This is a genomic window from Streptomyces sp. NPDC101118, from assembly GCF_044759445.1.
Taxonomy (GTDB): domain Bacteria; phylum Actinomycetota; class Actinomycetes; order Streptomycetales; family Streptomycetaceae; genus Streptomyces.
In genome coordinates this window covers 458,829-512,482 of sequence record NZ_JBIVZG010000002.1, presented here as the reverse complement: position 1 = coordinate 512,482, position 53,654 = coordinate 458,829, and the positions used below count along the sequence as shown (strand labels likewise).

At 75.5% G+C, this 53,654-nt stretch carries 55 protein-coding genes and 1 riboswitch (1 of these 56 only partly in view); of the genes, 25 read left to right on the top strand and 30 right to left on the bottom strand.

The genetic code is table 11. From position 1 onward, the window contains the following. Positions 1 to 16: 16 nt before the first annotated feature. Both ACIQUQ_RS05280 and ACIQUQ_RS05275 read left to right on the top strand, forming a co-directional pair. Positions 17 to 445, top strand: coding sequence for a helix-turn-helix transcriptional regulator (locus ACIQUQ_RS05280; RefSeq protein WP_403971513.1), 429 nt, complete (start codon positions 17 to 19; stop codon positions 443 to 445). A gap of 115 nt (positions 446 to 560) precedes the next feature. Continuing rightward, on the top strand, positions 561 to 920 hold the full coding sequence (locus ACIQUQ_RS05275) for a PRC-barrel domain-containing protein (RefSeq protein WP_403971511.1): 360 nt from the start codon (positions 561 to 563) through the stop codon (positions 918 to 920). Positions 921 to 1,042: 122 nt separating this feature from the next. On the opposite strand, the gene ACIQUQ_RS05270 is transcribed toward ACIQUQ_RS05275, so the two are convergent. The 6 genes from ACIQUQ_RS05270 to ACIQUQ_RS05245 form a co-directional block, all read right to left on the bottom strand. Next, positions 1,043 to 1,285: a protealysin inhibitor emfourin gene (locus ACIQUQ_RS05270; RefSeq protein WP_403971509.1), complete on the bottom strand. Its 243-nt coding sequence runs from the start codon at positions 1,283 to 1,285 to the stop codon at positions 1,043 to 1,045. A gap of 226 nt (positions 1,286 to 1,511) precedes the next feature. Further along, the gene (locus ACIQUQ_RS05265) at positions 1,512 to 1,997 is read right to left on the bottom strand and encodes a hypothetical protein (protein WP_403971507.1); all 486 of its coding nucleotides are present in this window, start codon (positions 1,995 to 1,997) and stop codon (positions 1,512 to 1,514) included. Beyond that, the gene (locus tag ACIQUQ_RS05260; protein ID WP_403971505.1) at positions 1,990 to 2,436 is read right to left on the bottom strand and encodes an Ohr family peroxiredoxin; all 447 of its coding nucleotides are present in this window, start codon (positions 2,434 to 2,436) and stop codon (positions 1,990 to 1,992) included. The genes ACIQUQ_RS05265 and ACIQUQ_RS05260 overlap by 8 nt, the downstream gene beginning before the upstream one ends. 83 nt (positions 2,437 to 2,519) lie before the next feature. Beyond that, positions 2,520 to 2,581, bottom strand: a riboswitch (guanidine-III (ykkC-III) riboswitch). Positions 2,582 to 2,776: 195 nt separating this feature from the next. Then, entirely contained in the window at positions 2,777 to 3,205 is a 429-nt protein-coding gene (locus ACIQUQ_RS05255) for a VOC family protein (RefSeq protein ID WP_403971503.1), read from the bottom strand. Between the two features lie 50 nt (positions 3,206 to 3,255). Further along, positions 3,256 to 4,329 carry a mechanosensitive ion channel family protein gene (locus tag ACIQUQ_RS05250; protein WP_403971501.1) on the bottom strand — a complete coding sequence of 358 codons (1,074 nt, stop codon included), beginning with the start codon at positions 4,327 to 4,329 and terminating at the stop codon, positions 3,256 to 3,258. A 117-nt stretch (positions 4,330 to 4,446) separates the two neighbouring features. Beyond that, on the bottom strand, positions 4,447 to 4,938 hold the full coding sequence (locus ACIQUQ_RS05245; RefSeq protein WP_403971499.1) for a flavin reductase family protein: 492 nt from the start codon (positions 4,936 to 4,938) through the stop codon (positions 4,447 to 4,449). Between the two features lie 223 nt (positions 4,939 to 5,161). On the opposite strand from ACIQUQ_RS05245, the gene ACIQUQ_RS05240 reads away from it, so the two are divergent. From ACIQUQ_RS05240 to ACIQUQ_RS05230, 3 genes are all read left to right on the top strand, one after another. Beyond that, positions 5,162 to 5,470, top strand: a complete 309-nt coding sequence (locus ACIQUQ_RS05240) for a DUF6479 family protein (protein ID WP_403971497.1) — start codon at positions 5,162 to 5,164, stop codon at positions 5,468 to 5,470. A 36-nt stretch (positions 5,471 to 5,506) separates the two neighbouring features. Continuing rightward, a complete protein-coding gene (locus ACIQUQ_RS05235; protein WP_403971495.1) occupies positions 5,507 to 7,237 on the top strand; it encodes an NlpC/P60 family protein in 1,731 nt (576 codons plus the stop codon). A 144-nt stretch (positions 7,238 to 7,381) separates the two neighbouring features. Then, a complete protein-coding gene (locus tag ACIQUQ_RS05230; RefSeq protein WP_403971493.1) occupies positions 7,382 to 8,191 on the top strand; it encodes a class I SAM-dependent methyltransferase in 810 nt (269 codons plus the stop codon). 17 nt (positions 8,192 to 8,208) lie between these two features. On the opposite strand, the gene ACIQUQ_RS05225 is transcribed toward ACIQUQ_RS05230, so the two are convergent. Beyond that, positions 8,209 to 8,976, bottom strand: a complete 768-nt coding sequence (locus tag ACIQUQ_RS05225) for a class I SAM-dependent methyltransferase (protein ID WP_403971491.1) — start codon at positions 8,974 to 8,976, stop codon at positions 8,209 to 8,211. A 494-nt stretch (positions 8,977 to 9,470) separates the two neighbouring features. Here ACIQUQ_RS05225 and ACIQUQ_RS05220 point away from each other — a divergent pair, with 494 nt between their 5' ends. Both ACIQUQ_RS05220 and ACIQUQ_RS05215 read left to right on the top strand, forming a co-directional pair. Continuing rightward, complete coding sequence (locus ACIQUQ_RS05220; protein WP_403971489.1) at positions 9,471 to 9,737, top strand: GlsB/YeaQ/YmgE family stress response membrane protein; 267 nt, start codon at positions 9,471 to 9,473, stop codon at positions 9,735 to 9,737. A 132-nt stretch (positions 9,738 to 9,869) separates the two neighbouring features. Next, positions 9,870 to 11,162 (top strand): geranylgeranyl reductase family protein, encoded by a 1,293-nt coding sequence (locus ACIQUQ_RS05215; RefSeq protein WP_403971487.1) that lies wholly within the window; start codon positions 9,870 to 9,872, stop codon positions 11,160 to 11,162. Here the strand turns inward: ACIQUQ_RS05215 and ACIQUQ_RS05210 are convergent. The 8 genes from ACIQUQ_RS05210 to ACIQUQ_RS05175 all read right to left on the bottom strand — a co-directional run bounded on the left by ACIQUQ_RS05210 (position 11,159) and on the right by ACIQUQ_RS05175 (position 15,200). Further along, the gene (locus ACIQUQ_RS05210; protein WP_403971485.1) at positions 11,159 to 11,569 is read right to left on the bottom strand and encodes a gas vesicle protein K; all 411 of its coding nucleotides are present in this window, start codon (positions 11,567 to 11,569) and stop codon (positions 11,159 to 11,161) included. The genes ACIQUQ_RS05215 and ACIQUQ_RS05210 overlap by 4 nt on opposite strands. Further along, the gene (locus tag ACIQUQ_RS05205) at positions 11,566 to 11,817 is read right to left on the bottom strand and encodes a gas vesicle protein (RefSeq protein ID WP_403971483.1); all 252 of its coding nucleotides are present in this window, start codon (positions 11,815 to 11,817) and stop codon (positions 11,566 to 11,568) included. Before ACIQUQ_RS05205 ends, ACIQUQ_RS05210 begins: the two co-directional genes overlap by 4 nt. Further along, positions 11,814 to 12,701, bottom strand: coding sequence for a GvpL/GvpF family gas vesicle protein (locus tag ACIQUQ_RS05200; RefSeq protein WP_403971481.1), 888 nt, complete (start codon positions 12,699 to 12,701; stop codon positions 11,814 to 11,816). Before ACIQUQ_RS05200 ends, ACIQUQ_RS05205 begins: the two co-directional genes overlap by 4 nt. Then, positions 12,698 to 13,201 carry a gas vesicle protein GvpJ gene (gvpJ, locus tag ACIQUQ_RS05195; protein WP_403971479.1) on the bottom strand — a complete coding sequence of 168 codons (504 nt, stop codon included), beginning with the start codon at positions 13,199 to 13,201 and terminating at the stop codon, positions 12,698 to 12,700. The genes ACIQUQ_RS05200 and gvpJ (ACIQUQ_RS05195) overlap by 4 nt, the downstream gene beginning before the upstream one ends. Positions 13,202 to 13,339: 138 nt before the next feature. Then, positions 13,340 to 13,588 (bottom strand): gas vesicle protein GvpG, encoded by a 249-nt coding sequence (locus ACIQUQ_RS05190; RefSeq protein WP_403971477.1) that lies wholly within the window; start codon positions 13,586 to 13,588, stop codon positions 13,340 to 13,342. Positions 13,589 to 13,644: 56 nt separating this feature from the next. Continuing rightward, complete coding sequence (locus tag ACIQUQ_RS05185; RefSeq protein ID WP_403971475.1) at positions 13,645 to 14,355, bottom strand: GvpL/GvpF family gas vesicle protein; 711 nt, start codon at positions 14,353 to 14,355, stop codon at positions 13,645 to 13,647. A gap of 3 nt (positions 14,356 to 14,358) precedes the next feature. After that, the gene (gvpJ, locus tag ACIQUQ_RS05180; RefSeq protein WP_403971473.1) at positions 14,359 to 14,859 is read right to left on the bottom strand and encodes a gas vesicle protein GvpJ; all 501 of its coding nucleotides are present in this window, start codon (positions 14,857 to 14,859) and stop codon (positions 14,359 to 14,361) included. 29 nt (positions 14,860 to 14,888) lie between these two features. Beyond that, a complete protein-coding gene (locus ACIQUQ_RS05175; RefSeq protein WP_403971471.1) occupies positions 14,889 to 15,200 on the bottom strand; it encodes a gas vesicle protein in 312 nt (103 codons plus the stop codon). Between the two features lie 169 nt (positions 15,201 to 15,369). On the opposite strand from ACIQUQ_RS05175, the gene ACIQUQ_RS05170 reads away from it, so the two are divergent. Then, positions 15,370 to 16,500: a histone protein gene (locus ACIQUQ_RS05170; protein WP_403971469.1), complete on the top strand. Its 1,131-nt coding sequence runs from the start codon at positions 15,370 to 15,372 to the stop codon at positions 16,498 to 16,500. 3 nt (positions 16,501 to 16,503) lie between these two features. Next, positions 16,504 to 17,625 (top strand): SRPBCC family protein, encoded by a 1,122-nt coding sequence (locus ACIQUQ_RS05165; RefSeq protein ID WP_403971467.1) that lies wholly within the window; start codon positions 16,504 to 16,506, stop codon positions 17,623 to 17,625. Between the two features lie 151 nt (positions 17,626 to 17,776). Here ACIQUQ_RS05165 and ACIQUQ_RS05160 read toward each other — a convergent pair whose 3' ends face one another. Then, a complete protein-coding gene (locus ACIQUQ_RS05160) occupies positions 17,777 to 17,950 on the bottom strand; it encodes a CsbD family protein (RefSeq protein WP_403971465.1) in 174 nt (57 codons plus the stop codon). A gap of 167 nt (positions 17,951 to 18,117) precedes the next feature. On the opposite strand from ACIQUQ_RS05160, the gene ACIQUQ_RS05155 reads away from it, so the two are divergent. From ACIQUQ_RS05155 to ACIQUQ_RS05145, 3 genes are all read left to right on the top strand, one after another. Further along, positions 18,118 to 18,498, top strand: a complete 381-nt coding sequence (locus ACIQUQ_RS05155; protein ID WP_403971463.1) for an AsnC family transcriptional regulator — start codon at positions 18,118 to 18,120, stop codon at positions 18,496 to 18,498. Positions 18,499 to 18,517: 19 nt separating this feature from the next. Continuing rightward, complete coding sequence (locus tag ACIQUQ_RS05150; protein ID WP_403971461.1) at positions 18,518 to 18,928, top strand: hypothetical protein; 411 nt, start codon at positions 18,518 to 18,520, stop codon at positions 18,926 to 18,928. A 93-nt stretch (positions 18,929 to 19,021) separates the two neighbouring features. Beyond that, positions 19,022 to 19,297: an isoamylase early set domain-containing protein gene (locus tag ACIQUQ_RS05145; RefSeq protein ID WP_403971459.1), complete on the top strand. Its 276-nt coding sequence runs from the start codon at positions 19,022 to 19,024 to the stop codon at positions 19,295 to 19,297. 55 nt (positions 19,298 to 19,352) lie between these two features. On the opposite strand, the gene ACIQUQ_RS05140 is transcribed toward ACIQUQ_RS05145, so the two are convergent. Next, entirely contained in the window at positions 19,353 to 19,826 is a 474-nt protein-coding gene (locus ACIQUQ_RS05140; protein WP_403971457.1) for a hypothetical protein, read from the bottom strand. A 193-nt stretch (positions 19,827 to 20,019) separates the two neighbouring features. Here ACIQUQ_RS05140 and ACIQUQ_RS05135 point away from each other — a divergent pair, with 193 nt between their 5' ends. Both ACIQUQ_RS05135 and puuE read left to right on the top strand, forming a co-directional pair. Next, positions 20,020 to 20,478: a hypothetical protein gene (locus ACIQUQ_RS05135; protein WP_403971455.1), complete on the top strand. Its 459-nt coding sequence runs from the start codon at positions 20,020 to 20,022 to the stop codon at positions 20,476 to 20,478. Positions 20,479 to 20,502: 24 nt separating this feature from the next. Continuing rightward, a complete protein-coding gene (puuE, locus tag ACIQUQ_RS05130) occupies positions 20,503 to 21,411 on the top strand; it encodes an allantoinase PuuE (RefSeq protein ID WP_403971453.1) in 909 nt (302 codons plus the stop codon). Between the two features lie 111 nt (positions 21,412 to 21,522). On the opposite strand, the gene ACIQUQ_RS05125 is transcribed toward puuE, so the two are convergent. Continuing rightward, the gene (locus ACIQUQ_RS05125) at positions 21,523 to 23,331 is read right to left on the bottom strand and encodes a DUF6777 domain-containing protein (protein WP_403971451.1); all 1,809 of its coding nucleotides are present in this window, start codon (positions 23,329 to 23,331) and stop codon (positions 21,523 to 21,525) included. Between the two features lie 581 nt (positions 23,332 to 23,912). Between ACIQUQ_RS05125 and ACIQUQ_RS05120 the strand changes: the two genes are divergently transcribed. Continuing rightward, positions 23,913 to 24,419 carry a hypothetical protein gene (locus ACIQUQ_RS05120; protein ID WP_403971449.1) on the top strand — a complete coding sequence of 169 codons (507 nt, stop codon included), beginning with the start codon at positions 23,913 to 23,915 and terminating at the stop codon, positions 24,417 to 24,419. A 132-nt stretch (positions 24,420 to 24,551) separates the two neighbouring features. Here the strand turns inward: ACIQUQ_RS05120 and ACIQUQ_RS05115 are convergent, their stop codons facing one another. After that, positions 24,552 to 25,535 carry a deaminase domain-containing protein gene (locus ACIQUQ_RS05115; protein ID WP_403971447.1) on the bottom strand — a complete coding sequence of 328 codons (984 nt, stop codon included), beginning with the start codon at positions 25,533 to 25,535 and terminating at the stop codon, positions 24,552 to 24,554. 113 nt (positions 25,536 to 25,648) lie between these two features. Next, complete coding sequence (locus tag ACIQUQ_RS05110; protein WP_403971445.1) at positions 25,649 to 30,637, bottom strand: hypothetical protein; 4,989 nt, start codon at positions 30,635 to 30,637, stop codon at positions 25,649 to 25,651. 148 nt (positions 30,638 to 30,785) lie between these two features. Between ACIQUQ_RS05110 and ACIQUQ_RS05105 the strand changes: the two genes are divergently transcribed. Further along, positions 30,786 to 31,142, top strand: a complete 357-nt coding sequence (locus ACIQUQ_RS05105; RefSeq protein ID WP_403971443.1) for a hypothetical protein — start codon at positions 30,786 to 30,788, stop codon at positions 31,140 to 31,142. A gap of 122 nt (positions 31,143 to 31,264) precedes the next feature. Here the strand turns inward: ACIQUQ_RS05105 and ACIQUQ_RS05100 are convergent, their stop codons facing one another. Then, positions 31,265 to 33,469 (bottom strand): SGNH/GDSL hydrolase family protein, encoded by a 2,205-nt coding sequence (locus ACIQUQ_RS05100; RefSeq protein WP_403971441.1) that lies wholly within the window; start codon positions 33,467 to 33,469, stop codon positions 31,265 to 31,267. A gap of 216 nt (positions 33,470 to 33,685) precedes the next feature. Here ACIQUQ_RS05100 and ACIQUQ_RS05095 point away from each other — a divergent pair, with 216 nt between their 5' ends. From ACIQUQ_RS05095 to ACIQUQ_RS05085, 3 genes are all read left to right on the top strand, one after another. Continuing rightward, positions 33,686 to 34,504, top strand: a complete 819-nt coding sequence (locus ACIQUQ_RS05095; RefSeq protein WP_403971439.1) for an arylamine N-acetyltransferase — start codon at positions 33,686 to 33,688, stop codon at positions 34,502 to 34,504. A 9-nt stretch (positions 34,505 to 34,513) separates the two neighbouring features. Beyond that, a complete protein-coding gene (locus ACIQUQ_RS05090) occupies positions 34,514 to 35,749 on the top strand; it encodes a hypothetical protein (protein ID WP_403971437.1) in 1,236 nt (411 codons plus the stop codon). A 172-nt stretch (positions 35,750 to 35,921) separates the two neighbouring features. Continuing rightward, the gene (locus tag ACIQUQ_RS05085; RefSeq protein WP_403971435.1) at positions 35,922 to 36,773 is read left to right on the top strand and encodes a class I SAM-dependent methyltransferase; all 852 of its coding nucleotides are present in this window, start codon (positions 35,922 to 35,924) and stop codon (positions 36,771 to 36,773) included. A gap of 182 nt (positions 36,774 to 36,955) precedes the next feature. Here ACIQUQ_RS05085 and ACIQUQ_RS05080 read toward each other — a convergent pair whose 3' ends face one another. Next, on the bottom strand, positions 36,956 to 37,723 hold the full coding sequence (locus tag ACIQUQ_RS05080) for a class E sortase (RefSeq protein ID WP_403971433.1): 768 nt from the start codon (positions 37,721 to 37,723) through the stop codon (positions 36,956 to 36,958). A gap of 234 nt (positions 37,724 to 37,957) precedes the next feature. Between ACIQUQ_RS05080 and ACIQUQ_RS05075 the strand changes: the two genes are divergently transcribed. Continuing rightward, positions 37,958 to 38,419, top strand: a complete 462-nt coding sequence (locus ACIQUQ_RS05075) for a VOC family protein (protein ID WP_403971431.1) — start codon at positions 37,958 to 37,960, stop codon at positions 38,417 to 38,419. A 62-nt stretch (positions 38,420 to 38,481) separates the two neighbouring features. Further along, positions 38,482 to 39,237 (top strand): PIG-L family deacetylase, encoded by a 756-nt coding sequence (locus ACIQUQ_RS05070; RefSeq protein WP_403971429.1) that lies wholly within the window; start codon positions 38,482 to 38,484, stop codon positions 39,235 to 39,237. On the opposite strand, the gene ACIQUQ_RS05065 is transcribed toward ACIQUQ_RS05070, so the two are convergent. Together ACIQUQ_RS05065 and ACIQUQ_RS05060 are read right to left on the bottom strand one after the other, a co-directional pair. Next, the gene (locus tag ACIQUQ_RS05065) at positions 39,234 to 39,380 is read right to left on the bottom strand and encodes a hypothetical protein (protein WP_403971427.1); all 147 of its coding nucleotides are present in this window, start codon (positions 39,378 to 39,380) and stop codon (positions 39,234 to 39,236) included. The genes ACIQUQ_RS05070 and ACIQUQ_RS05065 overlap by 4 nt on opposite strands. Positions 39,381 to 39,413: 33 nt before the next feature. Beyond that, on the bottom strand, positions 39,414 to 40,292 hold the full coding sequence (locus ACIQUQ_RS05060; RefSeq protein WP_403971425.1) for an MBL fold metallo-hydrolase: 879 nt from the start codon (positions 40,290 to 40,292) through the stop codon (positions 39,414 to 39,416). A gap of 140 nt (positions 40,293 to 40,432) precedes the next feature. On the opposite strand from ACIQUQ_RS05060, the gene ACIQUQ_RS05055 reads away from it, so the two are divergent. Further along, a complete protein-coding gene (locus ACIQUQ_RS05055; RefSeq protein ID WP_403971423.1) occupies positions 40,433 to 40,861 on the top strand; it encodes a MarR family winged helix-turn-helix transcriptional regulator in 429 nt (142 codons plus the stop codon). Here ACIQUQ_RS05055 and ACIQUQ_RS05050 read toward each other — a convergent pair. Further along, a complete protein-coding gene (locus ACIQUQ_RS05050; RefSeq protein ID WP_403971421.1) occupies positions 40,800 to 43,106 on the bottom strand; it encodes a hypothetical protein in 2,307 nt (768 codons plus the stop codon). The genes ACIQUQ_RS05055 and ACIQUQ_RS05050 overlap by 62 nt on opposite strands. Positions 43,107 to 44,036: 930 nt before the next feature. Between ACIQUQ_RS05050 and ACIQUQ_RS05045 the strand changes: the two genes are divergently transcribed. Continuing rightward, a complete protein-coding gene (locus ACIQUQ_RS05045) occupies positions 44,037 to 46,196 on the top strand; it encodes an ATP-binding protein (RefSeq protein WP_403971419.1) in 2,160 nt (719 codons plus the stop codon). A gap of 701 nt (positions 46,197 to 46,897) precedes the next feature. Here ACIQUQ_RS05045 and ACIQUQ_RS05040 read toward each other — a convergent pair. Then, positions 46,898 to 47,917, bottom strand: coding sequence for a glutathione S-transferase family protein (locus ACIQUQ_RS05040; RefSeq protein ID WP_403971417.1), 1,020 nt, complete (start codon positions 47,915 to 47,917; stop codon positions 46,898 to 46,900). 142 nt (positions 47,918 to 48,059) lie between these two features. Here ACIQUQ_RS05040 and ACIQUQ_RS05035 point away from each other — a divergent pair, with 142 nt between their 5' ends. After that, a complete protein-coding gene (locus ACIQUQ_RS05035) occupies positions 48,060 to 48,326 on the top strand; it encodes a DUF4235 domain-containing protein (RefSeq protein ID WP_403971415.1) in 267 nt (88 codons plus the stop codon). A 53-nt stretch (positions 48,327 to 48,379) separates the two neighbouring features. On the opposite strand, the gene ACIQUQ_RS05030 is transcribed toward ACIQUQ_RS05035, so the two are convergent. Further along, on the bottom strand, positions 48,380 to 49,261 hold the full coding sequence (locus tag ACIQUQ_RS05030) for an SDR family oxidoreductase (RefSeq protein WP_403971413.1): 882 nt from the start codon (positions 49,259 to 49,261) through the stop codon (positions 48,380 to 48,382). Positions 49,262 to 49,501: 240 nt separating this feature from the next. Continuing rightward, on the bottom strand, positions 49,502 to 51,985 hold the full coding sequence (locus tag ACIQUQ_RS05025) for a CehA/McbA family metallohydrolase (protein ID WP_403971411.1): 2,484 nt from the start codon (positions 51,983 to 51,985) through the stop codon (positions 49,502 to 49,504). 324 nt (positions 51,986 to 52,309) lie between these two features. On the opposite strand from ACIQUQ_RS05025, the gene ACIQUQ_RS05020 reads away from it, so the two are divergent. After that, positions 52,310 to 52,633 (top strand): hypothetical protein, encoded by a 324-nt coding sequence (locus ACIQUQ_RS05020; RefSeq protein WP_403971409.1) that lies wholly within the window; start codon positions 52,310 to 52,312, stop codon positions 52,631 to 52,633. Positions 52,634 to 52,651: 18 nt separating this feature from the next. On the opposite strand, the gene ACIQUQ_RS05015 is transcribed toward ACIQUQ_RS05020, so the two are convergent. Both ACIQUQ_RS05015 and ACIQUQ_RS05010 read right to left on the bottom strand, forming a co-directional pair. Next, complete coding sequence (locus ACIQUQ_RS05015; protein WP_403971407.1) at positions 52,652 to 53,269, bottom strand: TOPRIM nucleotidyl transferase/hydrolase domain-containing protein; 618 nt, start codon at positions 53,267 to 53,269, stop codon at positions 52,652 to 52,654. Positions 53,270 to 53,356: 87 nt separating this feature from the next. Continuing rightward, positions 53,357 to 53,654 carry the 3' end of an SDR family NAD(P)-dependent oxidoreductase gene (locus tag ACIQUQ_RS05010; protein ID WP_403971405.1) on the bottom strand. The gene runs 494 nt beyond the window's last position, so 298 of the gene's 792 nt are visible here — the last part of the coding sequence; its start codon lies beyond the right edge, outside the window; its stop codon occupies positions 53,357 to 53,359.

The following is a 53,654-nucleotide window of genomic DNA, read 5'->3' as shown; positions in this document are numbered from 1 at the left end:
AATTGCTTTTCGCGAGTTGTGGCTCAAGAATGTCGGCGTGGAGAACGAGCACACGGATACCCGCCGGCACCGCTGGACCTTCCTCACGAACCACGCCCGGGTCCTGGTCGCGATCGCGCGCGACCCGGGGATCCGGCTGCGCGACATCGCGGCCGGCTGCGGCCTCACCGAGCGCACCGTGCAGGCGATCGTCACGGACCTCCAGGCGGACGGGTACCTCACGCGTACCCGCGACGGCCGGCGCAACCGCTACGTCATCGCCCCCGGCGCCCGGTTCCGCCACCCCGCGGAGGCCGGACTGGAGATCGCCGGCCTGCTGGACTACCTGGCCGGCCATCCCGCGGACCCGGCAGCGCCGTCCGCCGGGGCCGCCGTCGCCATGGCTCCGGTTCCGGTCCCCGTTCCCGTCCCGGTTCCGGTTCCGGTTCCCGACGAAGCCGTGTGAGTCAAACCCCGGAACCGGGGCAGGCGAGCTCCGTGGCGACGCCGCCGGCCCCGGTCCGGACCCGGACCGGCCGGCCGTCGCCCCCGAGGAATCGCCGAGAAAGGAAGTTGCTCCCATGACCGAGAACATCTGGGTCTACCGCCTCTCCGTCGGCAGCCTGGAGGGCACCGATCTGACGGGCTACAAGGTGGAGGCCGTCGACGGCACCATCGGCAAGGTCGACAAGCACTCGTACGAGACCGATGCCTCCTGGATCGTCGTCGACACCGGACCCTGGATCTTCGGCAAGGAGGTCCTCCTGCCCGCCGGCACGATCACCCGCGTGGACGCCGCGGAGGAGAAGGTCTACGTCGACCGGACGAAGGAACAGGTCAAGGAGGCCCCGGAGTTCGTCCGCGACAAGCACCTGGGCGACCCGGAGTACCACCGGGAGGTCGGCGGCTACTGGGGCGACGCCCCGCTGGGCCGCTTCTGACCGCGCCGCACCGCGATCCTGGAAACCGGCGGGCGTTCCGGCACCTCGGGGTGCCGGAACGCCCGCCGGCGTTTCCCGTCAGTGGCCCGGCCGCCGTGGGCGGCCGGGCCACTGACGTCCGGTCAGGCCGCCTCCTCCAGCACGGCGCGGATCAGCCTGCGCTGGTCCTCGGAGAGGCAGCCGTCCTCGACGTCGAGCACCTGGTCGTCCACGGTGATCCGGTAGTGGAAGCCGTCCGGGGTGCCCGACAGGGCCCTGAGGGCCAGCTCCTCCCAGTGCGCCGCGTCGCGGCGGCCCGAGGTGTCGAGCTCGCGGGCCTTCTCCACACCCGCGAAGCCCCCGGATCGCGTGACGGTGATCCGCATGGTCGTTACCTCCGTGGTCCGGTCGGCCGCCACGGGGAAGTCCGGTACCTGTCCCCCGCAGCGGTGGCGGCGCGTCACCGCCGCCCCCGCGCCTGCCCCGCTTCCGCGCACCTGGGCACCGCGAGGGCCCGGAGCGGCCCGATCCGTCCGGAAAGCGCCGTCGGGTGGCCGAGAGGGGCCGGGCCGGGTGCCGCTGCGGCTCCCGGCTCCCCCGCGGGCCCGGGGGTCACAGCCGCCAGTACGTGCCCGTACGGGAGTCGACGTGGACCACGTGCGCGCCGACGCGTACGACGTGGTGGTCCGGGCCGGTCCAGGAGCCGCTGTCGCCCTCGGCGTCGGGGAGCGGCGTCCAGACCTCGAGGAAGGTGCTGCCGTCCGGGTTCGTGCCCCACTCGACGAGGTCCGTGCCCTCCCACCGGAAGCTGCCCGCGTCCTCGCCGGGCTCCCCCGTCAGGTGGTGGAAGTGCACCTGGCGGCCGTCGAAGCCGGTGGTGCCGGCGAAGCCCCGGCTGTCCGCGAAGTACCGGCCGTCCTGCAGCCAGACCACCTCGTCGTCCTCGCGCAGGGGTCCGCCGTCGCGGCTGATCCCGCGCCGCAGCCATGCGCCCCGCTCCGGCACCGGCACGCCCGGCCCGCCGGGGGCCGGGGTCCCGGCCGGGACCGGGTACCGGCTTCCGTCCGGCGGCCCGGGCGCGGCGGCCGGCTCAGGCATCGGCGGGGCCGCCGTCGAGCGCCTGGAGCGAGAGGTCGATGTTGCCGCGTACCGCCTGCGAGTAGGGGCAGACCGCGTCCGCGCGGTGGAGCAGGGGCAGCAGGTCCGCCGCCGCCCAGCCGGGCACGGAGACGGTGAGGCCGACGGCGAGGCCGTAACCCGCGGGCGTGTCCGTGGTGCCCAGCCGCACCTCGCACTGCACGCGGGCGGCCGACGCGTCGGCACCGAACTCGCCGGCCACCTCGGCCAGTGCGGAGGTGAAGCACGCGGCGAAGCCGGCCGCGAACAGCTGCTCGGGGTTGGTGGTGCCCGGCACCTTCTTGCGCGGCGGCGCCAGCCGGACGTCCAGCCGTCCGTCGTCGGTGACGACCGATCCGGTGCGTCCTCCGGAGGCGTGCGCGGTCGTGGTGTAGAGGGTGCGGGTGAGCGGCACGGTCATGTGGTCGGCCCATCTGTGCGACGAGGGAACGCTGCCCGGGGCCGGACAGCGGTACGGCGCCTGCCGGTGGGACGGCGCCGTGGGGCGCGTCGTCGTGCGTAACCGGGTACGGCGCATCTCGTCCGGGGCCTCGGGTGGGGCCGCCGCACAATCTAGCAACGGACCGCGGGGACCGGGGTCCGCCGGTGACCCTTCTCACCCGGGAGGGCGGCAGGGGCCGGCCGTGGGCGGCCGGGACGGCGGACGCTCACCCGCGCGACCGGGCCGGGACCGCACCGCCCGCCCGGTGGCGCCGGGACCGCCCACCCGCCCGGTGGGCCGGCCCCGGTGGCCGCGCCCCTCAGCCGCGGCGGGACTGGGCCGGTACGGCCGCCTGCCGGACCGCGGACAGGACGAACCCGTGGCCCGCCGGGTCTGCGTAGCGGCGCACGGTGGTACGGCTGCCCGGCCCGCTGCCGGGGTCCTCGGCGGCCACCGGCCGGGCCCCGAGCGCCACGGCCTCGCGCTCGGCGTCGTCCAGGCTCGGTGCGGGGACCAGTATGTGCAGGTGGGCCTGCTGGGAACCCTCGGGGAGTGGCCAGCTCGGCGGGGCGTGGTGCGGGTCGCGGCGGACGCCGAGGACCACGCCGGCGGGGCCGGAGACGAGGAGCAGGTCCCCGTCGTCGGGGGCGGGCGCGGCGGTGCCGCCGAGGAGTTCGGCGTAGAAGCGGGCCAGCAGCTCGGGTTCGGCGCTGTCCAGGACGAGGACTGTGGTCTTGGGTACGGTCATGCCGCGCGTGTGCCCGGAGTCCGCGCCCGTACACGGGGCGTGTCCGGGCGTCAGTCCCAGGCCGGGCGGCGGGGGCCGTCGCCGTCCGGCGAGGGGGCCGGGGCCACCGCGAGGCGCGGCAGGGCGTGGGGGTGCTTCTCGGAGAGCCAGGCGACGAGGCGTTCCCGCACCGCGCAGCGGACGGTCCACAGGTCGTCGGCGTCCTTGGCCGTGACGATGGCCCGGACGACGATCGTGGAGGGGGTCGTCTCGGTGACGGCGACGTCCCAGCCGCGGCCGTCCCATGCGGGGCAGTCGCGGAGGATGTCGTGGACGTGCTCGCGCATGAGGTCCACCGGCGCGGAGTGGTCGCAGTGGAGGAAGACGCTGCCGGTCATCTGGAGGCCGCCGCGGGACCAGTTCTCGAAGGGCCGGGTGGTGAAGTACGAGACCGGCATGGTGATCCGGCGCTCGTCCCAGGTCCGCACGGCGAGGAAGGTGAGGGTGATGTCCTCGACCACTCCCCACTCGCCGTCGACGACGACCGTGTCGCCGATCCGGACGAGGTCGCCGAACGCGATCTGGAAGCCGGCGAAGAGGTTGCCCAGCGTGGACTGGGCGGCGATGCCCGCGACGATCCCGATGATCCCGGCGGAGGCGAGCACGGAGGTGCCCAGCGCGCGGAAACTCGGGAAGGTGAGCAGCATCGCGGCGGCCGCGACGACGGCGACGACGGCGGTCACGACCCGCATGATCAGTGTCACCTGGGTACGGACCCTGCGCAGCCGGGCGGGGTCGCGGGGGCCGGTCGCGTAGCGCGCGTAACCGGACTCGACGGCGGCGGAGGCCACGCCGACGATCAGCCAGGCGCCGGCGCCGATCAGGACGAGGGAGAGGACGTGGCCGACGACGGCCTCGTGGTCCTCCAGGGGCTGCCAGGCGGTCTGCCGGTAGGCCCCCCGCAGCAGGGCGGCGAGCAGCACGATCTGCAGGGCGGGGCGGCACCGGCGCAGGGCGTTCCACAGGGGCGTTTCGGGGTGGCGGGCGTCGGCTCGGCGCAGCAGCAGGTCGACGGCCCAGCCGGCGGCGGCGGTGAGCAGGACCGAGCCTCCCAGGACGACGGGCAGGCGGAGGGCGCTGTTCATGACTCCTCGGCGGGGTAGACGGCACGGACGGGGGCGCGCCTGCCCAGCGGAGCGGGAGTCACACAACGGACCGGGGAGAGGGCGCGGTCCGGCCCGCGTTCCGTGTCCGGCGGCCGGTCAGGCGGGGTGTCCGGGGGCGATGTCCTTGACGTCGTGGTACGTCAGGACGGCGGGGCCGGCCGCGGCCGGCGGGCCCACCTCGGCCGGGGCCAGGAGGTGGCCGATGTGGTCGCCGCCGTCGACCCGGGCCTCGATGTGTCCCTCGAACCAGGCGTGGGCCCCGGTGAGCAGGGGGCTCCCGCCGGTGCCGGGGCGCCACGCGACCCGGTTGAACTTGTCCACCTCGTCACCGGTCTCGCCGCCGAACAGCTCGGCCAGGGGCCGCTGGTCGGGGCCGAGGAGGTGGACGGCGAGGTGTGAGGCGTGGCGGGCGACGCGGTACGTGTGGTTGAGCGTGGACAGCCAGACCATGAAGCGCGGCGGGTGGATGGAGCACTGCGAGGCGAAGCCGACGAGGCAGCCCGCGCGTGCGCCGTCGGCGGCCGCGGTGACCACGTACACGGGCCCGTCCAGCCGGTCGGCGAACGCATCGATCGAGGTTCCGGTCACGACCCCACCGCCTTCCGTCGTGCTCTGCGTCCGGCCGCGGGTCGCGTGCCGGCTCCCGGCCCGGATCCCCGCGCGTCCGTACGCGCGCACTCCGGCCCGTGGGACCGGCTACCCCCGCTGTCGGCACCGAATCCCGGCCGCCTGAGACCCGGCCCCCGGGCGTGTACGGCAGGTGGCGGGGACGGCCGTGTGCAAGGCGCGGCGCAGCGGGTAGACGCGGGCCATGATCACTCCCACCGCCCTCACCGCACCCGCCCCCGCCGCCCTCCCCTCCGCCGCACCCGACGCCTCCCCGCTCCCGTCCGCAGCGCAGCTCGCCGCGTACGGTTCCCCGTCGCTCCTCCTGATCGTGGCCGGCGTGGTCGTGGTCGCGGTCCTGCTCGGCGCGTTCTGGTGGGGCAGCCGGCGCGCGGCGGCCCGCAGGGATCCCGGTGCGCGGCCGGCGGAGCAGTCACCGCCCGCGCGCGCCCGCGAGGACTCGTGGCAGACCCCGGACGACTCCGCACCGGGCGACGACGGCCACCGTCCCTGATCGAGGGGGCTCCGGGGGCATGTGGATCATGTACGCATGACGCACACGTCCCGCCGCACCCTGCTGTCGGCGCTCGCCGCCTCCGCCGCCGTCCCGCTGTCCGCGCTCGCCACCGCGCCCGCCGCCCGGGCCGCCGGAGACGCGGTCGCGGCCCCGCTCCCCGTCGGGCTCGCCGGGCCCCCGTCCTGCGTGACCGTGGCGCCCCTGGACGCCTCCTGGTTCACGCAGGTCACTCTGACCTCGCCGCTCACCGCGACCGTCCTGCCGGGGACCCCGGCCCGTACCGAGGTCACCTCCGGGGGCCGCCGGGTCGCCCTGCTCACCCACGGCGCCCGCACGGTGGTCGTGCCCGGCCCGCGGCGTACCTTCGCGGAGAACAAGCAGCCGTTCGCCGAGGACTTCGACCGCACCCTGCCCAACCCCGCGCTCAACCCCGCGACGCGTCCGTACTGGGGCAACTCGCCGGGCGGCGGCACCTGGGAGACCGAAGGCCCCGTGACCGGCGACTTCTCGGTGTCGCCGGGGCGCGGACTCATCGCGCTCAGCACGGACGGCGCCAGCCGCTACGCCACGCTGAAGGACGACGGGATCACCGACGTGGACGTGACGGCGGTGGCGGGCTTCGACAAGGTACCGACAGGCGACGCGTGTTCGTACGCCCTGCTCTTCGGCTACGCCTCGGCGGAGAACCATCTGCGGGCCCGGCTCTCCTTCCTGACCACGGGCGCCGTCGAGCTGCGCGTGGAGAAGGTGACGGGCGGTGCCTCGGCCGCCCTCGGGCCGGTGGTCACCCTCGCCACCGGCGTGCCCGCCGGCACGGCGTGGGGCATACGGGTGCTGCGGGAGGGCAGCCGCATCCGGGCCAGGGCCTGGCGCGCCTCCGCCGGACAGCCGGGCACCTGGCACGCCGACGTCACCGACCCCGGCTCCCCCAAGGGCCGCATCGGTCTGCGGGCCCTCGCCAACCAGGGCTGCACCAGCCTGCCCGTCACCTTCTCCGCCACCGCGTTCGAGGTCGCCGACGCCGCGTGGGCGACCCCGCCGAGCGTCACCCACGGCGACTGGGTGCGGGTGCTGCCGGCACCCTTCGACGGCACCTGGACGCCCGCCCTGGAGCAGACGGTCCGCGCCTGGACCGGCTCCCTCGCCCCGGACGCCCTCGCGTACGCGGCCATGTTCCTGCCCGGCGCACCCGCGGTCACCAGCGGTGCGGGCGCGGCCGCCGGCCGGAAGGTGCTCGGCGAGGCGCAGTACAGCCCCGCCGACGCCTACGGCGACCGCACCGTGGGCGCCGACTTCCACGAGTTCATGGGCGTCGACTGGACCTTCCCCAACGGCAAGGTGAAGACGGCCGACCCGGACTTCCTGGGCTCCCTCGACTGCTCCGGCTACACCCGCATGGTGTACGGCTACCACATGGGCGTTCCGGTGGCCGACATGTACGACGCGTCGCCGGCCCGGCTGCCGCGCACCTCCGAGCAGATGGCCGACCACGCCACCGGGGTGCGCCTGGCCCGCACCACCGGGGCCACCCCGGACGTCCTCGCCCTCCTCCAGCCGGGCGACCTGCTGTTCTGGGACACCGACAAGGACGGGGAAGTGGACCACGTCGGCATCCACCTGGGCACCGACGCCTCCGGCAAGGCGCGCTTCGTGTCCAGCCGCAAGACCGTCAACGGCCCGACGATGGCCGACGTCGCCGGTGCCTCGCTCCTCGACGGCGGCGGCACCTACGACACGACGCTGCACACCGTGCACCGGATCTGACCGCGCGGGGCGGCCGCGAGCGGTGGAGGATCGGTGGTGCGGCGGCCCGGGAGGGCCGCGCGCCACCGGTCCAGTGCGTGGAGGTACGGCCATGGAACCGTTCGACGACCGCCCCGGCCCGACCGGCGTCACCCGGACGGCGGCGTGAGCACCGCCGCGGGCGGCGGGCGCTACGGCGAGGACGTCTTCCGCCCCGAGGAGGCGGGCGAGGGGGAGCGCATCGACTACGGCGCCCTCGCCTACGACGACACGACGATGGCTCGGCTGCGCGCCCTCGGCGCCGGCCCGGGCTGGCACTGCCTCGACGTCGGTGCGGGTACGGGCACGGTGTCCCGGCGGCTGCTGGACGAGGCCGGGGTGGCGAGCGTGCTCGCGGTCGACCGGGACGTGCGGTTCCTCCCCGACCACCCCGGACTGGACGTGCTGGAGGCCGACGTCACCGCCCGGGGCTTCTCCCCCGGCCGGTTCCGGCTGGTGCACGCCCGCTTCGTGCTGATGCACCTGGCCGAGCACGAGCGGCTCGTCACGCAGCTGGCGGAACTCGTCGAGCCCGGCGGGTTCCTGGTGCTCGGCGACGCCGTCGACCTGACGGGCGACCGGGCACCCGGCACGCCGTACACGGCGGTGATGCGCGCGATGTGGCAAGGGCTGCGGGAGACCATCGGCACCGACGTGTCGTGGGTGCCGTCGTACCCGCAGCTGCTGCGCGGGGCCGGGCTCGTACCGGTGGCCGCCGAGATCCACGTACCCCCGCTGGAGCCGGGCAGCCCCATCAGCCGCTTCTGGGCGGACACGTGGGAGCGGAGCCGGGCGGCGATGCGCGCCACCGGGCTGGTCGACGACGCGGCCGTCGACGCGGCGCTCCGCTACCTGGACTCCCCCGAGTGCGCATCGCTGTCGGCCGGGATGCTCACGGCCTGGGGCCGCAAGCCCGCGGAGGGCGGTGCCCCCTGATGCCGGTCCCTGCCCGGTCAGCGGTGCGCGAGGGCGAGCAGGTGGAGGCTGGTGACGGTGAGCTCGGGGCGGGTGTCGGCGTAGCGGGCGGCCGCGAGGGCGGTCCTGAGGACGTCGTCGCCGAGGTCACGCGAGCCGGACGCGCGCTCCAGGGCGTACAGCGCCGGGAAGGCTGGCCCCTGCACCCCGTGCACGGCCGTGCCGGTCAGGCCCGCCCGCCGGGCTTCGGCGTGCAGCTCGTCGGGGTGGTGGTAGTAGGAGGTCGGGCCGTCGGGGCGGGGACGGAGGCCGGTGGTGGCGACGTCCAGAGCGTCCGGCTCCGCGGAGTACAGGAGGCGGGCGTACCGGTTCAACGCTGCCGCCGCGACGAGCCCGCCGGGGCGCACGACGCGGCGGGCCTCCGCCCACGCCCGGGCCCGCCCGCCGGCTTCGGGCAGGTGGTAGAGCGGGCCGAGCAGCAGCACCGCGTCGAACGACGCGTCCGGGTACGGGAGGTGCCGGGCGTCGCCCACGACGGCGGTCAGGCCCTGCGCGCGGGCCTGCCGGACGTGCCGGCGGACGGGGTCCAGGAGCACGACCTCGTACCCGGCGCCGGCCAGCCACCGGGCGTGCACCCCGGGCCCGCCGCCGACGTCGAGCACCCGGGCGGGCGCTGCCGGGAGGACGGCGGTGAGGAGGTCACGGGTCCGGACCAGCTCCAGTGTGCCGAGGGTGCGCCCGGACGTCAGCCGGCCCGCCTCGTCGCCCGCGTCGTAGAACGCGCTGATCTCCGGAAGCAGTTCCACGCCCGCCCTCCCACCGCCGGGAACCTGTGCCGTCGAGCATGCCACGCCCTGGCGGACGGGGGTGGGCCGCCCGGCCCCGTTTGAATCGGGGAATCCGGTGAAGACGGTAGGCAAAGTATTCTCGTACCGAGAAGCGGAACTTCCGGGCTTCATCCCCCGGATTCTTTCGGTCTTTACCGCGGCCGGGAGGAGATACCCGTGAAACCCGATCTGCGGCGACGCAGGCGGCGGTGGCGGAGGCGGCGGACGCTGGCCCGCTGGACTTACCGGGCCGTCCCCCGCCGGATGCTCCTGCGAATGTCCCTGTGGAGCCTGCGGCTGACGGGGTGGGGTGTGCGGCTGGCGCTCCGACGGCTCGTGCGCGCCGCTTTCTGACGGTCCCCGCGATGCCCTTTCCGGTTTTTCGGCACCGGCCGCCCCCTTCGTGTTTACGAATCGCCGGACGGTAAAGAAGCGGAATCATCACCGGCCTCACGACGAGCCAGGAAGGGATCATGGGAATACTCGCTTGGATACTCCTCGGGCTGCTCGCGGGCATCATCGCCAAGTTGCTGATGCCCGGAGACGACCCGGGCGGGATCATCATCACCACGCTCATCGGCATCGCGGGCGGCCTGCTCGGCGGATGGCTCGGCAAGGTCATCTTCGGCGTCGACTCCGTGGACGGGTTCTTCGAACTCTCCACGTGGATCGCCGCCATCGTCGGCTCCCTCATCCTGCTCGCCCTCTACCGCCTGTTCACGCGCCGCAAGCACGCGTGAACACCGGGGCCCACGGGCCCCGTCCGACGCGGCTCCGCCCTCCCCCTCCGGGGCGGAGCCGCCGCACGTGCGGCCGGACGATTTCGGCCGCGCCGCACCGCCGCCCCGGGCATCACACGGCATAGTGGTCGGGTGATCACCGAACGTGGCGATGCCGGGGTTGAAGAGGCGCAGGTCATCGTGGTGGGGGCGGGGCCCGCGGGATCCGCGGCCGCCGTCCACCTCGCGCGCGCGGGTCTGGACGTACTGCTGCTGGAGAAGAGCGGCTTCCCCCGCGAGAAGGTGTGCGGGGACGGGCTCACGCCACGCAGCGTGCACCAGCTGGTGCGGCTGGGCGTCGACGTCAACGCGCCGGGCTGGATGCGCAACAAGGGCATGCGGTGGGTGTGCGAGGGGAACACCGTCGAGCTGGAGTGGCCCCGGCTGGGCAGCCTCCCGGACTTCGGGCTCACCCGCACCCGGCACGACTTCGACGACCTGCTCGCCGGGCACGCCCGCGCCGCCGGGGCCCGGCTGCGCACGCAGGTGAAGGTGACGGCCCCGCTGACGGACCGCGCGGGCCACGTCACCGGCGTGACCGCCGTACGCGGGCCCGACGAGGAGCCCGTACGGTACCTGGCCCCGCTCGTGGTGGCGGCCGACGGGGCCTCCGCCCGTACCGCGCTGGCCCTGGGGCTCGACCGGGACGCCAGCCGGCCCGTCGCGGCGGCGGCCCGCCGGTACTACCGCAGCGAGGCCCGCACCAACGACCCGTACCTGGAACTGTGGGCCGACCTGCGCTGCCCGGGCAGCGGGCTGGACCTGCCCGGCTACGGCTGGGTCTTCCCCCTGGGAGACGGCCGCGTCAACGTCGGCCTGGGCGCCCTGCCGCAGCAGCGGCGGCGCCGGCCCGTGGACCTGCGGGCCACCCTGGACCTCTGGCTCTCCCGGATGCCCGAGGACTGGGGGCTGCGCGAGGAGAACGCCGATTCGCCGCTGCGCAGCGCGCCCCTCCCGATGGGCCTCAACCGGCGGCCGCAGTACCGCAAGGGGCTGGTGCTGGTCGGGGACAGCGCGGGCATGGTCAGCCCGTGGAGCGGCGAGGGCATCGCCCAGGCCATGGAGTCGGCGGAGACGGCGGCGGAGATCATCGCCCTGGCCCTGGCGCGGCCTGCCGGGCCGCGGCGCGAGCACGCGCTCCTGCAGTACCCGTCGGAGATCCGGCGGCGCTGGGGACGCTACTACCGGCTGGGCAACCTCGCCGGTGACCTGCTCTTCTCCCGGTACGGCTTCCGCCCGGTGCTGCACCCGCGCGTGATGGCCTCGCCCCAATTGATGCGCACGCTGTCCCGGCTGCTGATCCACGTCGGGGACGAGCCGGCGCGCGACGGCGTGGACGCCGTGCTGCAGACGCTGCTGCGGCTCGTCCCGCGTCCGAACCGCTAGGGCCGGCCTGACGCGGGCGGGAGCAGGGGGCCCAGGGGCCCGAGGTCGAGGTTGAGGTCTTCGAGGGCGTAGCCGTGCTCGGCGCACAGTTCCGTCATCCGGTCGTGGAGGGCGAGCAGCGTGGCGCCGAGTTCCTCCTCCTGCTCGTCGGTGAGGTCGCCGGCGTCGACGCGGCGCAGGGCCTGACGTTCGATGAGCTGGCGGACGAGCTCGACGAGGGTGAGGACCAGTTTGAGGAGGTCCTCGCCCACGCGGTCGGGGTCGGTGCGCAGGCGCCGGGCCGGGGCGCGGGGTTCGCCGGGGGGCTCGGGGGGCGCCTGGAGCAGCCGGAAGGCGGTGGCCATGGTGTCGCTGACGGCATCGAGGCCGGGGGCGTTGCCGGGGTCCGGGGGCGGGTCGGGGGTCATGGCTGCTGCTCGTGGTGGTCGTTCGGGCCGTGCCCGCCGTGGGGGGCGAACGCGTCAAAGCGGTCCTGCTCCCCGCCGTTCACCGAGGTGATGAGGGCACGCAGGGAGATGCGTACGAGGTCGATGTCGGCGATGGACAGGACGAGGTCACCGCTGATGACGACCCCGCCGGCGAGGAGCCGGTCGAGGAGGTCGACGAGGGCGACCTGCCTGCCGGGGAGCGGTTCGTCGTGGCCGGCGATCGTCATGGGCTCGGGTGGGCGGTGGGGCTGCCGGTGGTCCGGCCGGGGGCGGCGCGCGCCGCATCGGGCCGGTCGGGGGCGAGCGGGAGCGTCGCGAAGGAGTAGGGCGCCCAGGGGCCGGTGACCTCGATGCGGATGCCGGGCAGGCCCTCCCCCGCCTGCTGGACGGCGGTACGGAACGCCCCGGCCTGGTCGTCCCGTACCAGGTACGCGTCGTTGAGGACGTTCTCCCCGCTCTCGCCCCGGGTGAGGGGGCCGCTCTGGGCGGGGTGGCGGACGCGGTGGGAGGCGTACGAGGCCGCTGTCGCGGCGATGCGTTCCGCGGCCCGGGCGGCCTGGCGGTGGCGGTCCTCCCGGGCGTGGTGCTGGGCCCTGCGCGCCCGGAGGTACGCCTTGCCGGGGCTCGCGGCGGGTGCGGGGGACGGTGCCGTCGGCGCGGTGCCGGGCACCGTGTCCTCCGGGGCGGGGCGTACGTACGCCTTGACGCCGTACTCGCGGTGGTGGGCCAGGGAGGCGAGCCGGTCGGCGAAGGCCCGGTGCTGCCGGCCGAGTGCCGCCAGGGCGCGGTCGCGGTCCTGGTAGAGGGTGGCCATCCGCAGCGGCAGGACGGTGGTGCTGCCGGTGAGGGCCTCGATGACCCGGTGGTGGGCCCTGGCGGTGTCCTCGAGCCAGTCGAGGTCCTCGAAGCGGGCCTTGAGGGGTTCCTCCGCCCAGTCGGCTTCCGGGACCTGGCTGGTGAGGAACACGGCGGTGGGCGGGCCGCCGTCCTCCGGCTCCAGGAGTTCGACGGGGGCGGCCGCGACCCCGCGCAGGCCGGCGACCGCCTCGCCGAGCCCGGATGCGGGGGCGGCGACCGCGTAGACGTAGGTGAGGGTGCGGTCGGGGTTCACGGGGTCTGCCGCTTCCTGCTGGTGGCGCCGGCGGCGCGGGGCCGGGAGGCCCGCTCCCGGGAGGCGCTCTGCCCGTCGGGGGCATGGGGCTGCCCGTCGGCGGCCGGGGTCTGCTCGCCGCGGGTGAGGGTCCGCTCGTCGCGGCCGTCGGCCGCGGGGGCGAGGCGCTCGCGCCGGAGCGACTCCAGCTCGGCGCGCAGGCGGCGGTTCTCCTCCGCGAGCGGGTCGCCGCTGTGCCGGGACGAGAGGGAGGGATCGTGCTCCCACCAGTCGATGCCCATCTCCTTGGCCTTGTCCACCGAGGCGATGAGGATGCGGAGTTTGATGGTGAGCAGCTCGATGTCGAGGAGGTTGATGCGGATGTCGCCGGCGATGACGATGCCCTTGTCCAGGACGCGTTCGAGGATGTCGGCCAGGCTCCCCGCCGAGGCCGGCGGGTACGACATGGGGCCGGCCCGGGACGGCAGGGGGCCCAGCCGGTCGGGGAGCGGGTCAGTCACAGTCCTCGGCCTCCCCGGTCGTGGCGGGCCGTCGGGCCGCGTCCCGGGTCATGGCCGGCCCTGCCGGTGCCGGGCGATCTCGTCGAGCACGGTCCTCGGCCTCCCCGGTCGTGGCGGGCCGTCGGGCCGCGTCCCGGGTCATGGCCGGCCCTGCCGGTGCCGGGCGATCTCGTCGAGCCGGTCGAGGAGTTCGTCCTCGGCGCTGTCGAAGGTGGCCTGGTCGATCTCGCCGGCCCGCAGCCGCCGTTCGAGGTCCGAGAGCGCGGCGTAGACGGGCCCCGGGTCGTAGAACTCCTCCTCGGCCTTGTCGAGGACGCGCTGCGCGACCCACGCCACGCCGCGCACCGGCAGCAGCGGTGCCGTCAGCAGGCTGGTCAGCAGCCCCATGGCTCCTCCTGACGCCCGGCGGGCCCGGACCGCCCGCGGCGGCCGGGGCCGGGACCCTAGACAAAGCTGTACGGGGGCAGAGGCCCGGCGAAGCGGAAGGCGACGCCGTGGACCTGCTCGGCGAGGCTCGCCTCGGCCCGGGCGAGCTCGTCCTCCCGCTCCCGCTCGACGAGCAGGGAGAGGTTGACGATGTCGCCGTCGGCCGGGGCACGGACGGTGTGGTCCCGGGCGAAGGGGATGAGCGCCTGGACCAGTCCGGCAGCCAGGGCCTCCTGACGGCTGCGCACTTCGCCGGCGACGAGTTCGCCCAGCTGGAGCGGGAGCCGTGGGTCCTGGTCCCCCTCCTTGATCCGGTCGTTGAGGCGCCGTGCCCGGGGGGAGTCGTCGAGGATCTCGCGCAGCAGCCCCTCCTCGTGCTGGGAGGCGCGCACGTGGTACTCGGCGCAGCCCTCCAGCCGCTCCAGGGCTTCGCGGTAGCCGTCGGCACCCTGTTCGAGCACGTCGGCGACCGCCTGGTCGTCGTGGGCGGTGTAGCCGAACTGCAGCGGCAGGACGGTGCCGTCGGCCATCAGGCGCTCCTGCACCTCCTGGTGCGCCGTCAGGTCCCGGCGCTTGGCCCGGATCTCCTCGTCGACGTCCTGGACGACGGCGCGCAGCCCGCCGGCGGTGACGGTGCGCAGCGGGGCGGGTTCCGCGCCGACGCCCGTGAGGCCGTCCAGGCGGCACGGGTGGGCAGCGCCGGTGATCGAGTACACGTACACGGCCATCACCTACTCCCTTTCGCGGCGAGAGGCCGTACGGCGGGCGGGGCGGCGTCGGCGCGGGGCCGGTGCCTCCTCGGGCTCCTCCTCCGGTTCCTCCTCCGCTTCTTCCTGCTGCTCTTCCTCTTCCGGCTCGTCCTCGTCGTCCGACTTGCCGGTGAAGGCCTGTGTCACCGCCTCGACGGCACCGCTCAGGGCGCCCTTCGACTTGCCGTGCGCCCCGCTCTCGACCGCGTTGCCGACGACGTCGGTCAGCTGGGTCGGTGCCTTGCGGCCCGACTCCAGGTCGAGGCGGTTGCAGGCCTCGGCGAACCGCAGGTAGGTGTCGACGCTGGCCACGACGATCCGCGCGTCTATCTTCAGCAGTTCGATCCCGACCACCGAGACGCGGATGAACACGTCGATGACGAGACCGCGGTCGAGGATCAGTTCCAGTACGTCGTAGAGGCTCGCCGTGTTTCCGCCTCCGGCTCTGCCGACGCTGCTCGCGCCCTGCGGGACCACAGTCATTGGCCGCTTCCCTTCGCGGGGGCCGGTCCTCAGGCCGGCCGGTCGATCATGCCCCGGCTGTAGCGCCGGGTCTGCTCGTACGAGATCAGCTCGCCCTCCTCGTCGATGGTGACCTTGTAACTGGCCATGACACTGGTGGTGTCGGGGATCCGCGCCAGTTCCAGGACCTCGACCTGGGCCTCCCAGCCCTCTTCGGTCGGGCGCAGGGAGGACACCGATTCGGGCTCCCGCCCCAGCAACTGGGCGAGCTGCTCCGTCGCCGAACGCATGGCCGACGCGGCACCGGTGACGCCGCGGCGCGCGGACGCCTTCCGGCGACGGGCGGGCTGTGCTTCAGCCATGAGCCACTCCCCTCGCGGGCTGACGGTCGCCTGCCCGCTCACCCATGGGGCAAACAATTCTATTTCCGCTCAAATCCGATATTCCTTGAGATTTCCTCCTTCGGCGGCGCATAAGTCGGGCGATGGCGAGCAGCACGCCCACTGACCCGCCTGCCGAAGGGAAACGCTCATGCAGGACACGACCAAGATCGCCCTGGCGGCCGCGGTCGCCGGGGGTTACGTGCTGGGCCGGGCGAAGAAGGGTCGCCTGGCCTTCTCCCTGGTGACCTACGCAGCCGGCCGCAAGCTGGGACTGGACCCGAAGGAGATCGCGGCCCAGGGGCTGAAGCGGCTGAGCGAGATGCCACAGGTCGCCGAGCTCGGCGAGCAGCTCAGGGGCGAGGCGCTGGACGCGGGCCGCAAGGCCGTGACGGCGGCCGCGAACCGCAGGCTCTCCCAGCTCGCCGACACGGTCCACGACCGCACCCTCGCCCTGACGCAGGGCAACGGCGGCGGCGAGGAGCGGGAGGAGGACGAGGACCGGTACGACGACCGGTACGAGGACGAGGACGAGGACGAGGAGCAGGACGAGGACCAGGACCGGGACCGGTACGACGACCGGGAAGACGATCGTGACGACGACCGCGAGTACCGCTACGACGACGAGGACGAGGACGAGGAAGAAGCCGAGGAACCGGAGGAGGAGTACGAGGACGAGGAGGAGGACCGGGAGGAAGAGCCGCAGGACCGGGCACCTGAAGAGGAACCGGAGGAGGAACCGGACGAAGAGCCCGACGAAGAGCCGCCGGCCCGTCGGCGGCCCGCACGCCGCTCCTCCCCCACGCGCAAGGCCCCGGCCAAGAAGGCGGCCCCCGCCAAGAAGGCGGCCCCCGCCAAGAAGGCGGCCCCCGCCAAGAAGGCGGCTCCCGCCAGGAAGCGGGCATCCACGGCGAAGGCCTCCACCACGAAGAAGACCTCCCCGGAGAAGTCGTCGGCCGGGAGTTCGCCCCCGGCGAAGAAGGCGGCTGCCAGGAAGGCGGCCCCGGCCAGGAAGTCGTCCACCCGGGGCGGGGCGGCGGGCCCGTCCGCGAAGAAGACGGCCTCCTCCGGCAGCAAGGCGAAGCCGGCATCCGGCACACGGCGCTCCGCGCCCTCCAAGGCCGCGGCGAAGCCGGCGTCCAAGGCCGCTGCGAAGAAGGCACCGGCCAAGAAGGCGCCCGCGAAGAAGGCCACGGCCCGTCGGCCGGCGTCCAAGTCGGCCGCCAAGAAGACCACGGCCTCGAAGAAGTCGCCCGCCCGCACATCGACGGCGAGGAGGTGAACCATGGCCACGACGGAGCGCGCCGCGAAGGGCGCACAGTCAGGTTTCGACAAGCTGATGGAGGAAGTCTCGGGGTTCCTCTCGGCCCAGGCCGGCCAGCTGGCGGACAAGGCCGTGGACAAGGTCGGCGACCTCACGGACCGGCTGCAGGACTCGGCGGAGAACGGAAGCCCGCTGCCCGGGATCGGGGGCCGGCTCCTCCAGGGCGACTCGCCGCTGAAGGCCGTACTGGGCCAGTCGATCGAGCCGGTCAAGGAGAAGGTCAAGGAAGTCGGTTCGAGCCTGCTCGGCGGCAAGGGCAAGGGCAAGGGCCGCAAGGGCAGCACCAAGGCCATCAACATCGTCGAGAGCATCGACGTGGGGGTGCCGCTGCGCACCGCCTATGACCACTGGACGCAGTACGAGAACTTCAGCAGCTTCGCCAAGGGCGTGCGCAGCGTGTCACAGGGCGACGACACCACGTCCGACTGGAAGGTCAAGGTCGGCCCTTCGACACGGAACTGGAAGGCGACCGTTCAGGAGCAGGTTCCCGACGAGCGGATCGTCTGGAGCTCGGACGGACCCAAGGGGACGACCCGCGGCTGCGTGACCTTCCACGAACTCGCCCCGTCCCTCACCCGCATCCTGCTCGTCGTCGAGTACTACCCCTCCGGCCTGTTCGAGAAGACCGGAAACATCTGGCGGGCCCAGGGCCGGCGCCTGCGCCTGGATCTGAAGCACTTCGACCGGTACGTCAGCCTCTCCAACGAGGAGCCCGAGGGCTGGCGCGGGGAGATCGAGGACGGCGAGGTCGTCGTCAGTCACGAGGAGGCCCTCGAACAGGAAGAGGAAGAGGGCGAGAACGAGGAAGAAGGACAGGAAGAAGGACAAGAAGAGGGACAGGAAGAGGGACAGGGAAGGGCGGAAGACACGGCAGAGGAGGGCGAAGAGGAAGGGGACTACCCCGAGGACGAAGACGAGGAAGGCGGGGAGGACGACGAGGAGCGGGGGGAGGAGCCGGAGGACGAGTACGAGGACGACGAAGAGGAGGGGGACTACGACGAAGACGAGGACGAGCCCGAGGACGAGGACGAGCCCGAGGAGGAGGAAGAGGAAGAGCCCCGTCGGGCGCGTCGGCGCCGCTGAGCCCCACGCGACCGTCCCGCCGCCGTGGCCGCGCTCTCCAGCTCGGCCACGGCGCTCTGCCGTCCGGCTGCTCCGCACCCCGCACCACGCACCCCGCACAGGGGAAGGCCGGCGGTCGCCGTTGCGACCGCCGGCCCCGTGACGCGCCCGGTCAGTGCTTGAGGGTGTCCTTCGCCTTCTGGACCGTCTGCTTCGCGTCACCCGCGGCCTGCTCGGCCCGGCCCTTCATTTCGAGGCTCTCGTTGCCGACCGCCCTGCCGGTGACCTCCTTGGCCTTGCCCTTGACGGTCTTGCCTACGTTCTTGGCCTTCTTCCCACCGGCCATTCCTGCCACCTCCCATTCAGCGGCACCGGTGAATCGACACCGGTTCCTCCCGGCCGCTACCCACATTCGCCGGGACAACGCGCCCGGAGGACCTCCCGGCGCACGGGCATGGGGGACCGCGGATTCCGCTCTGGCGAAACCGGAATCGCAAATCGTATAATTCGGACATGGAACAGATGGAGCGCCGGTCCAGCTGGACGTTCGTCACCAACCACGCCCGGATCCTCGCGATGATCTTCCGCGATCCGGAGATCCGGCTGCGCGACATGGCAGCGGCCTGTCAGGTGACCGAGCGCGCCGCGCTGGCGATCGTCACCGACCTGGAGAACGCGGGGTACCTCACGCGGGGCCGACGCGGGCGGCGCAACCACTACCAGGTCACGCCCGGCACCCTCTTCCGCCATCCCGCCGAGGGTCAGCACGAGATCACCGCGCTGCTGCAACTGCTGGTCGCACTCGACCCGTCCGGCGCTGCGCCCTCCCCCGAGAGCCCCACCCGTCCCGCTCACCCCACCGAGCTGCCAAGCAGACACCACCCATTCGCCTGACATGCCCGTGGAGACGACGATGCACAGCACGGCTTGGACCGGGGGCCCACCGCTCCCGGACATCTGCGACCTGTGCCGGGAAAGCACCCGGGCCGGCACCGCGGTTTCCGGGCGCGCACCCGACTCCTCCTTCGCCCATCCCTCCGACCCCGAGCAGGACGGCGCCAGGCCGCTGCTCGCCTGCACGGAGGCCCACCTCGTCGAGCTCCAGCGCCACTACGGCGCGCGCCCGTACGTCGACGAGGAACTGTGGAGCGTGAAGATCGACCGCGCGATGCGGCGGCATCCCGAGGGGCTGAGCATCGACGACCTCTGCCGCATGACGGGGCTCAGCATGGCCCAGGTGGAGTCGGCTGCGGCATGGCGCCTGCACCATCTCCGCCGCACGGCCTTCCCCCGGCCGCCGGGGGCCCGGGGACCGGCCGAGTGACGGGACCGGCCCGGCGGGCGTGTAGCGCCCGCGGCCAGGGGGTCGGGGGCGAGGATGCAGGGGCCCGTTTCCCTACTCGGCTGGAGTCCCTCCGTGCTCGAACGCAAGCAGCTCAAGGGCCGTACCCAGGTCACGTTCATCCTTCCCGAGGACAGCCCGGCCGGCCCGGTCAGCGTCGTCGGGGACTTCAACCACTGGAACCCGGCCGCCCACCCCCTGACCTCGCGGGGTGACGGCACCCGCGCCGCCAGCGTCGCGCTCCCGGCGCACGGCACCCACGCCTTCCGCTACCTCGCCGCCGGCGACTACTGGTTCGACGACGAGCACGCCGACGCCCACGACGGCACGAACGGCCGCCTCCACACCTGACCCGCACGAGGGCCCGCCGGCCGGCCACCGGCAGGCGGGCCACCGAAGCCGGGGTTCAGCGCCCGGCGGGCACGTCCGCGACACCCGGCGGAACACCGGGCACCAGCCCGGGCGGAGCCGGAGGGACGTTCCCCTCGGCCTCGCTCAGCGGCGGCAGCGCGGTGACGGCGTCGGTGCAGAGCCCGTAGGTGTACAGCCTGCCGGTGCTGCCGGCGGTGTTACGACCGGTGACGTACCAGCCCTTCGGCCCCTGGTTCCACGCGATGGAGCTGGCGTTCATGGTGAAGGCGCCCGGATCCGGATGGGAGAAGAAGCCACCTCCGCCGGTCACCAGCTGCCCGGCCGGACAGTCGTCCGTCCTGGCCGTGCCGACCTGGCCCGGGTTGATGTCGATGCGCCCCCACACCACGTACGTGGTGAGCTGACGCTGCGCGGAGGCGCCGGTGGCGCCCTGCTGTGCGTAGGCGATCCCGGCCCCGGCGGCGAGGAGCGCGGCGAGCGCGAGTGCGGCGGTTCGGATGCGTTGCATGACGGCCTCCCTGACGACTGACCCTTCCGCGCGTCCTATAGCCCGCCGGAACGCGCCCTCGACCTGGCGTCACGCGAACACAGCAAGCAGAAACGATCACCCGACGGCTCTCCGGGTGAGCCGGGTCGGTGGGGGTCCGGGAGGAGGCCGGGGGTGGCGTCCCGGCCGGGCGGCGTGGGGCAGAATCGCGATCATGACTCATCCCCAGCTGCCGACCACCGAAGCCGCGGTCGCCGCGATACGGGCCATCGCGGAGGAGTTCCGCCGGGGCATCACGGTGTCGGAGGACATCGGCGCCGACCAGACGTCGCGCCGCACCTCGGCCGGCGTCTTCACCGTCGTCGATCCCGACGGCTCGTTGCCGCACGAGGCGTTCGTCGAACTCGCCGGCGCCCCCGCCGTGGGCGTCCGCCTCTTCCCCGAGGACGACGCCAAGATCACCGTGGACGGCGTCGAGTTCCACGACGTCCCCCGCGACGCGGTCCCCGCGTTCCTCCGGTCCGTGTACACCGGGCTCGCGCACACCAAGGCGCGCCTGTTCCCGCCGGGCCACTGGCTCGTCGTACCGGTGCCGGGCGACGAGACGTACCGGGAGCTGATCGCCCCCACCACGCTCACCCCCTGGCTCGCACGCGGCGTCCGCGGCACGTGACGACGGCGGGGGTAGGGTGCGGGCGTGGTCGAGCACTCGCGTGATCTCGTCGGGTACGGCGCGGAGCCGCCGCACGCCGCCTGGCCCGGGGGTGCCCGGGTCGCCGTGAGCCTGGTCCTCAACTACGAGGAGGGCGGCGAGCGGAGCGTCCTGGAGGGCGACGCCACCTCGGAGGGCTACCTCCACGAGATCGTCGGCGCGCCGCCCGTGGAGGGCGGGCGCGACTTGAACGTCGAGTCGATGTTCGCGTACGGCTCGCGCGCCGGGTTCTGGCGCGTCCACCGGACGGTCACCGCGCACGGGGTGCCGCTCACCGTCCACGCCGTGGGCCGGGCCCTCGAACGCAACCCGGACGCGGCACGTGCGATGGGCGCGGCCGGCTGGGAGGTGGCCGGCCACGGCTGGCGGTGGATCGACTACCGGCACGTGCCCGAGGACACCGAACGCGCCGACATCGCGCGTACGGTCGCGACGGTCGAGCGGCTCGTGGGCCGCCGCCCGGTGGGCTGGTACACCGGCCGGACGAGCCCGCGGACCCGGCGGCTGGTCGCCGAGGAGGGCGGCTTCCTCTACGACTCGGACGACTACTCCGACGACGTGCCGTTCTACGCCGAGGCGGCCGGCCGCCCGCACCTGGTCCTCCCGTACAGCCTGGACGCGAACGACTTCAAGTTCCTGATCCTGAACGGCTTCTCGACCGCCGACGACCTCCTCGCGTACCTGGTCGACACCTTCGAGGCGCTGCACGCGGAGGGCGCCAAGCGTCCGCGGATGATGAGCGTCGGGCTGCACTGCCGGATCATCGGCAGGCCGGGCCGCATCCGGGCCCTGGACGGCTTCCTGAGGCACGTGGCGCAGCGGGGCGGGGCCTGGGTCGCGACGCGCGAGCAGATCGCGCGCCACTGGCTCGCCACGCACCCGCCGCGGGGCTGACGGACTCCGCGGGGCCGGCCGGCCTTCCGCCCGGCGGGCCACCGGCGGGGTGGCCACCCGGCCGGCGCTCGCGGGCCGGGCGGGCCGCCCCCGCCCCCTCGGTCCGGGTGGCTACTCCGTCTTCGCTGCCGCGTGGGGTGCCCCCGGGTAGGGGCTTGCGGGGACGGGGGCCGCGGGGTTCGGTCCGGGGTCGGGCGGGAGGTCGGGCGGGAGGTCGGGCCCGGGGGCCTTGCCCTTGTCCTGGCCCTCCTTCGGCTTCGGGGGCTCCTGCTGGTCGGGGGACGTTCCGTCCTTCGTGCCCTCCTTGGCTGGGGGCTTGGCGGGGGCCTTGGCGGGAGCCTTGGCGGGGTCGCCCGCCTGCTCCTCGGGCTGGGGCGCGGCGGGGTCCTTCGCCTTCTCCTTGGGCGCTTCCCGGGGCGGCTTCTTGGCGGGGGCCTCGCCGCCGGTGTCCGCGGGCTCCTTCGCCGGGGTGTCCGGCGAGGTGTGGGCGGGGGCATCCTTGGCCGGGTCCTTCGCCGGATCTTGGCCCGGGTCCTTGCCCGGGTCCTTGGCCGGGTCCTTGGCCGGGTCTTGGCCCGGCTCCTTGCCCGGGTCCTTGCCCGGGTCCTTGCCCGGGTCCTTCGCCGGGTCCTTGGCCGGGTCTTGGCCCGGCTCCTTGCCCGGGTCCTTGCCCGGGTCCTTCGCCGGGTCCTTGGCCGGGTCTTGGCCCGGCTCCTTGCCCGGGTCCTTCGCCGGGTCTTGGCCCGGCTCCTTGCCCGGGTCCTGAACCGGGTCCTTGCCCGGGTCCTGGCCCGGGTCCTTGCCGGGGTCCTTCGCCGGGTCCTTGCCCGGATCCTTGCCGGGGTCCTGAACCGGGTCCTTGCCCGGGTCCTTGCCGGGATCCTGGCCCGGGTCCTTCGCCGGAGCCTCCTTGTCCCGGGGGTTCTCCTCCGGCTGCCCGGCCGGGGCGGGGTTCTGGTCCTGGTCGTGCTTCCGGTCCTTCCGGTACTGGTCCTGCTCCTGGTTCCGGGTGTGGTCCTCCGCGGGGTCCCTGCCCGGGTCCGGGTCGGGATGCCGGTCCCGCCCGGAACCGTCCTCGGCCTTCTCCTTCGCCGGGTCGGCCCCCGGCTGCCGGTCCCCCTCCGGGTGGGGTGCGGGAAGGGCGGGGCCCTGCGAGTCGGCGGCGCGGTCCTGCGGCGGGGGGACCTCGTGGTCGCCTTCCGCCTTCGCGTCGCCGCGCGGGCGCCCGTACCAGCCCTGGCTGTCCTTGTCGTACACCGTGACCGTCTCCACCGGCTTCGCGGCCGGCTTCACCGCCACGACCTCGGAGTACCGGAACTCCGTCCACTCCTTGCCGCTGTACGTCTGCGCGCCCCTGACCGCGACCGGCGATGCCAGCGGGTTGCCGCACGCGCAGCGCACCCGCGGTACACCGCGGTCGTCGACCAGCACGGCCGTGCCCGCCTGCAGGATGGCCTGGTAGCTCGTGGGTGCGCCGGCCTTGTACCCGTGGTTGGTGACCCGCGTGTCCCAGCCCAGCCGTACCGGCGTCAGCGACCGCAGGTACGCGGGGACGGCGGACTCCTCGATGTTCAGCGGGGCCGCGAACGCCCGGCCCTTGTCCCGGTGCTTCGTGAGGTAGCCGATCTGGCGCTCCACGTCGCAGCTCGCCACGTTCCGGGTGCCGCCGTACAGGCCGGGGTGCGCGCCGTCGACCTCCAGGGCGCGGGTGGCCTGCATGGTCTGGCGCGGGTTGGTGGCGGCCTGGGACGCGGTGACGGGTCCGGCGGAGTCGTTCCCTTCGGCCGCCTCCGTGGTCGTCGAGGGGGTGAAGGGGTCGGGCCCCGCGCCCGCGGCGGACTGCAGGAAGACCTCTCCGCCGACGGCCCGCTCCCCGCCCATGAGGGTGAAGGTGAGGACGGCCGCCGTGCCGACCACCACGGCCGTGCCGGCACTCAGCAGGGTCCTGCGTGACGGCCGGCGGCGGGGCGCGTGCGCGGGGCCGTCGGCGTCCCCGGGGTCGCCGCCGCCCCTCGGACCCGACGGGCCCGAAGGGGGGCCGGACGGCCCGGACGGCGGACCCGAGGGACCGGACGGCGGTCCCGACGGCGGACCCGACGCCCCGGAGGGCGGGGGTGGTGGTCCTGGCCGTGGCGGGGGGCTCGGGGGCGGTGGCAGCTCGTCGGTGCGCCGGCCGGACAGCGGCCCGGACGGCGGGCCGGTGGGGCGCTCGGACGGCGGGGGCAGGGAACTCATGACGGCCTCCCCTCGGTGGAGGGCGTCGGGTTCGGGTCGGCTGTGCGCATGGTCTCGCTCCTTGATCGCGTGGGCGGGTCCCCGGTCCTTCGAGTAAGCCCTCGGCCCCGGGGCCGGTCATGTCGCGAGTTCTCGGGACTTGACAGGGGGCGCGGGCGCGGGGTGCCGGCACGGGCGGCCGCGATTGCCACGCATCTCGGTGCGGGTGACGATGAGAGGGCGGGCGACCTTGGTGCGCTGGGGGGTGACACGAGGCAGGTGGAACCGTGGCGATGGTCGGATTGTTCTGGATCACCGAGGACGCGGTGTACGTGGGTTCGCCCCCTGCCGTGGACGGCCAGTGCGTGCGTCTGACGTCCGAGGGTGTGGTGGCGGAGGACCCGTACGGCACCCGGACGTGGGCGTGGGAGGAGCTCCGCGCGGCGTCGGTGGTGGACGTACCCGTGAAAGGCACGGCCCGCCGCCTCGGGCAGGCGTTCGAGGTGCTGCTCGCGGCGGTCGGCGGGAGCGGTGACGAGCCGGCGGAGATGAGCCTGCGCCTGACCGCGACGGACCCGGAGGTGGACGTCACCGAGGAGGTGTCGGTGCACGCCGCGGTGTCGGGCGGCTACCCGACCGACGAGGTCGAGCTCTCCCAGTCGCTGCTCGCCCGCTTCGTCGCGGGCGAGGCGGATCCCGGGGCCCTCACCGCCTGGGCGCGCGGCGACGGGCACCACGGTACGCCGAAGGCCCGGCAGCGCCAGGCGCTGCTGCGCTCGTGGGCGGAGGCCTGAGGCCCGGCGGAGCGGCGGTCCCGGGGCCGCGCCTGGCCTCCTCCCGCAGCCGTACGGGAAGCACGTGCTGCCCGCACGGTCCGCCGCGGGCGGCCGTACGGGCAGGGGTGGTGGTGCCGTGCGAGGTGTCGGTCAGCGGGCGGCGGCGAAGGCCTTGAGCCACGTGCCGTCGGGGCGCTGGGTGGCGTCCGTGTACCCGTACCCGTCGGTCTGGGCTCCGGTGCCCGGGTAGGACAGCTCGACCCGCACCTTGGGGAAGTCGGCGACGAAGGCCGCGACCGCGGTGCGGCCCGCCTGGCTCGGTCCCCGCTCGCAGCTGAGCCGGACGGTCCCCTGGTCGATGCCGCGGATCCACTGCCGGAAGGACTGCGGACGCATCTGCCCGCCCGGAGCCATCTGGTCGCGTACGGACTGGGCGACCCGGTCCAGGACGGCGGTCACCTCGTCGAGCGGTGCCGCCGTCGCGTTCGGTGCCGGGTACAGGTACGGGGCGTGGGGCTGCTGGTCGACCGCGTCGGTGGTGCCCCGGAAGCGCATGCCGTCCGGGCCGGCGACCTTGGCGTCGAAGGTGGCGGTGGCCGCGGGCACGGGGGCTCCGGGGTAGTTCTTGACCCACTGGCCGTCCGGGCGCTGGGTGGCGTCGCCGATGCCGTAGCTGCCGTACAGGCCGTCGCCCGCCGAGATCAGGGCCGCCGTGCCGCCCCCGTGCAGGGAGTTGCGGTAGCGGACCTGGATGCCGAGCGTCGGGAAGTCGGTGCGGAAGTCCTTGATCACGGACCGGCAGGAGTGGCACGGGCCCATGTCGGAGTACAGGTCGACGGTGCCGCGGCGGACGGCGGCGATGCGGGCCTTGTACTGCGCGGTGCTGGTGCAGCCGAGGTGCCGGTAGATCGCGTCGGCGAGCAGGTTCACGACCTGCCGCTCGGCGTCCTTGCGGTGCTGGACGCCCCGCAGGGCGCCGGTCCAGTCCTTCGGTTCGGGCAGGTCCTGGTAGTAGTTGTCCCCGCGCAGGGCCTGGTGCGAGACGCTTTCGACCTCGCCCTCCAGGTCGGCGTGGCCGATGAAGGCGATCGAGTACCGCAGGCTGGCCCGGTTCGTGTACGCGGCCGTGGTCATGCGCTCCCCCACTCTCTCCCGGCGTACCGCGCGACCGCCCCACACGGCCGATTCCGCTCGCAGTACCCCTGCGGACCACTGTGCCGCGCAGGGGTAAACGAACGCTCAACGGCTCAGGCGGTGCCGTCCCCGCCTCCCTCCCCGGTGCCCTCCGCCGAGCCGGCCAGCCGGTCCCAGGCCTCCGCGAACAGCTCGTGCAGCGGTGCGGTGGGCAGGATGCGGCCGAACGGCGCGTGGATGCGGTTCCCCCACAGCGGACGCACCTGGTGGGTGGCGAGCTTCGCGGTCTCCAGCGGCAGGTGCGGCGCCTTGAGTTCGGTCCAGCCGCCGGGGAGGAAGAGGGTCCGGCCGGCGCGGGCGCGCTTGGCCTCCACGACCCGGCCCGTGCCGAGCAGTTCGGTCCGGACCGCGGCGTGCCGCTTGCTCGACCAGCCGTTCCACCGCCGTACGTTGCGGTCGGTGGGCGCGGCCAGGGCCGCCAGCTGGAGGTAGAGCGCCGCCGCGTCGGAGCCGGTGCCGAGGGCCTCGGCGACACGGGCGACCAGGTCCGGGCAGGACCGCCGCGGATCCGCCTCGTACGTGCCCGGCGGCACCGCACCCGAGGCGGCCCGGCGCTTCATCCGCTCCAGACCGCCGCCGGGCAACAGCGGTTCCAGCCGGTCCAGTTCCTCGGTGAGGCCGGTGCCCTCGCGCACGCGCCGCCACACCTCGGCGTCCGTGACCGCAGCGGGCCGGACGAACGTCTGGCCCCCCGGCGCGCACACCACGAGCGGGCCGGAGTCGTACGCCGTCACCGGGACCGGCCCCTCCTCCTTGCGGGCGTCCATGGCCACGGGCAGGGTGGCCGGCCCGAACCGCTCCGCGATCCGCGCCGAGGTGTCCTGGACCCGCCCGCCGGGCAGCGCCAGCAGCAGTTCCGGGCGCGCGAGTTCGGCCCGGAGCCGGTCGTGGACGTCCGGCGCGCCCGCGACCGCGGGGTCGCCGGCCGGCCGGTCGGTCCACGCCCACGCGAGAGCGCTCGCGATGTCCTGGAGCGGGGCGCCCACCGGGGTCCGGTACGGCACTTCGACGCCGGCCGGCGGTTCGGCGCGCACCTCGGCCGCGATGCCGTACGGGGTGGCCGCCAGGCTCCAGCCGGCCGCCGGGACGGTCGTGTCGCGGGCGGCCGCGTACCCGCCGGCGAGGCGGCGGGCCCACAGGTCGGGCAGCTGCAGGTCGGTTTCCAGGGCGTCGGCCGCCGCGTCGTCCACGGCCGGGAGCGCGCCGAGCAGCCCGCACCACGCCTCGGCCATCCGGTCGGCGGCGGCTTCCGGTCCGCCCGGGCGCCACAGTTCGGCCGGGTCGGCGGGGACCCCCGCGGCGAGGACGGCGCGCCGGCCGGCTCCCCCGAGCCGGGCGCGCAGCCGGTCGTACGTCTCCGTGGTCATCGGCGTCGCGCGGTACGGGGCCTTGCCGACCAGGGCGCGGTGCTCGTCCCGGTCGGACCGGGCGACCAGGCCGGCCAGCACGAGCCGGGCCACCGCCCGGCGCACGCCGGTGCGTTCGGCGAACCGGGCGGCGAGCGGCTCGGTCACCGGCAGCGGGCCGTGCTCGGCGACGGCGGTGAGGAGGGCCTGCAGCCGTGCCGCGTCGTCCTGCTCCACTCGCACGGGGCGGGCCTCGGGCACGGCGGCCAGTACCGGGTCGTGCGCGGGATCCGTGGCGGCCGGGGCCACGAACCAGTGCTGCGACCCGCCGGCCCGCACCGGCCAGGAGACGACGGGGGTGCCGTCCCCGCGCAGGGCGTCGAGCACGCCGGCGGCGGCCCGGCCCGTCCACCACCGTCCGGGGCGGGCGAACGGCTGGTCGGTCCAGGTTTCGAGCAGGGCCGTGAGGGCGGCGCGGTCCGCGTCGCCGGTGGGCGCCACGGCCACCCGCCAGGCCACCGCGTCGACGGCGCCGAGCAGCGCCGACCAGTCGCGCGGGGGTGCGGGCGGCGCGAGCCGCCGCACCTCCTCCGTGAGGCTTCCCGCCAGGCAGGCGCCGTCGGCGGCCAGGGCGCCCAGGGTGGCGGGCAGTTGTGCGTCCGGGGAGCGCCGCCAGGCGTCCGCGTCCTCCAGGGGGACGAGCCCGATGAGGGCGGGGACGAGCGCGGAGTCGGGCGCGGAGGCGCGGGGCGGGGCCGGGGGCACCTGGGCGAGGAGGGTGACCCGGCGGTGCAGGGCGAGCCTGCGCTCCTCCACGCGGGCGGCGCGCAGGGCCACGGCCACGACGGCCTCGACCAGCACCGGGTCGGTGAGGTCCGGCAGCTCCCGGGCGACCACGGCGCGGAGGGCGGGGGCGGCCGGAGTGCCGGTGCGGGGGCCCGGGGCTCCGCTGGGCGGGGCCGGGGCTACGGTGCGAGCGGTGGCGTCCGCGGAGGTGCCCGGGACCTCTGCGGCCGCGGCTCCGGCGCCGGCGGCATCCGCGCGGGCGGCGTCCGCGCGGGCGGCCGTGAGCAGGGCTTCCGCGGTGTGGGGTGCCACCGAGCGCAGGGCACGCGAGCCGGCCGTGTCCCGGGTCCGCAGCAGGTACCAGAAGGCGGGTGGCAGGGCCACGCCGTTCGACACGGTGGCCTGCCGGTCCGGGCGGCCGCGGGGGTGGCGCGGCGAGGGGTGGCCGTCCAGCTCCCACAGCAGGGTGCCGTCGGCGGCGTAACCGCGTACCCCCGTACGGGTCTTGGCCTCGGCGAGGACCACGTCCTGGGCCGCTCCCTCCGGCGGCGCCCACAGGCCCCACGGCTCCTGGCCCTGGCGGTCGATGTCGAAGCGGGCCGTGCGGCCGTCCACGCTCTCCACGAGGTAGTGGTCGGGGGCGTGGTGGCGGTGGCGCGTACGGAACAGCACCCGTGTGCCGACCAGTCCGTCCCTGCTGCCCAGCGGCGAACCGGTGAGGCCGGCGGGCAGCGGCGCCAGCTGGAGCGCCTCGGCGGCGAGGGTCAGGTCGGCCTCGCAGGGGTCGGCCGCCGGGTCGGGGTCGGCGGCGCGGCCCGGGAAGTCGGGCAGCGGCTCCGGCTCCCCGGGTACGCCCGTGACCGGGTCCACGACCTGCCAGGGCCGACGACCGAACACGGCGTTGGTCCAGATCCGCTCGCCGTCGCCGAGCTGGAGTTCGTCGCGGTCGATGCCCTCGCGGCCGCCGGGCCTGAGCACCCGGTGGCCGCCGTGCCGGCCGCCGCCGTCGGCGGTCTCGAACTGGAAGCCGTACGCGCCGTCGAGGCTGCCGCCGAACGCCACCAGGCCGCCCTGCTCATCCGGGGTGAAGGGCTCGTCGGGGCGGTCGGCCCAGACGGCGGTGTCGCAGAAGTAGGGGCTGGGGGCGACGGACCAGCTCACGAGGAACGAGCCGCCGACGTGGTGCACGGCGAACACGGTCGCGTCGTCGGGCAGGGTGAATCGGCACCTGGCGCGCACCCCGTCCGGGGCGACCGCGACGGCGCGGTCGCGCGAGAAGACCGTCAGCACCGGCCAGCTGGAGGTCACCCCGGCCACGCCGGGCACCCCGGGCAGCGCCTCTTCTTCCGCCGCGGCTCCCGGGCCCTCCGCTCCCGGGCCCGCCACGGCTTCCGGGCCCGCCACGGCTTCCGGGCCCGCCGCCGCTTCCGCCGCGAACTCCGCGTACACCTCCTCCAGGGCGGGCCAGGCGACTTCCTCCGGGAGGCCGGCCGTCAGGGAGCGCCGCAGCGCGCCGGCCGCTCCCGCCTCCGCGAGCGCATCGGCGATCCCGTCCAGTGCCGTCACCGTGGGCCGGTCCAGCAGCGTCTCCAGCTCGGCCACGGCCTCCTCGGCGCCCGCCATGCCGCCGCCCGCGACGGTCCCGACGAGCTTGCCGACGCGTACGGCGACCTCCTGCGCGATGCCCTGGACGCCCGGCAGCAGGGTCACCGCCGAACCGGACCTGCGCCGGCGGATCATCGAGCGGCCGGGCGCACTCAGACCCTCGTGCACGGTGTCCTCCAGCCGGGGTCCGAACACCGGGTCGGCGGCCAGCGCGACGAGGTCCCGCCGGGACCGCTCGCCCCAGAACCGCATCCGCGTCTCCGGGCCCGGGTCCGCGACGGCGACGCCGGCCGCCAGGCAGGCGTCCAGCACGTCGGCGTCGAATCCGTGGTAGTGGTGCCGGGTGGTGTGGACGGTCACCGTGCCGCCCTCGGCGCGCAGCCGGGGGCCCAGCCGGACGACGAGGTCGAGGAACTCCGCGGGCAGCGGCTGCCGGGCGACCCCGCCGCCGGACTGGGCGGCGTACTGGTACATGTGCACGAAGTGGCCCACCCACCGGTGCAAACCGCCGGCCGGCACCAGCCGGCCCGACTCCATCGCCTCGGTGGCGCCGCAGCCGATGAGCATCCCGAGCCAGGGGCCGCCGTCGGTGGCGCCGTCCGGGAAGACCTCGACGAGCCCGGCGGCCAGGGTGTCCGCCGGCGGGTGGGCGGCCAGGACCACGGCAGCGGCGTCGAGCAGGGAATCCGGCACCGTCTTCCCCCGCGTGACCGCGAGCACGGCGGCGACCACCCGCGCGACCTCCTCCTCGCCGTGCCCCGCCGCCTTCGCCGAGGCCCGTACGCGGCGGACGAGATCGGCCGGGAGGTCCGCGCGGGAGCCGGCCCACGCGCTGAGGAACGCCTCCAGGGCGGTGTGCGCGGCCGCCGGCTCCAACGCCTCGGCGAGGAAGCGCTGGTGGGCGCCGAACTCCTTGGCGGGCATGGCCCCGCCCGCCGCGAACAGCAGGGCGTTGGCCCGTCGGTAGGCGGCGTCGACCGGCAGCGCGTGCTCGGCCTCGGCCCCCCGTGCCGCCGCGTAGGCCCGCCCGCCGGGCCGGCTCCCGTACCCGATGAGCCGGTGGCCCACCGTGTCCCAGAACCACGGCAGATGGGCCGGCGGGAGGCGCCGGGCCCTGGTCGCCATGGCGTCCACGAACCGGCCGGGCTTGGCCGAGGAGCGGCCGAGTTCGGTGCGCATCTCCTCCAGCAGGGCGCGCGCCGGGTCGAGGGCCGCCGGGTCGTGGGCGGCGACCCAGTCCGTGTACGTGGTGGAGGCGTGCGGCGTACCGGGGGCGGGCACGAGGGAGGCCAGGGCGACGATCATGTCTGGGATCGTCGCACGCCCCGCCGACATCACCGCGCGGACGGGGGCCGGGGCGGCCGCGGCGGCCGGGGTAGGGTCGGTCGCCGTTGCCCTTGCCCAACCCCTCCTCCCCTCCGTTCCGTTCGTTCCGCAACTCCAGGAGACACACGTGGCGCGCTCGCTCGACGGTCTGCTCTTCGTCCCCGTGGCCGACCAGTCACCGGGCCAGGTCGGCCGGCAGACCCGGTTCGACTACCACGAGCAGGACGGCCGGATCTGGGCCGAATACCGCGGCGGGGACGTGGTGAGGGGGCACCTGGTCGGCACGCGGGCGGGCGACACCCTCGACTTCCGGTACGTACAGCTCCGCGTCGACGGCACCACCGCCTCCGGCCACTGCACCTCGCTCGTGACGGTCCTCCCCGACGGCCGTCTCCGGCTGGAGGAGACGTGGACGTGGGAGTCCCAGCCGGGCAGCGGCACCAGCGTGGTGGAGCAGCCCGAGCCGGAACGGGACACGGCCTGATCCGAAGGGGACGCGGACTGATCCGGGGGACACGGCCTAGGTCGGGCCGCCAGCGTGTCCCTCCCGGTGCGGTTGGCCGGCGGCGGGCGGCCACCACCCGGACAGCGCCCGTCCCAGGACCGTCAGCCGGCGGCGATCGCTCCGCGCACGGCCTTCGCGAGGGCCCGCTGGCCGTCCGGGAGCGGGTGGCCCCGGTTGTCGCCCCCGTTGCGGCCCACGTCGTACACCCACGGTTTCGCGGAGCACAGCTCATGGCCGTCCAGGACACCGCTCACCGACAGGTACGACACCTTGGCGGTGCCGGCCGCCGTGCGGCTCGCGGCGTCGAGCTTGGCCGCCAGGCGGTTGAGGCCGGTGCGTTCGGCCGGGGTGAGCCAGCCGCAGCGTGTGGTCTCCTCCTGCTGCTCGGGGAAGAGCCGGGGGTAGCCCACGACCAGCACCCGCGAGGTGCGTGGGACGGTCGACCGCACCAGGGCGTACGAGCTGCGCAGCAGCCCCGGCAGCGGCCCGGCGACGTACGACTCGGCGTGGGCGATGGTGCGGTCGGCGACGCAGTCGGAGACGAAGCAGTGCGTCAGGATCCGCGAGAAGCCGACGTCGTTGCCCCCGATCGTCAGCGTCACCAGCCCCGGCGCCGGTGAGAGGCCCTTCAACTGCTTCGTCACCTGGGCGGACTCGCCCTTGAAGGACTCCGTGAACGCCGAGGCCTTCGCCCCCGAGCAGGCGAAGTGCCCGACCAGGTGCACGCCCGGGTCTTCCGCCCCCACCAGGCGCGGCCACGCCTGCGCGGTCCGGTGGCACGTCCCGGACCCGGCGTCGAAGGGCGGGTTGCCCTCGCCCGAGGAGTACGAGTCGCCGAGCGCCGCCATCCGCACCGGCGCGGGCAGCGCCCGGGCGGACTTCAGAAGCGTGGCCCGGGGCTCGTCCATGCCGACGCCGGTGTGCCCGAGGGAGAAGAGCGTCCGCTGCCACGTCGTGCAGGCCTGGTCGGCGCAGACCGATTTGATGAAGTACACCCGGTCGTCGGCGAATCCGTACACGTTGGTGTGCTGGCCGAGGGCGCCGTCGAGGTCGCCGCTGTCGAAGGAGTCGAGCAGCGCGCCGGTGCTGTGGCTGAGCACGTCCACGTGCAGGCTCACGCGCGTGTAGCCGTCGTACACCATGTTGGAGGGGAGCAGGATCCGCCCGCGGCTGTCGGCGTGGACGGCCAGCGCGCCGTAGGCCCGGTCCTCGCCGCGCACCAGGACCGTGCGGGAGAAGAGCCTGCGGGCCTTGGTGTCGAAGGCCATGACGCGGTCCGGGTTCGGCACGTCCGTGCGGGAGCCGCTGAGGAGGACGGGCATGCCCCAGGACGCCGCGGACCAGTCGTTGACGTTCGCCGTGGTGCAGTAGGGGAAGGTGTAACGGCCGGTGCGGCCCGAGGTGTTGAAGACCTCCATGCGGTTGGCGGCGTAGTACGCCCCGCAGTCCGGACGGGTCGTGGTGCCGGTGCGGTCGGTCAGGTACGCGAAGACGTAGCCGTCCGGGTTGACCGCGAGCCGCTGCGCCATCTCCCTGGCGGAGCCGACCACCTTGACGCGCCCGTACTCGCGGCCCCGGTAGTCCAGGAACCGGACCCCCTCGCTGTCGTCGCCGTAGGTCGCCACCAGTCCGCGCCGGTGCGTGCCGACCAGTTCGTACGCGCTCGCGGAGCGGTTGACGAAGAGGAGCGCGCCGGTCGCGGCCGAGATCCCGAACACCGCTTGCTGGGGGCCGCAGGGCGTGTACGCGCTCGCCGTCCCGTACACGTTGCCGTCGGCGCCGTTCATCAGCTTCCACACGCCCAGGGGCGCGTTGTTGCAGGTGGAGGTGATCGGGCGGGACCACACGAGGTCCGCGCCGCGGTAGGCCACCACGATCGACGGGTCCCGGTTGTCGGTGCGCGGGCGGGGCCGGATGCCGACCGTCAGACCGGAGCCGGTGACCGTGCGGACGCACATGGCCAACGCGCCCGCGGGCGCGCCCGGCAGGGCAGTGCCGGTCGCGCTGAAGCGGCGCGTGGCAGGGGCGGTGCCGTCGGACCCGTCGCAGTCCTGCACGGTGATGCCGCCCTTGGGGTCGGTCTCCAGCCGCGCGGAGGCGCCGCCCGGGACCGGGCGCTGCCAGGAGCCGGGCACGGCCTGCGACGGGGGCGCTCCGGCCCGCGCGGCGGGCCCGGCCGGCGGCGGGTTGGCGCCCAGCACCAGTGCGGCGGCGGCCAGGATCCCCGCGATGCGCCACCTGCCCCGGGCCCGCACCGGCCTGCGCCGGCCGTCCGTCGCCCCGGCCGTGACTGTCTGTCCGAACAAGAGCCCCCGCCCCTCCCCCTGGGCCCGGACACCGGGTGCGGTGGCCGGAGCGGGGCCACGGTACCGCCGCGGACATGATCGAGGTGGCCGAACACCCACGCGCTGTGCCGGTCGTGTCGCGGTCCGCTGATCCGAGGGGGACGGCCTGGTCCGAAGGACACGGCCTAGGTCCAAGGGCGGATGGCCGTGGGGCGGCTGACGGGGTGGAATGGCGTGATGGATCATTCTGCGACTGCATCCGGCCGCCCGCTCGACGCGCGGCAGGTCGACGCCTATCTCGACCGGATCGGGCTCGCCCGGCCCGAGCGGGCCGACGCGGCGGCGCTGGCCGCGCTCCAACGGGCCCATCTCGGCGCGGTGCCCTTCGAGAACCTGAGCATCCACCTGGACGAGCCCGTCGTCCTGGAGGTCCAGGCCCTCTTCGAGAAGATCGTCACCGGTCGGCGCGGCGGCTTCTGCTACGAACTCAACGGCCTGTTCGCGGCGTTGCTGGAGGCCCTCGGCTTCCGGGTGTCGCTGCTCGCGGGCCGGGTGTTCGACGGCGAGCGGCCCGGGCCGCCCTTCGACCACCTGGCGCTGCGCGTCGACCTGGACGAACCCTGGCTGGCCGACGTCGGCTTCGGCCGCTTCAGCCTGCTGCCGCTGCGCCTGGACCGGCGCGGCCCGCAGGACGACCCGGCGGGGGCGTTCACCGTCGCCCCGTACGGCGACCTGCTCGACGTCGTCCAGGACGGCAGCCCTCAGTACCGCCTGGACCCGCGGCCGTACGCGCTCGCGGACTTCGTTCCCACCTGCTGGTGGCAGGCCACCTCGCCCGACTCGCCCTTCCGACGGGCCCCCATGTGCTCGCGGCTCACGCCCGACGGCGGGCGCACCACCCTCAGTGGCGGCCGGCTGATCCGTACCGCGCCGGACGGCGGCCGGGACGTGCGGGAACTCGGGGAGGCGGAGCTGCTCGCGGCCTACGCCGCCGAGTTCGGGGTGGAGCTCAAGCGGCTGCCGAATGCGGTCGTCGGGGAGGCGGGGGCCGCGTAGCATCGCCGGATGCCGGTGACGCTGAAGAGCCTGACGCCCGAGTCGGGGCGGATCGATTCCGACGGCCTGCGGGCGTTCGACGCGGAGGCGCTCGCGCGGTGTGCCGCCGACGCGGCGCAGCCGTGGTGGCGCCGGAACGCGTGTGCCGCCGCGCTGGAGGGACGGGTGCCGGAGCGCTGGGTGCCCGTGCTGCTGGACCGGGTGCGCGACGCCGGCGACACGGGGTCGGTCCGGCTCGCGCTGCTCCGACTGCTCGCCGGGCGGCCGGAGTTGCTGCCCTGGCTGCGGGATCCTGCGCGGCGGGACGAGAGCGCGTACGGGATGCCCGAGGCGGTGCTGGAGGCGCGGGCTGCGCTCGGTGACCTGACGGCGGTCCCCGAGCTGGCCACGCTGGCGTTCAGCCCGTGGCACCGGCGACGGCTGACCGGCGAGGCCGGGCTCGACGTGCTGGCCGGCCGGTACGGCGCGCCGGCGGTGCGGGAGCTGCTCGACGGGGGCCGGCCCGAGGACCGGGCGTACGCGGTGCGGATGCTCGACCGCGTGGGCGGCGACGTGACCCCGGCGCTGGCCGACCCCGACCCGGCGGTGGCGTACCTGGCCCAGTCGCTGCTGACCGACCCCGACCGGCTGCGGCGGTTCCTGACGGAGGGTCCGGGCACGTCGGCGGCGCTCTGGGCGGCGTACGCGCTGCACCGGCTGACCGGGGACGCGGCGCGGACCAGGGAGCTGTACGAGGAGCTGGGGCGCCCCCGGGTCGACGTACCCGGCATGGACGAGGAGCTGCGGGCCGCGGTCCTGCACGAGTACGGGGCGGAGTGCGAGGCGGCGAGCGACCCGCGGTGGCGGATCGAGACGCTGTGCGCCGAGCCGCCGGCTCCGGTGGACGTGGCGGCGCAGCTGCGCCGCGCCACGGCGGCGCTGGGGGCGGCGGGGCTGCGCCCGCGGCCGCCGCTGTCGTGCGGCGAGGCACACCGGCAGGGTGGCGGCACGTACCACGTGATCGGGTACGGGGACGAGCCGGCCGGCCCGCGGGGCGACTTGCCGGAGGTGCACATCAGCGACCTCGGGCGGTTCGCGGCGGGCCACGGGGAGGACCCTGCCGTCCGCGGGGCGCTGGAGGCGGCCGGGTTCCGGTGGATCGACGATGCCGTCGGGGACCTCGTGGTCACGGGGCTGGGCGTCTACTTCTTCGGCCACCGGAACCCGCTCTCCGTCCGGGACCTGCTGTTCTACTGGCAGGACTGAGGCCGGCGGGGGACGTGGCCCGGGACGGGGCCGGAGTCCGGGGGCGGGGACGTGGCCCGGGGCAGAGCCGCGGGACTGGGGGCTCTGCCGCACGGTCTCGCCGCGCGGGGCCGGTCGGGGAGCCCTAGGCTCGGGTACCGACCGTGACCGTGTGGATACGGAGGAATCCGGCATGAGTGAGGCGAACGACGCGGCCCGGGCCGGCCCGGCCGACCCCGCCGACCAGGCCCTCAAGGCGAAGCACCGGGCGATGTGGGCGCTGGGCGACTACCCGGCCGTGGCCACGGACGTCATCGCGGCGCTCGGCCCCGCGCTGGTGGAGGCCTGCGGGGTACGGGCGGGTGACCGGGTGCTGGACGTGGCGGCCGGTTCCGGGAACGCGGCCGTCCCGGCCGCACTCCTCGGTGCCGACGTGGTCGCCTCCGACCTGACGCCCGAGCTGCTGGAGGCCGGGCGCCGGTTCGCGGCGGAGCACGGTGCGCAGCTGGAGTGGCGCGAGGCGGACGCCGAGGCGCTGCCGTTCGCGGACGGCTCGTTCGACACGGTGATGTCCTGCGTCGGCGTGATGTTCGCGCCGCACCATCAGCGGACGGCCGACGAGCTGGTCAGGGTCGTCCGGCCGGGCGGCACGATCGGGCTGGTCAACTGGACCCCGGAGGGCTTCATCGGGCAGATGTTCGCGACGATGCGCCCGTACGCGCCCCCGCCGCCGCCCGGTGCGTCGCCGCCGCCGCTGTGGGGCTCCGAGGAGCACGTACGGGAGCTGTTCGGTGACCGGGTGTCGGGCCTCGAAGCGCGGCGGCGGGCGGTCCGGGTCGACCGGTTCGCCCGGCCGGAGGACTTCCGCGAGTTCTTCAAGACCTGTTACGGGCCGACGATCGCGACGTACCGGGCCGTGGGCGACGACCCCGAGCGGGTCGCGGCCCTGGACACGGCCCTGGCGGAGCTGGCCGGGCGGTACCTCGCCGACGGCGCCATGGAGTGGGAGTACCTGCTGGTCACGGCGGAACGGGCGGGCGGGTAGGACGGACGCCCCGGGCCCGCCGCCGTGCGTGTGGGCCCGGCCGTCGTTGGGGTGCGGGCCTGCTGCCGTCGGCGTGCGGGCCTGGTGCCGTCGGCCTGCGGGTCCGCTGCCGTTGGCGTGCGGGGGTGCAGCCGTTGGCGTGCGGGGGTGCAGCTGTCGGGGTCACCGCACGGCGGGCCCCCTCACTGGGGCCTGGAGGAGACCAGCACGCCGATCTTGTCGATGCGGTGCTCGGGGTTGCCCCGGTCGTCACGCCAGTAGTTGCCCTCGGCGTTGTCCTCCGGGGTGGCGCAGGTGGAGATCGTGATCATGGGCTTGACGGGTTCCGCGCCCGGCTCGCCCGGGACCGCCGCGCGCTGCTCGGCCAGGGAGGCGGCCGACCGGAAGGACGTCTTGCGGGTATCGGTGATCCGGTACTCGTGCACCACGCCGCCCGTGGTCACGAAGACGGAGTCGCCGGGGTCCAGGGCCGGGAGGTCGCGCAGCGGGCCGCCTGCGGAGAGCCGGTGGGCGGTGACCAGGTAGTTCCCGACCTCGCCGGGCGCGACACCGCCCCGGGGCCCGTACGGGCTGGCGCCCAGGCCCTGGTTCTGGATGCGGGTGCCGGGCCAGTCGTCCGTGGTGCCCTCGTACGGGAGGACGCGCAGGCCTGCCAGGCCTATCTCGGGTATGGCCAGGACCGCGGGGCGGGTGCGGGCGTCGTCGTCGGCGGCGGGTGCGGCGGCGGGCTCCGGGGAAGCGGCGGAGGCGGCCGGGGCCGTGGCCGCGGCCGACGACGGGGTCGCCGTGGGAGCGGTGACGAGGTGGGCGGAGGCGGCGGACCGGGCCGGAGCCGCGGCGGGTGTGCCGCCTGCCGGCACGGCGGCGTCGGCGCCGGTGGAGCAGCCGACCAGGGCCGCCAGCGCGGCGGAGGCTATGAGAACGGCGGGGATGGTGCGAGGACTCTGCATGGCGTTCCGGGGCGTCGGCCGGGTGAGCGCACCACGGCGGGGCGGGCGACTGCGGCATCTATGGGGGCAAACGACGGTAACCGACCAAATGTTTCTCGAACAGACTTTCCGCCTGTGAGATCCGGGCGCCGGTCTCCTCGGCGGGGCGGGAGCTCGGCGGGCACGCGGGGTGTGAGGGTGGGGGCGGGGGCGGCGCGGTCCGCCCGCAGGAGAGGTCAGGAACGGAGCACACCGATGAGCCGCAGCTTCCAGGTCACCTTCGACGCCCACGACCCGCGGGCGCTGTCGATCTTCTGGTGCGAGGCCCTGGGGTACACCCACCCGTGGCCGCCCGGCGTGGATCCGGTTCCTGGCGGGGATCCGCTGGCCGCGTGGGACGTGTTCCTCGCGCGGGTCGGCGTACCGGAGGACCAGCGGAACAGCCGGTCGGCCATCGAGGACCCGGACGGGGACGGGCCGCGGGTGTTCTTCCAGCAGGTGCCGGAGGGCAAGACGGCCAAGAACCGGGTCCACCTCGACGTCCGGGCCGCGCCCGGACTCCAGGGGGACGACCGGATGACCGCGCTGGAGGGCGAGTGCGACCGTCTGGTGTCCCTGGGCGCCACACGGCTGCGCCGCTTCGAACCGGAACCCCCGCTGAGCACCGGCTTCATCGTGATGGCGGACCCGGAGGGCAACGAGTTCTGCCTGGACTGACGGGTCGCGGCCGCCTTCGGCGGGGTAGGGGAGCCGTGCGCAGCCGACGGAGGGAGGGAAGGGTGGGCCTGCCCAGCCTGCTCGGGGTGTTCGCGCACCCCGACGACGAGACCCTGGCCGCCGGCGGCCTGCTCGCACGGCACGCCGCCGACGGAGCCCGCACGGCCGTGGTCACCGCCACGTGGGCGACCGGCACGCACCGGGCCGCCGAGCTCGCCGGGGCCCTGCGGCTCCTCGGCGCGGGTACGCCCCGGCTGCTCGGCTTCGCCGACGCCCGCGTACCGGAGTCCTCCCCGGGCCCCCGCCTCCTCGACGTGCCGCTCGGCGTGGCGGTCGGGAGCCTCGTGGCCCACATCCGGGAGTTCCGCCCGGAGGTCGTGGTCACGCACGACGCACACGGGTCCTCGGGGCACCCCGATCACGTCCGCACGCACCGGGTGACCGTGCTCGCTGCGCAGGCCGCCGGGTCGGGTGGCTCGTACCCGGAAGCGGGGCCGCCGTGGCGACCCCGCGCGGTGTACCTCGCCACGCACCCGGAATCCGCGTCGGCGGCACTGGCGGACCTGCTGGCCGGCGTCGGCAAGCGGCTGCACACCGTCCCGGACGCCCACGTCACCACGGCGGTCGACGTGCGGCCCTGGGCCGGCCGGAAGTGGGCGGCCATCCTGGCGCACCGCTCCGAGGCCCGCCGGGCCCGCTCGCTCCCGGCCCTCCTGTCCGGCCTGCCGGCCCCGGCCCGCGAAGGGCTGCTGGGCACCGAGTGGTTCACCAGGCACGCCGAGCGGGGCGGGCCTCGGGGAAGCGCCGTTGCCGACTAGACGGAACCGGTCGGCGGGGGCGCGGCGTCGGTGACCCCGGCTGCGTCTGCCAGGTCCGCGGCGTGGTCGCACAGGACCAGCCGGGCCAGGGCGTGGCGGGTGAATCGGGCGCGGTCGGCGTCGTAGGGCGTCGTCTCGGTCACCCGCACAGCCTCGCAGACCGCGCCCGGCCCCCGTCAGGCGGTGGCGGGGCGCCATGTGGGGCGCCCGTCGGAGGGGTTGGCGTGGCCGAAGACCACGTCGGCGAAGTGGACGCCGAAGCCGAGGGTGCCGGGTTCCGCCAGTTCGGTCACGAGGCGGCGGCGGTGGGCTGCGGTGCGGGCCGGGTCGTGGTCGAAGGCCGAGGACCATTCCGGGTGGTCGATCTGGAGCGGCGAGTGGGCCGCGTCGCCGAAGGCGATCAGGCGCCGGCCTCCCCCGGTGATGACGTACTCGGCGTGGCCGGCGGTGTGGCCCGGGACGATCCTCGCGTGGACGCCGGGGAAGATCTCCTGGCCGTCCGCGACGGTGTGCACGCGGGGCGCGAGGGCCGCGACCTCGTCGGCCAGGCCCTGGGCGGCCAGTTCGTCACGTGAGTCCCATTCCTGCTCCGAGAGCAGGTGGCGGGCGTGGCCGAACGCGAGGCGGCCGGTGCCCGGCACCGGGAGGCACGCCCAGCCGAGGTGGTCGGCGTGGAGGTGGGTGAAGGCGATGGCCTCGATGTCCTCCGGGGCACGGCCGAGTTCGGCGAGGCCGTCGAGGAGCGCGCCGCCGTGGATCTCCTCGATCGGGCCGTCCGGGCCGGGACGGTACGAGCGGGGGCCGAAGCCGGAATCGATCAGCAGCGCGCGGTCGCCGTTTTCCACGAGCAGGGCGCCGACGCTGCCGGCGAGGTGGCCGGTGGCGTCCAGGTATTCCGGGTGGTCGGCCCAGGTCCGGTCGGTGGTGTCCGGGAGTACGGCGGTGGGCCTGAGCCGTACGGCGCCGTCCGGCACGTACGAGACCTTCGTCCCGCCGAGCCGGAGGGAGCGGATCCCGGACGGGCGGCGCAGTCGCTCGTCGTGAGTGGTCGTCATGTTGGGCATGGAGCAGTCCTCGTGAGGGTGCGTCAGGAGAGCGGGGATTTCCACCCCGCAGTGATCACCACCATAAGGATCAAGCTCGAATCATTCAAGCTGTAAATATTCTGCCTTGAGGAAGTTGGTAGGGTGGCGCCATGACGACGCCCCCCGAGCCGCAGGCCATCGCCGAGCGCCAGCTGTGCGGCCTGGTGAACGGGCTGGCCCAGCAGATCTCCGAGCACGTGCGCGAGCGTGCCGGCCGCCTGGGGCTCACGGCGCCGCAGGCAACCGCCCTCCGGGAGATGAGCGGGCCCATGACCATGCGGGAGCTCGCGGAGCGCATGAGCTGCGAGCCCTCCAACACCACCTTCGTCATCGACCGGCTGGAGAAGCAGGGCCTGGTCGAGCGCCGCCCGCACCCCACCGACCGGCGCGCCAAGCACCTCGTCCTGACCCCGGAGGGCGCCGCGTTGCGCGAGCGGCTGACCGGGCTGCTCGCCGTGGACTCGCCGCTGGCCGGGCTCAGCGAGGAGGAGAAGAAGGCGCTGCACGGGCTGCTGGAGCGGGCGATCGTCCGTCCCTGAGGGGGCCGGCGGCTTCCGCTCGCGTCCGGGTGGCGGCCGACGAGGTCCGCGTACCGGCTGTCCAGCCGTCCAGGCGTGAACCGGGGTCGAGGGTTCCGGAGAGGCGTACGCCGCCGTCGGCCTCCGTGGTGCGGGCGGCGGGGAGCCGTACGGCCAGGAAGCGGCCCGGCGCCCTGGCGGTGACCGGGCCCGCGGCCTCGACCGAGCGGACGCGCCGGCTGCCGGCCGCGAGGAACCAGCGGACACCCGAAGGCGCCGTCCAGACGGCGCCCGCGAGCATGTCCTGGCCGAACCTGCTGCAGGCGGCCGTGCCGTGGACCTGGCGGACGGGGTGGGTTCTGACGTCTGCGGCCCGCCGCCCCGGGACCTCCAGGGTCACCGACACCCGTCCCGTGCCCTCCCAGGTGTCCGCCCGCAGGCACACCCACGAGGCGCGGCCGCCCGCTCCGGGCAGGTCCTGGCCGGCGAAGTCCCAGCGGTTGACCGCACGTACGCCCGCCTCGCGCAGACCGGCGAGCCCGCAGGCCGACCGGGCCCAGGAGTCGAGCGCGGCCCGCCCGGTGGCCTCGCGGGGCTGCCGGGCGGGGGCTCCGGCGCCGGGCGGCGGGGTCCAGGTGAGGTGGGCGGGCAGCAGACCGCCGAGGTCGGCGACGAGGAAACCGTGCTTCTCGACGATGCGGGTGGAGGAGCGGAGTTGGAGTGCCGGGTGGCGGGTGCAGCCGGGGACGGCCGGCGGGGCGGCGGCGGCTCGTGATGCGGCTCCGGTTCCCCCCTCGGGGGTGAGGGCCGGGGCCGTCACACCGTCCGGGGCCGTCACACCGTCCGGTGCCGTCACGCCGTCCGGGGCCGCCGGCAGCGGGCGGGCCGGGGTGCCGGGGGCCAGCAGGTCCCGGATCTCGCTCGCGGCGATCCAGGGGGCGAGCAGGTAGCGGGTCCCGGAGGGAGTGCGCGCGAGGACGACCGCCGCCGCGGTGGTGACGTCGGCGCCGTCGGCCCGGGCCAGTTGCAGCTCGGGGGCGCCGGACGCGTCGAGGGGTTCGGTGTAGCGGGCCAGCCGCTCCCCGTCGTGGAGCAGCACGACCAGGCTCCGGCCGACCTGGCCCGCGTACAGCAGGCGCGGGGGTGCGGTGGGGGCGCCGGTGGCCGTGTCGGGAGCGGCTCCGGTAAGGAGGGCCGGGCGTCCGTACGCGCCCCAGGCGCGCAGGGCGCGGCCGAGCAGCGGGGTGTCGGCGGTGCGGGTGCCCCGGGCGGGCCAGGCGGTGAAGTCGACCCTGGAGGTGTCGGCCCACACGCCGGGTGCGGTACGGCGCAGGGCCGCCGGGTCGAGCGCGGCGTCCACCGTGGCGCGGGCCACGGCGGGCCGGTCCGCCGTGAGCTGCCCGGCCTGCGGCAGGAGGACTCCCCCGGCGGCGGCCAGCGCCGCCGTGACGGCGACCGCCCAACGGATGCGACGCCGGCGCCGGAGCAGGTCGGTGGGGCGGAGGTGGACCGTGCAGGGGTCGAACTCGCTGCTGAGCAGAAGCGATTCGGCGATGGGAGGCCCCGCGGTGCCGGCCGGGGGCCGGGGTTCGGTCGCGGAGTGGCCGGCTCCGGCGGTGAGCCGGACAGCCGTGCGGACGGCGGCCCCGGGGTCGGTCACGCCGGCCGCGGCGAGCAGCCGTGTGGCGGCCGGCTCGTCGAGGCCCTCCAGGAGGTGCAGGCCTAGCGCGGCGCGCACCGGCGCGTCGACCTCCGACAGGGCGCGGTCCAGGCCCAGTTCGGCGGCACCGCCGGAGCGGGGGAAGAGGCGGAGGCCGACGACCGCGGGCAGGGGCGTGCGGGGCAGGCGGCGGCCGTACCGCAGGGCGGAGCGTACGACGCGGGCGCGCAGCCATGCGTACGCCGGGTCCTCGGGCACGGGCGCCGGGCCCTCGGGCACGGTGCTGTCGTCGGCGGCCGGGCGGGGCTCGGGCAGCCCGGGCTGTCCCGGGTGCCGGGGCACTCCGGGCAGCCCGGCGGGGTACGGGGGTGACCCGGGGTCCTGACGGCCGGTCCGCGTACCGGCGAGGGCCCGCTGCACCAGGCCGTGGGCGGTCACCACGCGCCGGTGGCGGCCGAGGGCGGGCGGCAGGATCAGGTGGGCGAGGCGGACCAGGCGGGGGTACTGCCCGACGAGCGCGGCCTCCGCCTCGTGCCGGGCGGGGCGCGCGGCGCGCGCGGGTCGCGCAGGGGCTATCGCGGTGTTCCGGCGGCGTGACGACTGCATGCCCGACCAACGCGGCGCCGCACGCCGCGGTCACCCCCAAACCTGTGAACGGGCCCTGGCACGTGTGGGTGGGGCGCGGACGCGGGGCGACGGGCGACGGGCGACGGCCGCCGTTCGCCAGGCGCGGGGTCGCGGGGTCGCGGGGTCGCGGGGTCGCGGCACGGTGACGCACCAGGGAGAGAGCAGCCCTGGCACGTGGCGGTGCGGGCGCGGGCTCGGGGCGAAGGCCGTCGTTCGCGAGGCGCGGGGCCGCGGTACTGGTACGTCCCGCGGAGGAAACGGGCCCTGGCGCGTCGAGCTGCCGGTGCGGGCGCAGGGTGACGGCCGTCATTCGCCGGGCGCGCGGCCGCGGTACAGGTGTGTCCCGCGGAGGAAACGGGCCCTGGCGCGTCGAGCTGCCGGTGCGGGCGCGGGGCGACTGCCGTCATTCGCCGGGCGCGCGGCCCCGGGACGGGTACGTCCCGCGCTGCTTCTCGCGTGCGCTGCGGATGGCGCCATGTCCGGATGTGCTCTCCGGGGCGCGGGAGTCGGCCGGTCCGGGGCGAGACCGCCGCCCCTTGGAGCTCCGCCGTCGTCCGACGCGCATCCGCCCACGGCCCTCGGGCTCCGCAGGCCACGCGGCCGACCGGGGCAATCCGGGCGACCTTGCCGACCTGAGCGGAGACTGGGGCGGGGCAGGTGCCCGGCACCGGTCGTTCCGCCCTGCGGCTGGTGTCGTGCAGGTGCTCCTCGACTCCTGCCGGCCCTCCGGGTCGTCGTCGGTGACGGCGACCGCACCGGGCCCTGCCCAGCCCGGAGGCCTGCTGCCCGAGAGCGAAGTCCGGGCCGATCACCAGCTCGACGCCGGTGGGGGAAATCGCGGCCCGGGGGTGGCCGATGCGGGGACCGGGGTGGCGCGGAGCCGACGGGCCGCGGCGGGACAATCGCCGCGTGCGCACCCCCATTCCGTCACAGGACACCGCCTTCGTGGGCCGAGATGCCGAGGTGGCGCGGTTGCGGCCGTGGCTCCGGCGGCCCGGGCCTGTCACCGTCACCGGCCCCGGCGGAGTGGGCAAGTCACGGCTCGCCGCCCGCCTCGCCGCCCTCCTTTCGAGTGAACCGGAGGGGGAGGGGGTGGACGTGTGCTGGGCGCCGCTGTGGACGCTGCGCGGTGGCCGGCTGCTCGGGGCCGTCGTGGCCGAAGCCGCCGGGCTGGCCGACCACTCGCCGCGGGTGCCCGTCGCGGCGCTGGCGGAGTGGATCGGACGGCGGCGGGTGCTGCTGGTCCTGGACTCCTGCGAGCACCTGGTCGCCGAATGCGCCGCCCTGGTCGGCGAACTGCTGGCCCGCTGCCCGGCGCTGACCGTGCTGGCCACCAGCCGCGAGCCGCTCGGGGTGCCCGGCGAGCAGGTCCACGAGCTGGGGCCGCTGCCGGCCGCCACCGACGGGCTCACCCTCTTCCTCGACCGCGCGGCCGCCGCCGGTGCTCCGCTGACCCGGCCCGCCGACCTCGCCGCCGCGGCCGGGCTGTGCCGAAGGCTCCAAGGCATGCCGCTCGCCCTGGAGCTGGCCGCGGCGCAGCTGCGCGAGCGTCCGCCGGCTGCGCTGGCCGCACTGCTCGGCGAAGGGCTCCACGAGGTTCTGGACGAGGGAGGGGACGACGACCGCGGGGCGGCCGATGCCGCGCGGCCCGGGCGCCTGCGCGCGCTGCGGACCACCATCGGCTGGAGCCACGAGCTGTGCACGCCTGCGGAGCGGCTGCTGTGGGCCCGGATGTCGGTGTTCCGGGCGGAGACCGGCCTGGCAGTGCTGCGCGCGGTCTGCTGCGGCGGTCCGCTCGACGCGCCCGCTCTCGACGCCGCCCTGGCGGGGCTGTGCCGGAAGTCCGTCGTGTCGCTGACGCCCGGCGGCCGCTACCGGATGCTGGACACCGTACGGGAGTACGGCGACATGTGGCTGGCCGGGCTCGGGGAGCGGGACCGGGTGGCCGACCGGCACGCCCGGTACTTCCTCTCGCTGGCCCGGGAAGCGGACCGGGCCTGGTTCGGGCCGGACCAGCGGGGTGCGTACCGGGACCTGGGAGAGGCGTACCCGGACGTGTGCGCAGCCCTCGACCACCTCGGGTACGCCGACCCCGCCGGGGCCCTCGAACTGGCCGCGCTCGTCGGCTTCTTCTGGGCCTGCGGCGGCCGCCTCCACGAGGCCGGGCACTACCTGGCGCGGTTCACGGAAACCGGCGGCACCGGGCCGGACGGGGACGCGCCGGACCGGGACACGCCGGACGGGGACGCGCCGGACCGGGACGCGCCGGACAGGGGCGCGCCGGACCGGGACGTGCCGCTGCACGCGTACGCCGCCCCGGACGCCCACGCCCGGGCGCTCTGGGCGCTGGGACTGGTACGGGCGCTCCAGGGCGACCACCCGGCCGCGGCGGAGCTGGCGCTCGCGAGCCGCGCGTACGCGGAACTGCTGCGGGACGACGACCGCCTGCTCGACGCCGCCTACCTCCAGGGGGTGGTCCTGCTGCTGCGGGGGCGGGCCGCCGACGCCGGTGCCTGCGCGGCCCGGGCCCTGGCGGAGCTGCGCGGCACGCCGGCCCGGCGGGCCCGCTGCCTGCTGGTGGGCGTGTTCGCGCTGACCGGCGAGGGACGGCTCGCGGAGGCCCGGGAGGCCGCCGCCGACCTGCGGGACGAGTGCGTGCGGCGCGGGGAGGTGTGGACCCGTTCGTACCTGGACCACCAGCTGGCGCTGGGCGCGCTGCTGACCGGGAGCCCGGCCGAGGCGGAGGTCTGCGCGCGCCGGATGGTGGCGGGCAAGCACGCGATCGGCGATGCGTTCGGGGTGGCCCTGGGCCTGGACCTGCTGTCGGCGAGCCTCGCCGCGCAGGACCGGGCCGCGGAGTCGGCGGACGTGTACGGGGCGGCCTTCGCGTGCTGGCGTACGGTCGGCCACCCGCAGCGCGGCACCCCCGAGTTGTCGGCGGTACGGGACCGGGCGGAGCGGAGCGCCCGCGCGGCGATCGGGGACGGGGCGTACGACCGGGCGTTCGTGGCCGGTGCGTACGAGGACCCCGGCGCGGCCCTCCGCCGGATCCTCGCGGAACCCGTCTGACGGGCCGCCGTCCCGCCGGTCGGGGCGGGCGGCGAGGCAGGCGTCGGGGCCGGCGCGGAGGGTGGGCGCGGTGCCGGCGAAGTGGTCGCGCGGGTCGAAGCGGGCGAGGCCGCGGGGGGCGGAGGGGCGGGCGCGGCAGGTCGTCGAGGTCGACGAACCACGGGCTGTCGTGGCTGACCGGTACGGAGCCGGGCCGCGCCGTGCAGGAGGGCAGCCGGTGGTTCCAGGAGGCGCGGGCGTGTGCGGAGCGCGGCAGGAGCGGGGTGTCGCGGTGCAGCACGGTGGTTCCGCGTGTAAGTGAAGGCCCCGAGGACCCGGCGTTCGACCGGCGTGGCGTCGGCGGGCAGCCGCAGCGCCCGGTCGGGGCGGGCGGCGATCACGACGACGGCGTGCTCCGCGCTCTCCCCGTCCCCGGTGGTCACCCGTACCCGGTCGGTCCCGCGCACGACCGCGCGGACGGGCGTCCGCGCCGGCGAGCAGGCGGCGGGCCGCCCGGTGGCAGCGGGGTACCTCGGCAAGCATCGCGAGGTGCCGCCGCGGCGCGGGTTGCCGCCGCCGAGCGGGCACCGGGGGCCCGCGCCCCGGCGTATTCCAGGCCGCGGCCGTCGCAATGGGCGGCGGTCAGGCCGGCGACACCGGCTCTGTCCCCCCTGCTCCGGTCGGACGACCAGAGCGTCCCGAGGGGAGGAGGGGTTGAGGGATCAGGCGGGGGCCGTCGCCCAGGGGGTGTGGGTCACCGGGACGGCCTCGGCAGGCCCGGGCGGGCCGGGTGGTGTGCCCTCGCCGAAGGGGCGGCCGCCCAGTACCTCGCGGCCGTGCGGGGTGAGCCAGCCCGCCAGGTCGGGGCCGGCCGGGACGATGCCGGTCGGGTTGATGTCCGAGTGGACCTCGTAGTAGTGCCGCTTGATGTGCTCGAAGTCGACGGTGTCGCCGAAGCCCGGCGTCTGGAACAGGTCCCGCGCGTACGCCCACAGCACCGGCATCTCGGTCAGCTTGCGCGCGTTGCACTTGAAGTGGCCGTGGTAGACCGCGTCGAAGCGCACCAGCGTGGTGAACAGCCGTACGTCGGCCTCGGTGACGGTGTCGCCGACGAGGTAGCGGGTGTCCGCGAGCCGTTCCGCGAGGCGGTCGAGCCGCTCGAACAGCGCCTCGTAGGCCTCGCGGTACGCGGCCTGGGAGCCCGCGAACCCGGCCCGGTACACGCCGTTGTTGACGTCCTCGTAGACCTCCGCGTTCACGGCGTCGATCTCCTCGCGCCGCTCGGCGGGATAGAGGCGCGGCGCTCCGGGACGGTGGTGCGCGGTCCACTCCAGGGACAGGTCGAGGGTGAGGGCGGGGAAGTCGTTGGTCACGACCGCGCCGGTGGTGACGTCCACGACCGCCGGCACGGTGATCCCGCGGTCGTAGCCGGGGTCGCGGGCGAGGTAGGCCTCGCGGAGCCGTTCGATGCCGAGCACGGGGTCGCGGCCGCCGGGATCGAGGTCGAAGGTCCAGCTGCGCTCGTCGTGCACGGGCCCGGCGACGGCCATGGGCAGGGCCCGCTCCAGGCCGAGGAGGCGCCGTACGATCACGGCCCGGCTCGCCCAGGGGCAGGCGCGGCTGACCACGAGCCGGTAGCGGCCGGGCTCCACCGGGTGGCCCTCCCGGCCGTCGGCCGTGATCCGGGTGGTCAGATACCGGCTGTCCCGCTCGTAGGCGGCGCCGTCGTGTACGTAGCTCACGCCCCGCCCCTACCCGCCGTTCGCCGCCCGCAACGCGCGGGCCGCCGGCCCGGGAGGAGTGGGGCCGCGGGACCGGGGTAGGCGAGGGGCCCGTGGAGGACGACACGCACGGAACGGACGACGAGCACGGAAGGCGGCGGTCATGAAGGCGACGGCGGTCACGTACAAGCCGGTGGGCATGCTGCTGGGCACGGCGGGCGGCATGGCGGCCGGCGCGCTCTTCAAGCAGCTGTGGAAGGTGCTGGGGCACCAGGAGGACGCACCCGACGCCACGGACGAGCATCGGACGTGGCGGGAGGTGCTGATCGCGGCGGCCATCCAGGGCGCGGTCTTCGCGCTCGTCAGGGCGGCCGTGGACCGCGCGGGCGCCACGACGGTCCGCAAGGTCACCGGCACCTGGCCGGACTGACGGCCCCGGCGGGCAGGGGCCCGGGACCCCTGCCCGGCCTGCGGCCACTCCGCTCACGGCAGCGGCGTACCGCCGGTCGCGTTCATGATCTCCCCGGTGATGTAGCCGGCCTGCGGGGAGGCGAGGAAGACGTACGCGGGGGCCATCTCGGCGGGCTGCGCGGGCCGGCCCAGCGGCGACTGTTTGCCGAACTCCCGGGTGTCCGGCATCGTCGCCGGGATCAGCGGGGTCCACACGGGCCCGGGGGCGACGGCGTTGACCCTGATCCCGCGCTCGGCCAGCATCTGGGCGAGGCCCTGGGTGAAGTTGGCGATGGCGCCCTTGGTCATGGCGTAGTCCAGCAGGTGCGGGCTGGGCTTGTACGCCTGCACGGACGTGGTGTTGATGATGGAGGCCCCCGCTCCCATGTGGGCCAGGGCCAGCTTGGACAGCCAGAACATCCCGTACAGGTTGGTGCGCACCACCCGGTCGAACTGCTCGGTGCTGATGGCCTCGATGCCGTCGGGCTGGGACATCTGGTACGCCGCGTTGTTGACCAGCACGTCGATCCCGCCGAGCTCCGCGACGGTGCGGTCGATCAGGGCCCGGCATGCGGCCTCCTCGCGGATGTCGCAGGCCACCGGCACGGCCCGGCGGCCGGCCTCGCGTACCAGCCGGGCGGTCTCGTCCGCCTCCCGCTCCTCCTCGGGCAGGTGGGTGAAGGCGACGTCCGCGCCTTCACGGGCGAAGGCGAGCGCCACGGCCCGTCCGATGCCGGAGTCGCCCCCGGTGACCAGGGTGCGCAGGCCGGTCAGCCGGCCGTGGCCCCGGTACGAGTCCTCGCCGTGGTCCGGCGGCGGGTCCATGGGCCCGGTCCACCCGGGCGGGGACTGTTCCTGGGCCGGGAAGTCCGGCCGGGGGTACTGCGTCGTGGGGTCGGGAAGCCGCTCGTCCACCGCTGATCGCCCTTCGTTCGGCCCCCCGGGCCCCGGTGGCCGCGTGCGGCCCCCGCCCCCGGCCCTCCGGTCACGTCCGTCTCCCTGTGCCGCCTTCCCGCGGCGGCTCCGCCCATGCGCTCGGGCCGGCCCGGGTGCCCGTGCGGCGGCAGGCACGGGCACCGGCACCGGCACGGGCGCGCGAGGGGGCGTACACCGGCGGCGCCCTCCCGTACGGACACCCCGGCCGCGTACGCCGGGCTAGCCGGCGCTCACCGCGGACACGTGGGTGGAGCCGTCGCGGAGGGCGGTGATGCGGACCTGGCCTGCGGGGAAGCCGTCGCTGCCGTTCGGGCCCGGGATCCGGGCGAACGGGGTCCACGAGCCGTCGGGCCGCCGGATGTTGTGCCAGGCCCGGCCGTCGAGGCCGACCGCCACGACGTGTGCGGCGCCGTCGGGCGTGCCGGCGATGCCGACGGCGCTGGCTCCCATGGTGGGGGTGGTGACGCCGCGCGGGGGCCGGAAGCCCGTCCAGGAGCCGTCCGGGCGGCGCAGCTGGTGGTAGACCATGCCGTCCAGGCCGATCGCGAGGACCTGTGACGAGCCGTCGGGCATGCCGGTGATGGCCAGGGCGGGGCCGGAGAACGTGGGCGCCCCGCCGTAGCCGGCCATGCGCCCCCACGGGCTCCACGAGCCGTCGGCCCGGCGTATGCAGTGGTACATGGCTCCGTCGGTGCCGTAGCCGAGCAGCTGCGCGGACCCGTCGGGCATCGCGGCGACCGACACCTTCGTCGCGCCCCAGCGGCTCGCGCCCGCGGTGCCGGGCACGGCCCGGAAGCCGGTCAGGCCGCCGTCGGCGCGCCGCTGCTGGTGGTGGACGGTGCCGTCCATCGCGGTCACCACGATCTGGCAGGTGTTCGGGAACCCGGCGAGGTCCGCCTCGCGGACGGTGAACTCGGCCCTGCCGTCCGGGCCGGTGATCCGCTCCCAGGGCAGGAGCGTGGCCGGTCCGCGTACCGAGGTGAGCCACAGGCTGTTGTCGGGCGCGATGCCCAGGACGACGACCGACCCGTCCGCCATTCCGGCCGCGGCGGTCTGGAGGCCCGCGAACGAGGCCGCGCCGTCGGCACCGGGCAGCGGCCGCATGCTGCTCCACGTCCCGTCGGGCCGCCGCTCGGTGTGGAAGAGGGTGCGCCGTTCCACGTCGTACGGGGGCAGTTGGGCGGAGTGGAACCAGACCGGGTTGGTGACGGCGACCAGCTGGTCCAGCGTGGTGGAGGCGGGTCTGGGCCGCCGGACCTCGGCGCGGGCGAACAGGCAGGCCTTGCCCCAGCCGCGCCACCGCAGCTGCCCGCGGCCGCCGGCGCCGATCCAGGTGGCGGCCATGATGCCCCACTCGGTGTACAGGGTGACGATGCTGTCGGGGGCGCCCGAGACGTCCACGGTGACGTCGACGGCGTCGAACAACGACAGCGGCAGTTCCTCGCCGGGGCCCGCCACCGCACCGCCGCCGCGGGCCGTCAGGTCCACCGTGACGGCCGCGGACTCGACGGCGTACGAGCGGCCCCGGCGCAGGGCGTCGAGGACGGCGGGGGCGGAGAGCGAGGCGGCGCGCACCACGTTGTGGGGGCGGCCGACGGCGTCGGCGGGGCTGTGGGCATCGCTGTTGCCGACGGCGGCGACGCGCTTGCCGACGCAGAGCAGGGCGTGCCAGGCGGCGATGTTGGCCGCGTCGTCCAGGGTCCAGGGGCCGTTCCACACCTCCAGCGCGTCGACGCGGTCGAGGCCGAACTCCCAGAACGAGCCCGCCGCCGGGGTGAGCGGGTGTGCGGCGATCGTGAGGCCGCCGAGGCTGTGGACCCGCCGGGAGTGGGCGTCGAAGGCGCCGTCGCGGGGGGCGTGGTGCCAGTCCACCCACTCGCCCTGGGGCAGTCCCACGGCCAGCCAGTGGCCGTGCCGGGTGGTGACCTCCTCGGCGTTGAGGACGAGCAGGTCGGTGGGGACGTTGCCGCGCCAGGACACGCCGGTGGAGCTCGTGTTGTGGTCGGAGGTGGCGAGGAAGTGCAGGCCCTCGCGGCGGGCGGCCTCGACGATCTCGTCCACCGTGCGCCCGCCGTCGGAGTGCACGCTGTGCAGGTGCAGGTCGCCGCGGTACCAGCCGGGGCCCCGGCCGGGCACGGCGGTCGGCAGGATGTCGTACGGGCGGCCGGGCAGCGGGTCCCCGTGGTGCAGGGTGACGGTGACCTGCCAGGCCATGCCGCCGGCCGCGCGGACGATGGGGCCGAGGGCGACGTACCAGGGGCCGGGCTCGACGGGCCCGGGCAGGTACCCGGGGGTGGCGTCCGCGCCGGAGAGGGTGAACTCGGAGCGGGCGCTGCCCGACCAGCCGCGGAAGCCGGAGGGGCCGAAGATGCCGGTGTCGAGGATGCCCGCGGCCGCGTCGTAGCCGGAGGACACCGTGATGCGCTGGACGCCGGCCGGGACGTCGAAGGGTACGGACGCCCACTGGTCGAAGCCGTTGGGCGAGCGGCCCTGGTAGGTGGTGGTCACCGTGCCGGTGCCCAGGCCGGTGGTGGTCGCGGCGCTCGCGAGGGGGGCGGGCAGGAGTGCGGCGGCTCCGCCCGCGGCGAGCAGTCCGCCGAGCCGGAGCAGGGTCCTGCGCTCGACGCCGGGGGCGGCGGTGCGGGGGGTCGGGCAGGGAGTGCAGGTCTCGGACGGGTGGTTCGGGGGGTGGTCGCTCAGCACAGCCTGGCTCTCCGTTCACGTGACGGGGCGGGGCGGGGAGGGACGTTGCGTGGCAGGACGGTGCGTGGCGGGTCGTGCCGTGTCGCGGGACGGCCTACGAGCCCGGGCCGGCGGCCGTACGGGACGCCCGGGCTCCCGGCCCGCGCGCAGAACGGCCGGCCCGGAGCCGAGTCGTTCGAACGAACAGTAGGGCCGCCGCCGTTCGAGGACAATGGCGCCGGCACCGCGCCGGAGGGCCGCCCGAGCCGGGTGCCGCTGACCCGGTCGGCGGACGGCGCCGAGCCGGGGACCGCACCGGGGGCCCCGGGGCGTTACCGTGGCCGCATGAGTGCCGACCCCGCGGCCGTCCTGACGGTCTGTCCGGATTGCACGCGCCTGCGCCAGACCGTGCAGTACCCGGCGCGGCGCGCGCAGCAGCCGTCCCCCGAGGGTGCGCCCCACCCGCTCAGCAGGCTGGCGCGCCACCTGGCCAACCGTCACCTCGACCTGGTGCCCGGCTGGTTCGAGGACTGCGACCGGTGCATGGAGCTGAGTGCCGCGCTGGGGCAGGCGGCGGACCGGGGACTGCTCGGCGCCGGAGCCGCCCAGGCGGGCGCCGAGCACCGGGCCCTGCACCTGCTGACGTCACCCGACGCGCAGGTCCGCTGACGGGACGGCCGGGTTCGGTCAGAGACCGGCCAGCAGGCCCTCCAGCGGGGCGGGTACGCGGTCCTGGTCGAGGGCCTCGACCAGGACGTGGCCGTAGCGGATCTTGCGGCCCTTCTTCGTGCCGAGGAAGCGCCGCAACCGCTGCTCCGCGCCGCGGTCCCGCTGCGCGGGCTGGTTGAGGAAGGTCTCCAGGGCCCGCTCGTCCCCCTCCGCCCTGACCAGGTCGGCCACGCGGGCGACGCCGAGGGCGCGGATGAGCTCGTCCTCCAGGTCGGCCGCGCAGACGAAGATCCCCTCGGGCGCGGCGCCGGCCCGGGCGAAGCCGCGGGCGAAGTACGGGCGTTCGCGTTCGTCGCAGAGTCCGGTGAGGCGGAGGCCGAGGCCGGACGGGCCGAGCAGGGCGGCGAAGCGGCCGACGTTCATCGCCCCGCCCATCGACAGGACGCAGGTTCCCTCGGCCGCCAGGTCGCGGCCGCGGCGGGCCGCCAGCGCCTCGACCGCCGCGACGTCGCTCGGCCCTTCCAGCAGCACCACCGTGCGGACCTGCAGCCGTTCGGCCAGCTCGCGGGCCGGGTCGTCCGGGCCGCCCGCCGCCCATGCGGTGACGGCCGCCCGGAAGTCCCCCATGTCGGTCATGGCCCGAGTCTCGGCCCTTTCCGTCCGCCGCGCGAAGGGTTTTCCGCGGCCCCGGCGGCGGCCCCGCCGGCCGTCAGCCGTCACTCGTCAGCGGCGCGACCGCTGGGCGTCGACGATCTGCCGTACGGAGCCGTCGAGGCCGGCCCGGGCCTGGACCCGCTCGGCGAACCGGGGGAACTGTCCGGCCACGGCACTCAGCAGCCGCAGCTCCAACGGGGCCACGTTCAGTTCGCACAGGTCGCGCCGCACGGCCCGTACGACGCCCTCGGCGACCCGGCCGGGGGTGACGGTCCTGATGCCGTTGGGCGTGGCGGCTCCGGTGGCCGCGAACATGCCGGCGTCCCGGACGAACCCGGGCTGCACCAGCGACACCCCGACGCCGGTG

What these genes read in the sequence shown, in the direction of transcription:
- ACIQUQ_RS05275 (WP_403971511.1), top strand. Translation starts at nt 561, where the DNA reads ATGACCGAGAACATCTGGGTCTACCGCCTCTCCGTCGGCAGCCTGGAG.
- ACIQUQ_RS05270 (WP_403971509.1), bottom strand. Translation starts at nt 1,285, where the DNA reads ATGCGGATCACCGTCACGCGATCCGGGGGCTTCGCGGGTGTGGAGAAG.
- ACIQUQ_RS05265 (WP_403971507.1), bottom strand. Translation starts at nt 1,997, where the DNA reads ATGCCTGAGCCGGCCGCCGCGCCCGGGCCGCCGGACGGAAGCCGGTAC.
- ACIQUQ_RS05260 (WP_403971505.1), bottom strand. Translation starts at nt 2,436, where the DNA reads ATGACCGTGCCGCTCACCCGCACCCTCTACACCACGACCGCGCACGCC.
- ACIQUQ_RS05255 (WP_403971503.1), bottom strand. Translation starts at nt 3,205, where the DNA reads ATGACCGTACCCAAGACCACAGTCCTCGTCCTGGACAGCGCCGAACCC.
- ACIQUQ_RS05250 (WP_403971501.1), bottom strand. Translation starts at nt 4,329, where the DNA reads ATGAACAGCGCCCTCCGCCTGCCCGTCGTCCTGGGAGGCTCGGTCCTG.
- ACIQUQ_RS05240 (WP_403971497.1), top strand. Translation starts at nt 5,162, where the DNA reads ATGATCACTCCCACCGCCCTCACCGCACCCGCCCCCGCCGCCCTCCCC.
- ACIQUQ_RS05235 (WP_403971495.1), top strand. Translation starts at nt 5,507, where the DNA reads ATGACGCACACGTCCCGCCGCACCCTGCTGTCGGCGCTCGCCGCCTCC.
- ACIQUQ_RS05220 (WP_403971489.1), top strand. Translation starts at nt 9,471, where the DNA reads ATGGGAATACTCGCTTGGATACTCCTCGGGCTGCTCGCGGGCATCATC.
- ACIQUQ_RS05210 (WP_403971485.1), bottom strand. Translation starts at nt 11,569, where the DNA reads ATGACCCCCGACCCGCCCCCGGACCCCGGCAACGCCCCCGGCCTCGAT.
- ACIQUQ_RS05205 (WP_403971483.1), bottom strand. Translation starts at nt 11,817, where the DNA reads ATGACGATCGCCGGCCACGACGAACCGCTCCCCGGCAGGCAGGTCGCC.
- ACIQUQ_RS05190 (WP_403971477.1), bottom strand. Translation starts at nt 13,588, where the DNA reads ATGGGGCTGCTGACCAGCCTGCTGACGGCACCGCTGCTGCCGGTGCGC.
- ACIQUQ_RS05185 (WP_403971475.1), bottom strand. Translation starts at nt 14,355, where the DNA reads ATGGCCGTGTACGTGTACTCGATCACCGGCGCTGCCCACCCGTGCCGC.
- gvpJ (WP_403971473.1), bottom strand. Translation starts at nt 14,859, where the DNA reads ATGACTGTGGTCCCGCAGGGCGCGAGCAGCGTCGGCAGAGCCGGAGGC.
- ACIQUQ_RS05175 (WP_403971471.1), bottom strand. Translation starts at nt 15,200, where the DNA reads ATGGCTGAAGCACAGCCCGCCCGTCGCCGGAAGGCGTCCGCGCGCCGC.
- ACIQUQ_RS05170 (WP_403971469.1), top strand. Translation starts at nt 15,370, where the DNA reads ATGCAGGACACGACCAAGATCGCCCTGGCGGCCGCGGTCGCCGGGGGT.
- ACIQUQ_RS05165 (WP_403971467.1), top strand. Translation starts at nt 16,504, where the DNA reads ATGGCCACGACGGAGCGCGCCGCGAAGGGCGCACAGTCAGGTTTCGAC.
- ACIQUQ_RS05160 (WP_403971465.1), bottom strand. Translation starts at nt 17,950, where the DNA reads ATGGCCGGTGGGAAGAAGGCCAAGAACGTAGGCAAGACCGTCAAGGGC.
- ACIQUQ_RS05155 (WP_403971463.1), top strand. Translation starts at nt 18,118, where the DNA reads ATGGAACAGATGGAGCGCCGGTCCAGCTGGACGTTCGTCACCAACCAC.
- ACIQUQ_RS05150 (WP_403971461.1), top strand. Translation starts at nt 18,518, where the DNA reads ATGCACAGCACGGCTTGGACCGGGGGCCCACCGCTCCCGGACATCTGC.
- ACIQUQ_RS05140 (WP_403971457.1), bottom strand. Translation starts at nt 19,826, where the DNA reads ATGCAACGCATCCGAACCGCCGCACTCGCGCTCGCCGCGCTCCTCGCC.
- ACIQUQ_RS05135 (WP_403971455.1), top strand. Translation starts at nt 20,020, where the DNA reads ATGACTCATCCCCAGCTGCCGACCACCGAAGCCGCGGTCGCCGCGATA.
- ACIQUQ_RS05115 (WP_403971447.1), bottom strand. Translation starts at nt 25,535, where the DNA reads ATGACCACGGCCGCGTACACGAACCGGGCCAGCCTGCGGTACTCGATC.
- ACIQUQ_RS05110 (WP_403971445.1), bottom strand. Translation starts at nt 30,637, where the DNA reads ATGATCGTCGCCCTGGCCTCCCTCGTGCCCGCCCCCGGTACGCCGCAC.
- ACIQUQ_RS05095 (WP_403971439.1), top strand. Translation starts at nt 33,686, where the DNA reads ATGGATCATTCTGCGACTGCATCCGGCCGCCCGCTCGACGCGCGGCAG.
- ACIQUQ_RS05090 (WP_403971437.1), top strand. Translation starts at nt 34,514, where the DNA reads ATGCCGGTGACGCTGAAGAGCCTGACGCCCGAGTCGGGGCGGATCGAT.
- ACIQUQ_RS05085 (WP_403971435.1), top strand. Translation starts at nt 35,922, where the DNA reads ATGAGTGAGGCGAACGACGCGGCCCGGGCCGGCCCGGCCGACCCCGCC.
- ACIQUQ_RS05080 (WP_403971433.1), bottom strand. Translation starts at nt 37,723, where the DNA reads ATGCAGAGTCCTCGCACCATCCCCGCCGTTCTCATAGCCTCCGCCGCG.
- ACIQUQ_RS05075 (WP_403971431.1), top strand. Translation starts at nt 37,958, where the DNA reads ATGAGCCGCAGCTTCCAGGTCACCTTCGACGCCCACGACCCGCGGGCG.
- ACIQUQ_RS05060 (WP_403971425.1), bottom strand. Translation starts at nt 40,292, where the DNA reads ATGACGACCACTCACGACGAGCGACTGCGCCGCCCGTCCGGGATCCGC.
- ACIQUQ_RS05055 (WP_403971423.1), top strand. Translation starts at nt 40,433, where the DNA reads ATGACGACGCCCCCCGAGCCGCAGGCCATCGCCGAGCGCCAGCTGTGC.
- ACIQUQ_RS05050 (WP_403971421.1), bottom strand. Translation starts at nt 43,106, where the DNA reads ATGCAGTCGTCACGCCGCCGGAACACCGCGATAGCCCCTGCGCGACCC.
- ACIQUQ_RS05035 (WP_403971415.1), top strand. Translation starts at nt 48,060, where the DNA reads ATGAAGGCGACGGCGGTCACGTACAAGCCGGTGGGCATGCTGCTGGGC.
- ACIQUQ_RS05020 (WP_403971409.1), top strand. Translation starts at nt 52,310, where the DNA reads ATGAGTGCCGACCCCGCGGCCGTCCTGACGGTCTGTCCGGATTGCACG.
- ACIQUQ_RS05015 (WP_403971407.1), bottom strand. Translation starts at nt 53,269, where the DNA reads ATGACCGACATGGGGGACTTCCGGGCGGCCGTCACCGCATGGGCGGCG.